The organism is Hyphomonas sp. NPDC076881 (assembly GCF_050269995.1).
Lineage (GTDB): Bacteria > Pseudomonadota > Alphaproteobacteria > Caulobacterales > Hyphomonadaceae > Hyphomonas.
This window is the reverse complement of sequence record NZ_JBNNJJ010000003.1, coordinates 1-55,000: the sequence shown is the minus strand read 5'-3', so window position 1 is coordinate 55,000 and position 55,000 is coordinate 1. Positions and strand designations below refer to the sequence as shown.

The 55,000-nt window shown below is 63.8% G+C and carries 56 protein-coding genes and 1 tRNA gene (1 of these 57 cut by a window edge); 23 read left to right on the top strand and 34 right to left on the bottom strand.

The window, feature by feature from the left end:
* From ACQKI2_RS03930 to ACQKI2_RS03920, 3 genes are all read right to left on the bottom strand, one after another.
* Window positions 1-950, bottom strand: the 5' portion of a protein-coding gene (locus tag ACQKI2_RS03930; protein ID WP_427378658.1) for an acetolactate synthase large subunit. 598 nt of this gene lie to the left of the window's left edge; the window shows 950 of its 1,548 coding nt (coding positions 1-950); its start codon is at window positions 948-950; the stop codon falls past the left edge of the window.
* A gap of 280 nt (window positions 951-1,230) precedes the next feature.
* A complete protein-coding gene (locus ACQKI2_RS03925) occupies window positions 1,231-3,102 on the bottom strand; it encodes a feruloyl-CoA synthase (protein ID WP_427378414.1) in 1,872 nt (623 codons plus the stop codon).
* Between the two features lie 112 nt (window positions 3,103-3,214).
* Window positions 3,215-4,636, bottom strand: a complete 1,422-nt coding sequence (locus ACQKI2_RS03920) for a M20/M25/M40 family metallo-hydrolase (RefSeq protein WP_427378413.1) — start codon at window positions 4,634-4,636, stop codon at window positions 3,215-3,217.
* A gap of 164 nt (window positions 4,637-4,800) precedes the next feature.
* Between ACQKI2_RS03920 and ACQKI2_RS03915 the strand changes: the two genes are divergently transcribed.
* The gene (locus tag ACQKI2_RS03915; RefSeq protein ID WP_427378412.1) at window positions 4,801-5,874 is read left to right on the top strand and encodes a hypothetical protein; all 1,074 of its coding nucleotides are present in this window, start codon (window positions 4,801-4,803) and stop codon (window positions 5,872-5,874) included.
* Between the two features lie 10 nt (window positions 5,875-5,884).
* Here ACQKI2_RS03915 and ACQKI2_RS03910 read toward each other — a convergent pair whose 3' ends face one another.
* The gene (locus ACQKI2_RS03910) at window positions 5,885-7,225 is read right to left on the bottom strand and encodes a dihydroorotase (RefSeq protein WP_427378411.1); all 1,341 of its coding nucleotides are present in this window, start codon (window positions 7,223-7,225) and stop codon (window positions 5,885-5,887) included.
* A 108-nt stretch (window positions 7,226-7,333) separates the two neighbouring features.
* Here ACQKI2_RS03910 and ACQKI2_RS03905 point away from each other — a divergent pair, with 108 nt between their 5' ends.
* From ACQKI2_RS03905 to ACQKI2_RS03885, 5 genes are all read left to right on the top strand, one after another.
* Window positions 7,334-8,146, top strand: coding sequence for a YgfZ/GcvT domain-containing protein (locus ACQKI2_RS03905; protein ID WP_427378410.1), 813 nt, complete (start codon window positions 7,334-7,336; stop codon window positions 8,144-8,146).
* On the top strand, window positions 8,139-8,720 hold the full coding sequence (locus ACQKI2_RS03900; protein WP_427378409.1) for a DNA-3-methyladenine glycosylase I: 582 nt from the start codon (window positions 8,139-8,141) through the stop codon (window positions 8,718-8,720). Before ACQKI2_RS03905 ends, ACQKI2_RS03900 begins: the two co-directional genes overlap by 8 nt.
* Window positions 8,717-8,926 carry a hypothetical protein gene (locus ACQKI2_RS03895; RefSeq protein ID WP_427378408.1) on the top strand — a complete coding sequence of 70 codons (210 nt, stop codon included), beginning with the start codon at window positions 8,717-8,719 and terminating at the stop codon, window positions 8,924-8,926. Before ACQKI2_RS03900 ends, ACQKI2_RS03895 begins: the two co-directional genes overlap by 4 nt.
* Window positions 8,923-9,201: a hypothetical protein gene (locus tag ACQKI2_RS03890; protein WP_427378407.1), complete on the top strand. Its 279-nt coding sequence runs from the start codon at window positions 8,923-8,925 to the stop codon at window positions 9,199-9,201. Before ACQKI2_RS03895 ends, ACQKI2_RS03890 begins: the two co-directional genes overlap by 4 nt.
* A 131-nt stretch (window positions 9,202-9,332) precedes the next feature.
* Entirely contained in the window at window positions 9,333-10,451 is a 1,119-nt protein-coding gene (locus ACQKI2_RS03885) for a beta-ketoacyl-ACP synthase III (RefSeq protein WP_427378406.1), read from the top strand.
* Window positions 10,452-10,527: 76 nt separating this feature from the next.
* On the opposite strand, the gene ACQKI2_RS03880 is transcribed toward ACQKI2_RS03885, so the two are convergent.
* Complete coding sequence (locus ACQKI2_RS03880; RefSeq protein ID WP_157532788.1) at window positions 10,528-10,677, bottom strand: hypothetical protein; 150 nt, start codon at window positions 10,675-10,677, stop codon at window positions 10,528-10,530.
* Between the two features lie 209 nt (window positions 10,678-10,886).
* Between ACQKI2_RS03880 and ACQKI2_RS03875 the strand changes: the two genes are divergently transcribed.
* Window positions 10,887-11,498, top strand: coding sequence for a YfbR-like 5'-deoxynucleotidase (locus ACQKI2_RS03875; protein ID WP_427378405.1), 612 nt, complete (start codon window positions 10,887-10,889; stop codon window positions 11,496-11,498).
* Complete coding sequence (locus tag ACQKI2_RS03870; protein ID WP_035598741.1) at window positions 11,498-12,448, top strand: NUDIX hydrolase; 951 nt, start codon at window positions 11,498-11,500, stop codon at window positions 12,446-12,448. Before ACQKI2_RS03875 ends, ACQKI2_RS03870 begins: the two co-directional genes overlap by 1 nt.
* A gap of 103 nt (window positions 12,449-12,551) precedes the next feature.
* On the opposite strand, the gene lon is transcribed toward ACQKI2_RS03870, so the two are convergent.
* Together lon and ACQKI2_RS03860 are read right to left on the bottom strand one after the other, a co-directional pair.
* Window positions 12,552-14,969 (bottom strand): endopeptidase La, encoded by a 2,418-nt coding sequence (gene lon, locus ACQKI2_RS03865; protein ID WP_427378404.1) that lies wholly within the window; start codon window positions 14,967-14,969, stop codon window positions 12,552-12,554.
* Between the two features lie 336 nt (window positions 14,970-15,305).
* Window positions 15,306-15,815, bottom strand: a complete 510-nt coding sequence (locus tag ACQKI2_RS03860; RefSeq protein WP_427378403.1) for a hypothetical protein — start codon at window positions 15,813-15,815, stop codon at window positions 15,306-15,308.
* 279 nt (window positions 15,816-16,094) lie between these two features.
* On the opposite strand from ACQKI2_RS03860, the gene parE reads away from it, so the two are divergent.
* The gene (gene parE / locus ACQKI2_RS03855; protein WP_427378402.1) at window positions 16,095-18,071 is read left to right on the top strand and encodes a DNA topoisomerase IV subunit B; all 1,977 of its coding nucleotides are present in this window, start codon (window positions 16,095-16,097) and stop codon (window positions 18,069-18,071) included.
* A 208-nt stretch (window positions 18,072-18,279) separates the two neighbouring features.
* Window positions 18,280-19,038 carry a hypothetical protein gene (locus ACQKI2_RS03850; protein ID WP_427378401.1) on the top strand — a complete coding sequence of 253 codons (759 nt, stop codon included), beginning with the start codon at window positions 18,280-18,282 and terminating at the stop codon, window positions 19,036-19,038.
* A gap of 188 nt (window positions 19,039-19,226) precedes the next feature.
* Here ACQKI2_RS03850 and ACQKI2_RS03845 read toward each other — a convergent pair whose 3' ends face one another.
* From ACQKI2_RS03845 to ACQKI2_RS03835, 3 genes are all read right to left on the bottom strand, one after another.
* Window positions 19,227-19,694, bottom strand: a complete 468-nt coding sequence (locus ACQKI2_RS03845; protein ID WP_427378400.1) for an NfeD family protein — start codon at window positions 19,692-19,694, stop codon at window positions 19,227-19,229.
* 33 nt (window positions 19,695-19,727) lie between these two features.
* Window positions 19,728-20,696 (bottom strand): SPFH domain-containing protein, encoded by a 969-nt coding sequence (locus ACQKI2_RS03840; protein ID WP_427378399.1) that lies wholly within the window; start codon window positions 20,694-20,696, stop codon window positions 19,728-19,730.
* 153 nt (window positions 20,697-20,849) lie between these two features.
* Window positions 20,850-21,332 (bottom strand): peroxiredoxin, encoded by a 483-nt coding sequence (locus ACQKI2_RS03835; protein ID WP_427378398.1) that lies wholly within the window; start codon window positions 21,330-21,332, stop codon window positions 20,850-20,852.
* A gap of 241 nt (window positions 21,333-21,573) precedes the next feature.
* Between ACQKI2_RS03835 and ACQKI2_RS03830 the strand changes: the two genes are divergently transcribed.
* The 3 genes from ACQKI2_RS03830 (at window position 21,574) to ACQKI2_RS03820 (ending at window position 25,412) form a co-directional block, all read left to right on the top strand.
* Window positions 21,574-23,706 carry a TonB-dependent receptor gene (locus tag ACQKI2_RS03830; RefSeq protein ID WP_427378397.1) on the top strand — a complete coding sequence of 711 codons (2,133 nt, stop codon included), beginning with the start codon at window positions 21,574-21,576 and terminating at the stop codon, window positions 23,704-23,706.
* Between the two features lie 5 nt (window positions 23,707-23,711).
* Window positions 23,712-24,782 carry a PepSY-associated TM helix domain-containing protein gene (locus tag ACQKI2_RS03825; RefSeq protein ID WP_427378396.1) on the top strand — a complete coding sequence of 357 codons (1,071 nt, stop codon included), beginning with the start codon at window positions 23,712-23,714 and terminating at the stop codon, window positions 24,780-24,782.
* Between the two features lie 63 nt (window positions 24,783-24,845).
* A complete protein-coding gene (locus ACQKI2_RS03820) occupies window positions 24,846-25,412 on the top strand; it encodes a YqgE/AlgH family protein (protein ID WP_427378395.1) in 567 nt (188 codons plus the stop codon).
* A gap of 5 nt (window positions 25,413-25,417) precedes the next feature.
* On the opposite strand, the gene ACQKI2_RS03815 is transcribed toward ACQKI2_RS03820, so the two are convergent.
* The 12 genes from ACQKI2_RS03815 to coxB all read right to left on the bottom strand — a co-directional run bounded on the left by ACQKI2_RS03815 (window position 25,418) and on the right by coxB (window position 35,758).
* Window positions 25,418-25,996, bottom strand: coding sequence for a suppressor of fused domain protein (locus tag ACQKI2_RS03815; protein ID WP_427378394.1), 579 nt, complete (start codon window positions 25,994-25,996; stop codon window positions 25,418-25,420).
* Between the two features lie 4 nt (window positions 25,997-26,000).
* The gene (locus ACQKI2_RS03810; protein WP_427378393.1) at window positions 26,001-27,032 is read right to left on the bottom strand and encodes an EAL domain-containing protein; all 1,032 of its coding nucleotides are present in this window, start codon (window positions 27,030-27,032) and stop codon (window positions 26,001-26,003) included.
* Between the two features lie 13 nt (window positions 27,033-27,045).
* Window positions 27,046-27,615 (bottom strand): GNAT family N-acetyltransferase, encoded by a 570-nt coding sequence (locus tag ACQKI2_RS03805; protein WP_427378392.1) that lies wholly within the window; start codon window positions 27,613-27,615, stop codon window positions 27,046-27,048.
* A 9-nt stretch (window positions 27,616-27,624) separates the two neighbouring features.
* Window positions 27,625-29,007: a threonine synthase gene (thrC, locus tag ACQKI2_RS03800; RefSeq protein ID WP_427378391.1), complete on the bottom strand. Its 1,383-nt coding sequence runs from the start codon at window positions 29,005-29,007 to the stop codon at window positions 27,625-27,627.
* Entirely contained in the window at window positions 29,008-29,688 is a 681-nt protein-coding gene (locus ACQKI2_RS03795; RefSeq protein ID WP_427378390.1) for an SURF1 family protein, read from the bottom strand.
* Between the two features lie 121 nt (window positions 29,689-29,809).
* Window positions 29,810-30,691: a cytochrome c oxidase subunit 3 gene (locus ACQKI2_RS03790; protein WP_427378389.1), complete on the bottom strand. Its 882-nt coding sequence runs from the start codon at window positions 30,689-30,691 to the stop codon at window positions 29,810-29,812.
* Window positions 30,692-30,766: 75 nt separating this feature from the next.
* Window positions 30,767-31,384 carry a cytochrome c oxidase assembly protein gene (locus ACQKI2_RS03785; protein ID WP_427378388.1) on the bottom strand — a complete coding sequence of 206 codons (618 nt, stop codon included), beginning with the start codon at window positions 31,382-31,384 and terminating at the stop codon, window positions 30,767-30,769.
* Window positions 31,384-31,557, bottom strand: coding sequence for a hypothetical protein (locus tag ACQKI2_RS03780; RefSeq protein WP_199285919.1), 174 nt, complete (start codon window positions 31,555-31,557; stop codon window positions 31,384-31,386). The genes ACQKI2_RS03785 and ACQKI2_RS03780 overlap by 1 nt, the downstream gene beginning before the upstream one ends.
* A 1-nt stretch (window position 31,558) precedes the next feature.
* A complete protein-coding gene (locus ACQKI2_RS03775) occupies window positions 31,559-32,512 on the bottom strand; it encodes a heme o synthase (RefSeq protein ID WP_427378387.1) in 954 nt (317 codons plus the stop codon).
* Window positions 32,513-32,522: 10 nt separating this feature from the next.
* Complete coding sequence (locus ACQKI2_RS03770; RefSeq protein ID WP_427378386.1) at window positions 32,523-32,993, bottom strand: hypothetical protein; 471 nt, start codon at window positions 32,991-32,993, stop codon at window positions 32,523-32,525.
* Window positions 32,994-33,073: 80 nt separating this feature from the next.
* Window positions 33,074-34,774: a cytochrome c oxidase subunit I gene (ctaD, locus tag ACQKI2_RS03765; RefSeq protein WP_427378385.1), complete on the bottom strand. Its 1,701-nt coding sequence runs from the start codon at window positions 34,772-34,774 to the stop codon at window positions 33,074-33,076.
* Window positions 34,775-34,798: 24 nt separating this feature from the next.
* Window positions 34,799-35,758, bottom strand: coding sequence for a cytochrome c oxidase subunit II (gene coxB, locus ACQKI2_RS03760; RefSeq protein ID WP_427378384.1), 960 nt, complete (start codon window positions 35,756-35,758; stop codon window positions 34,799-34,801).
* Window positions 35,759-35,910: 152 nt separating this feature from the next.
* Here coxB and ACQKI2_RS03755 point away from each other — a divergent pair, with 152 nt between their 5' ends.
* From ACQKI2_RS03755 to ACQKI2_RS03740, 4 genes are all read left to right on the top strand, one after another.
* The gene (locus ACQKI2_RS03755; RefSeq protein WP_427378383.1) at window positions 35,911-36,462 is read left to right on the top strand and encodes a tetratricopeptide repeat protein; all 552 of its coding nucleotides are present in this window, start codon (window positions 35,911-35,913) and stop codon (window positions 36,460-36,462) included.
* A gap of 100 nt (window positions 36,463-36,562) precedes the next feature.
* Window positions 36,563-37,966, top strand: a complete 1,404-nt coding sequence (tldD, locus tag ACQKI2_RS03750; protein WP_427378382.1) for a metalloprotease TldD — start codon at window positions 36,563-36,565, stop codon at window positions 37,964-37,966.
* Between the two features lie 7 nt (window positions 37,967-37,973).
* The gene (locus ACQKI2_RS03745; protein ID WP_427378381.1) at window positions 37,974-38,375 is read left to right on the top strand and encodes a rhodanese-like domain-containing protein; all 402 of its coding nucleotides are present in this window, start codon (window positions 37,974-37,976) and stop codon (window positions 38,373-38,375) included.
* Window positions 38,376-38,415: 40 nt separating this feature from the next.
* A complete protein-coding gene (locus tag ACQKI2_RS03740; protein ID WP_427378380.1) occupies window positions 38,416-38,811 on the top strand; it encodes a YbaN family protein in 396 nt (131 codons plus the stop codon).
* A 7-nt stretch (window positions 38,812-38,818) separates the two neighbouring features.
* Here the strand turns inward: ACQKI2_RS03740 and ACQKI2_RS03735 are convergent, their stop codons facing one another.
* Together ACQKI2_RS03735 and ACQKI2_RS03730 are read right to left on the bottom strand one after the other, a co-directional pair.
* The gene (locus ACQKI2_RS03735) at window positions 38,819-39,169 is read right to left on the bottom strand and encodes an energy transducer TonB (protein ID WP_427378657.1); all 351 of its coding nucleotides are present in this window, start codon (window positions 39,167-39,169) and stop codon (window positions 38,819-38,821) included.
* 121 nt (window positions 39,170-39,290) lie between these two features.
* Window positions 39,291-40,493 carry a serine hydrolase domain-containing protein gene (locus ACQKI2_RS03730; RefSeq protein WP_427378379.1) on the bottom strand — a complete coding sequence of 401 codons (1,203 nt, stop codon included), beginning with the start codon at window positions 40,491-40,493 and terminating at the stop codon, window positions 39,291-39,293.
* A 155-nt stretch (window positions 40,494-40,648) separates the two neighbouring features.
* On the opposite strand from ACQKI2_RS03730, the gene ACQKI2_RS03725 reads away from it, so the two are divergent.
* Complete coding sequence (locus tag ACQKI2_RS03725) at window positions 40,649-41,077, top strand: MAPEG family protein (protein WP_427378378.1); 429 nt, start codon at window positions 40,649-40,651, stop codon at window positions 41,075-41,077.
* A gap of 75 nt (window positions 41,078-41,152) precedes the next feature.
* Here the strand turns inward: ACQKI2_RS03725 and clpA are convergent, their stop codons facing one another.
* The 4 genes from clpA to ACQKI2_RS03705 form a co-directional block, all read right to left on the bottom strand.
* Window positions 41,153-43,468 carry an ATP-dependent Clp protease ATP-binding subunit ClpA gene (clpA, locus tag ACQKI2_RS03720; RefSeq protein WP_035598814.1) on the bottom strand — a complete coding sequence of 772 codons (2,316 nt, stop codon included), beginning with the start codon at window positions 43,466-43,468 and terminating at the stop codon, window positions 41,153-41,155.
* A gap of 57 nt (window positions 43,469-43,525) precedes the next feature.
* Window positions 43,526-43,882 carry an ATP-dependent Clp protease adapter ClpS gene (clpS, locus tag ACQKI2_RS03715; RefSeq protein ID WP_035598890.1) on the bottom strand — a complete coding sequence of 119 codons (357 nt, stop codon included), beginning with the start codon at window positions 43,880-43,882 and terminating at the stop codon, window positions 43,526-43,528.
* A 165-nt stretch (window positions 43,883-44,047) separates the two neighbouring features.
* Window positions 44,048-45,364, bottom strand: a complete 1,317-nt coding sequence (locus ACQKI2_RS03710; protein ID WP_427378377.1) for a tetratricopeptide repeat protein — start codon at window positions 45,362-45,364, stop codon at window positions 44,048-44,050.
* Between the two features lie 177 nt (window positions 45,365-45,541).
* Window positions 45,542-45,958: a phasin gene (locus tag ACQKI2_RS03705; protein ID WP_427378376.1), complete on the bottom strand. Its 417-nt coding sequence runs from the start codon at window positions 45,956-45,958 to the stop codon at window positions 45,542-45,544.
* A gap of 241 nt (window positions 45,959-46,199) precedes the next feature.
* Between ACQKI2_RS03705 and ACQKI2_RS03700 the strand changes: the two genes are divergently transcribed.
* Entirely contained in the window at window positions 46,200-47,474 is a 1,275-nt protein-coding gene (locus ACQKI2_RS03700) for a D-alanyl-D-alanine carboxypeptidase family protein (RefSeq protein ID WP_427378375.1), read from the top strand.
* Window positions 47,475-47,576: 102 nt separating this feature from the next.
* Entirely contained in the window at window positions 47,577-48,542 is a 966-nt protein-coding gene (locus ACQKI2_RS03695) for a KpsF/GutQ family sugar-phosphate isomerase (RefSeq protein ID WP_427378374.1), read from the top strand.
* 47 nt (window positions 48,543-48,589) lie between these two features.
* Here the strand turns inward: ACQKI2_RS03695 and ACQKI2_RS03690 are convergent, their stop codons facing one another.
* Complete coding sequence (locus ACQKI2_RS03690; RefSeq protein ID WP_427378373.1) at window positions 48,590-49,375, bottom strand: SIMPL domain-containing protein; 786 nt, start codon at window positions 49,373-49,375, stop codon at window positions 48,590-48,592.
* Between the two features lie 101 nt (window positions 49,376-49,476).
* Here ACQKI2_RS03690 and ACQKI2_RS03685 point away from each other — a divergent pair.
* Window positions 49,477-49,553, top strand: a tRNA-Ile gene (locus tag ACQKI2_RS03685).
* 204 nt (window positions 49,554-49,757) lie between these two features.
* A complete protein-coding gene (locus ACQKI2_RS03680; protein WP_427378372.1) occupies window positions 49,758-51,650 on the top strand; it encodes a polysaccharide biosynthesis protein in 1,893 nt (630 codons plus the stop codon).
* Window positions 51,651-51,734: 84 nt separating this feature from the next.
* Here ACQKI2_RS03680 and ACQKI2_RS03675 read toward each other — a convergent pair whose 3' ends face one another.
* The 5 genes from ACQKI2_RS03675 to ACQKI2_RS03655 are packed head-to-tail and all read right to left on the bottom strand — an operon-like array spanning window position 51,735 to window position 54,422.
* Window positions 51,735-52,451, bottom strand: coding sequence for a DUF1428 domain-containing protein (locus ACQKI2_RS03675; protein WP_427378371.1), 717 nt, complete (start codon window positions 52,449-52,451; stop codon window positions 51,735-51,737).
* Between the two features lie 12 nt (window positions 52,452-52,463).
* Window positions 52,464-52,952, bottom strand: a complete 489-nt coding sequence (locus ACQKI2_RS03670) for a VOC family protein (protein WP_427378370.1) — start codon at window positions 52,950-52,952, stop codon at window positions 52,464-52,466.
* Between the two features lie 26 nt (window positions 52,953-52,978).
* Window positions 52,979-53,188: a DUF4287 domain-containing protein gene (locus ACQKI2_RS03665; RefSeq protein WP_427378369.1), complete on the bottom strand. Its 210-nt coding sequence runs from the start codon at window positions 53,186-53,188 to the stop codon at window positions 52,979-52,981.
* Entirely contained in the window at window positions 53,185-53,667 is a 483-nt protein-coding gene (locus ACQKI2_RS03660; RefSeq protein ID WP_427378368.1) for a VOC family protein, read from the bottom strand. Before ACQKI2_RS03660 ends, ACQKI2_RS03665 begins: the two co-directional genes overlap by 4 nt.
* 11 nt (window positions 53,668-53,678) lie before the next feature.
* Window positions 53,679-54,422, bottom strand: a complete 744-nt coding sequence (locus tag ACQKI2_RS03655) for a glutathione S-transferase family protein (RefSeq protein ID WP_427378367.1) — start codon at window positions 54,420-54,422, stop codon at window positions 53,679-53,681.
* 36 nt (window positions 54,423-54,458) lie between these two features.
* On the opposite strand from ACQKI2_RS03655, the gene ACQKI2_RS03650 reads away from it, so the two are divergent.
* Window positions 54,459-54,905, top strand: coding sequence for a MarR family winged helix-turn-helix transcriptional regulator (locus ACQKI2_RS03650; protein WP_427378366.1), 447 nt, complete (start codon window positions 54,459-54,461; stop codon window positions 54,903-54,905).
* Window positions 54,906-55,000 lie beyond the last annotated feature (95 nt).

Below are 55,000 nucleotides of genomic sequence, written 5' to 3'. Positions count from 1 at the left end.
GTCAGGCCGAGCGTATCTGCGAGCGCTTCGAGGATGGCCGCGCTGTCGCTTTCCGGCCCGCCGATGACCAGCGGCGTGCAGCCTTCGGGCACCAGCAGGCTCGGCTTGCCAGGATAGGCAAAGAACGCCACGGGCACCTGCGTACCGGCCACCAGCATCAGGTCCGTGCCGTCAAGGTCCGCCATCGCGCCTTCGGCAAAATACTGCATCCGCTCGGGCGCAAAGATGCCCGCCCCGCGCACCTGCCGGGGAAAGAATGTATCCGTCAGCACACGGATGCCAGCCGCCTTCAGGCGCGCCGCATGGCCAAGGCCCGGCCCGGTCAGCGCGCTGCCGCTGATCAGGATCATCGGGCGCTTGGCAGCCTTCACCGCTTTGGCCGCCGCCTCCACCCGCGCGGCGTCCGGCGCGCGCAGGAAAGGCTGGGCGCGCGTCTTGCCGGGCCTGCCGCCTTCATTCCAGGCCGAGTCTGCCGGCAGGATCAGCGAGACGGGGCCCGGCACGGGGCCAAAGCTCGCCGCCCAGGCTTCCGCTGCCAACTCGCCCGCGGCCTCCACGCTGTCAGCCGACTTGATCCAGACGGAGTTGGGCCCGGCCAGCCCCATGATGTTGGAGGTCAGCGGCGCGTCATAGCGCAGATGCGGCACGGCATGATCGCCGATCACATTGATCATCGGCGTCCAGGCGCGCTTGGCATTGTGGATGTTCGCCCCGCCATTGAGGAAGCCCGCGCCCAGGTGCAGCAGCGTCATCGCCGGGCGGCCGGTAACGCGGGCATAGCCATCCGCCGCGCCCGTCGCCACGCCCTCGAACAGGCACAGCACCGAGCGGATGCGCGGCTCGCGGTCAAGCGCCGTGACAAGGTGCATCTCCGAAGTGCCGGGATTGGCGAAACAGGCGGTAACGCCATGATCTGCCAGTGTGGAAACAAGGGCCTCGGCGCCGGTCATGGCGGCGGACGTGTCGGACATGGACGAACCTCCCCTAAATTTGCTGCTGGCGTTCCCTAGCGGGTTTTGACGCCAGCGCAAAACCAAAGCGGGCCGCAGGCAATTAGGAAACAAGGGGAGCTTCCTGACTATCCGCGACCCGCCCATAAGCCAAAGGGGAATGGCTGAAGCTTCCGGTTACCCGGTCGCTCCGCGGGGCATGTTTAAGCACTTTGGATAAGGAATCGAGCCCTTAAGGGCAGGTTTCTACCCCAGAAACACTGATTTTCCGCCGAAAACGCTATGAGATCAGGAGTCTCGCCGCTGCAGGCGCGACCGAATAGAGCAGGTCAAGCTGGTCTGCCCGCAACGCCTGGGTGCGCGACTGGTTGATATACCCCTTCTCGGTGATTTCCCCCAGATCGGCGCGCGGTTCCTGAGGTTGCAAAAGGATGCGCGCAATGCGGGCCGCCGCGTTGGGATGGGCCTTGTTATGCGCGGCAAGCCCGGCCCGCACCGCCTCCTGAACCTTGGGATGGGTGACCAGCTGATCGGCCGGCAACGCCTCCCCCACCAGCCGCTGGCACCAGGCAAGGTTGAGGAAGCCGAGCAGGCCGATCTCATCCTTGTTGAGCCCGCAGACCACAGCATCCGACAGCGCCCCGCCACACGCCGCCACAGCCGCCACGCGCACCGCCCCGGCCGAAACCCAGGTGCCGCTGGCCAGCTTGAATTCCTCCACCGTGCGCCCGTCAAAGGCAAGGCCGCGCTCAGGCTGGGCAGGATCAACAAACTTCACCGCGTCGCCCAGCCGGTAATAGCCTTCCTCATCAAAGGCTTCGGCGGTCTTCTCCGGATTGCGGAAATAGCCGGGCGTGACGTTCACGCCCTTCACCCGCAGTTCCAGCTTTTCGCCCGTGGGCACCAGCTTGAACGTATTGCCCGGCAGGGGCAGGCCGATCAGCCCCATCCGGTCATTGGGCCAGTGAACGTTGGAAGCCGTCGGCGAGGTTTCCGTGGCGCCATAGCCCGCCGAGAGCGAGATACGCTCCCCGGTCACGCGCACCGCCACTTCCTGAATGCGCTCATAGATATCCTGCCCCATCGAGGCGCCGCCATACGCCATGGAGACAAGGCGGGAGAAGAACACCTCTGCCAGTTCGTCATCCTGTTCCAGCGCCGTGGCCAGCGCCGCCCAGGCCTGGGGCACGGTGGTGTGCTGGGTGGTGGGAATTTCCTTCAGGTTACGGATCATTTCGGGAAGGCGCGCGGGCGTCGGCGCGCCCTGGCAGATATAAAGCGTGCCGCCCCAGTCCAGCATGTTGTGCAGGATGGAATGGGTGCCGTAAGTGTGGCTCCAGGGCAGGAAGTTCACCATCACCTGCGGCCCGCCGGTAATCTCATCGAGGCGCTCCTCATTCCACACAGAGCGGATCATCTTGGCATTGGCCGCCACCATGCCATGGGTGTTGATCACCGCCTTCGGTTCACCGGTGGACCCCGAAGTGAGCATGTATTTGGCAACCGTTTTGGGCGTCAGCCGGGCATACGCCTCATCCACCGCCGGCCCGGCCTGCCCGGCAAAATCCTCCAGGCTGACAGCCCGCGGCACCTCCGGCGCATTGCGCGAATAGATCACCAGCCGGTCTGTGAGGTCCAGGCTGTTCAGGGCGCGCTGATATTCCTTCCCATCCTCCACATAGATGAATTTCGGGCTGGTCAGCTGGTCGATATAGCCAAAGCGCAAGAGATCCTGGCTCAGCGTGGCGTAAGCGGGCGTCACCGGCACCACAGGGCTCGCCGCCCACATCGCACCATACATCACCAGCGCATTGTCGATGGAGTTTTTCGACAGGATCATCACCGGCGCGTCCTGGCCGGCCCCTTCGCTGAGGAAGGCCGCCGCAAGCCGCTTCACCGCGGCAAGACCGTCCGCATAGGTCATCCGGCGCCAGTCATCCGCGCCGGGGTCTTCCGGCCAGCGTTCGGCCAGCCACACCTGGCCCGGGCGCTCGGCCGCCCATTTCACCAGCGGCGCCAGCATGTGCGGCGGGTGCGCCTTCAGGGGATGGCCGCTGTCGAGATAGATCGTGCCATCGGCGCGCCGGTCCACCTTCAGCTTCAACGGCAGGTAAGGCACCTCGCGGAACGGAATGTGCGCAGTCTTGCTCATGGGCGAACGTCAACCTCCCCGTAGGACAGTCTGACGCCGCCCCGTTTCATGTTGTTTTGCGGCCTGATTGCTCGCCCAGCGCGCGGCAAAGGGCAAGCCCCCTGCCTGCGCCTCAGCCTGCCCCGCCGGCGAGTTCCTTCAGGATGATGTACCAGTGATCGAGCCCGGAATAGAAGGCATCGACCGACAGGCGCTCGTTCAGGCCATGAGCGAACGTGTCATTCGGCTTGGCCGCCGAGCCGCCGATGCCCAGCGTGTCATAGCCGAGATTGCGGTAGTGCATCCCGTCCGTCCCGCCCGACGACATGTGCGGCATCACCGTCAACCCCTCCAGCCCGCGCGCGGCCAGCGCCACATTCACCGCCGCCAGCACCTCCTCCGGCAGCTTCGATTCCGGGCTTTCCACCAGGTCCGAGATCAGCTTGATCTTCAGTCTCTCATTGCCCGCCACGTCCTTCAGCGTCTTCTCTGTCGCCTCGATGCCGACGCCGGGGAAGATGCGGCAATTGACAGTGGCCGTCGCCCGCTGCGGCAGCGCGTTCTCCGCATGCCCCGCGCGCAGCATGGTGGCCACGCAGGTCGTCCCCGTGGTGCCCACCATCGAAGGCTCCGCCCGCAGCACGGCGATGGCGGCCTCGTCTGCCGGGTTCTCGGCGAAGGCGCGCATGGCATCGCCGAGCGGCCCAGGGGTCTGCGCCCCGGAAATCTTCATCGACGCCAGCGTCATCGGGCTATGCATCACCGGGAATTTGTACGCCTCGATCTTCTTCAGAACATCCGCCAGCTCGTAGATCGCATTGTCCGCCCTCGGAGCAGACGAATGCCCACCGGGATTGTCAACCGTCAGTTCAAACGTGGCATAGGTCTTCTCCGAGCCCTGAACGCCATAAAGCAGCGCCTTGCCATCCATGCCCAGCGACAGCCCGCCCGCATCCGCATTCAGCACATAGGCCGGGTCGATCTTCTCGGCGGTGTATAGGGCCTGCGCGCGGGTAGACACCATGCCGGTTTCCTCGTCCCCCGACAGCGCGATGATCAGGTCCCGATTAGGCTTGAAGCCCTCCTCCTTGAGCCGCAGGAAGGCAGAGATCAGGCTGACCACGCCATATTTGTTGTCCGCCGTGCCCCGGCCGAAGAAATAGCCGTCCTCCTCGATCAGATCGAAGGGATAGCGCTCCCAGGTATCGGGCAGCGCATCGACCACATCCATATGCGCCAGCAAAACGATGGGCTTCTCCGCCGCCTTGCCTTCCTCGGCCCGGTACCAGACCATCAGGCCCTGGATCCGCTCGCCATCATTCTCGTAATCGGTCACTTCAATGTCGGCATCGGTGAACCCGCCCGCTTTCAGCTCCTCGACCAGATACGCCACCAGTTCGGGAACCTTGCCCTGCCCCTGCGCCGTGCGCACCGCGATGGCTTCCTCATAGAGGCTGCGGGCTTTCTGCTCATGCGGGGCGCGCGCCTCCGCAAAGGCCGGAGAGGCGGCCAGCAGCAGGGCAGCGGAAATCATCAGGGCGGGTCTGAACGTCATGGGGGGCCTCTTGGGGGTCAGTCAGTCTCTTTCCACCCCAACGGTATGGCCAGTCTCGCCCCTTGGCAAACCCCGCCCTGGCACGGCTTGTGCATCGCCGTTTTTCCGGCGCCCCTTGGGGTTAATTTCTCGCCGGTGTATCATGGTTTATCGGGGCAAACGCTATGAAAGACCGCAAGAAATCCGCTTTAACCGCGCCGCATGCCGGCGCCTTTGTGCTCGGCGGCCTTGTGGTGGCGTCTGTGGTCGCGGTCGATGCCACCCTGCTCTCAAAGTCCGGCAGCACGCATCGCCCCGCCGCCGATCCGGCCATCGAGCGAAATCTGGAACACCTCCAGAAAGTCTCCGCCGGCATCTATGCAGACGAAGCAAGGCTGGGCGCCATCCGGTTCGGCGACGAAACCACCAAGGATCCGCTGGAGGTGCCCGCCCTGCAATTGCGCGTAAAGGCTCAGCGGGCAGAGGCCGCCCAGCTCTGGCAGGATCTCGGCGCGCTGATGGAGCTTCCCCCGCCCGGCGGCGGCGCCGGCGGCCTTGTCCGCTTTCCCTCCACGGCGGTGGAAAAGTCAAACTATGATCAGGTCTACCACCCCATCACCGGCCCACAGCCGTCCAAGATGCCGGGCGGTTTCTCCTTCCGCTTCGACCGCGTCATTCCGCAGGCGGACGGTTCCCTGCTGCACCGGCTGGACGCGCGCGCCGGCGGCGCCATCAAATGGGAGCGGGAGTTGCGCCGTGCCCGCACCCAGGGCCACTACACGGTCGAGGCCACAATAGACCGCATCTGGCCCGGCGTCGTCTATGCCCCGCTCTGGCTGTTTGCCGAAGGCCCGCAGGCCTGGGGCCACGAATTCGATTTCGAACTGGTCAACGGCGTGCTGGAGTTCAACCTGCACAATGGCCGCGGCGGCTTCAACATGCACCGGGCAGAGAAAGATCTTACCGGCCACCGGATGCGCTATGAAATCATCCGCCGCCCCGGCAAGGTCACCATGCGGGCCACCAGCCTCACCGATGGCTGGAGCGAGGAACTCCTCATCACGCCGGAAAAGGTCGCCGCCTGGGCCAGACAGCCCGGCGCCCCGGAGGGCCTGCACTTTCCACCGGAGACGGTGGCCATGTTCCCGGTAACCGAGCTGTGGCGCTGCAAATGGCCAGACTGGTGCGGCAAATGGGAAGACCTTCCGCCCGGCACCTATGTCGACATGATCGTCCACGGCTACCGGGTTGATCCGTAACGTATACGGATCAACCCGCCGGCTCCAGCGTTTCGTTGAAGCGCACGGGCTGGCCGCCGCCCTTTTTCACAATCTCGCCGTCCCGCATCACAAAGCCGCCGCGCACCACCGTGCCCACCGGCCAGCCGGTCGCCTCAAAGCCGTCAAACTGCGTCCAGCCGCATTTCGATTTCGACCATTCCGTGGTGATCGTCTGCTTGTGCTTGAGGTCCACAATCGTGAAGTCGGCATGATAGCCTTCGGCAATGCGGCCCTTGTCGGCCAGGCCGAACACGCGCTGCGGGCCCGCGCTCGTCAGCTCCACAAAGCGCTGCAGGCTGAGCTTTCCGTCATGCACATGCGTCAGCATCACCGGCACCAGCGTCTGCACGCCCGGCATCCCCGAAGGGCTGGCCGGATAAGGCCGCTGCTTCTCTTCAATCGTGTGCGGCGCATGATCCGTCGCCAGAACATCCACGATCCCGGCATTCAGCGCGCGCCACAGCGCCTCGCGGTGGCGCGCCTCGCGCACGGGCGGGTTCTGCTGGGCAAAGCCCTTCAGCCGGTCATAACAATCAGGCGCCGCCAGCGTCAGATGGTTGGGCAGCACTTCCACGCTCGCCACATCCTTGGCATTCACCAGAAGGTCCATCTCCTCGGCAGTGGAGATGTGCAGCACATGGATGCGCTTGCCGGTCTTGCGCGCCAGGCGCAGCAGCCGGCGCGTGGAGGAAACCGCTGCCTCCACATCGCGCACGATGATATGGCTGTTCCAGTCGCCCGTCACCGCCAGGCTGCGGCGCTCCTCAAGGCGGTACTCATCTTCGGAATGGAACGCGGCGCGGCGCTTGATGGCGCGCAGCACAGCCTCCACCCCGGCATCATCCTTGATCAGAAGATCGCCCGTCGAGGCGCCCATGAACACCTTCACGCCGCAGCAGCCGAGCATCCGCTCCATCTCCGGCAGCAGCGCCACATTGTCATGCGTCGCCCCGGCATAGAAGGCGTGGTCGATGTCCATCCGCCCCTTGGCGCGGGCCAGCTTGTCCAGCATCGCATCGGGCGTGATGGTCGAGGGGTTCGTGTTGGGCATCTCGAACACGGCGACCACACCGCCGAGGGCGGCCGAGCGCGCCTCGGTTTCAAGGTCAGCCTTGTATTCCAGGCCCGGCTCGCGGAAATGCACCTGCGTATCGATCACACCCGGCAGGATGTGCAGGCCGGACGCGCCATAAATCTCTCCCGCCGCGGCCTTGGAAAGATCCCCGATCCGGGCGATGCGCTCGCCAATGATGCCGATGTCTGTCTGGGCTTCGCCGCCAGGGGTGACGACCGTGCCGCCGCGCAGGATGAGATCGAAAACTTGGGTCATGGCCGCCTTATCGCGCCGCTTGCAGAAAAAGTCACGCGCAGCTCTGCCGTTCCGGCCCCAGACCACGCAGCCATTGCGGCCGCCGCCGGGCGGCCTTAGATCAGGCCCATGCACCGCCTTCCAGACCGCGCCATTCTCCGCCTCACCGGCCCCGACACGCTCGCCCTCTTGGAGCGCACGGTCACCCACAAGGTCATGGACTGGCCAGAGGGCGAAGCGCGCTACGGCGCCCTGCTCACCCCGCAAGGCAAGATCATCGCCGACTATATCGCCCATCGCACGGCAGATGGCGTGCTGATCGATGTGCATCAGGATGCCGCCGAAGACCTGCTCAAACGCCTGAAAATGTTCCGCCTGCGCTCGGCCGTCGAGATTGTCCGGGATGAGGCGCTGGTCTCCGCCATCAGCGCAGACGGCGCGCCCGATCCGCGCAGCGCCAAGCTGCCCCGCCGCGCCGTGGTCCCCGCCGCAGAAGCCGCCGCCCCGCTGGAAGGCTGGGACGCGCTGACCATCGCCGCCGGCATCCCCGAATGGGGCCGCGACTACCGCGCCGCCGAAGTCTTCCCCACTGACATCAACATGGATCTGATGAACGGCGTGGATTACAAGAAGGGCTGTTTCGTCGGCCAGGAAGTGGCCAGCCGCATGAAGCGCAAGGGCCTCATCCGCAAGCGCACTGTGCGCCTGCGCGGGCCAGGCCTTGCGCCCGGCGCCGAAGTCCGCGCCGGGGCGCTTGTGCTGGGCGCGGTGACCAGCGCCGCCGCCGGCGAAGCGCTCGCCCTGATCCGCACAGACCGGTTCGCCCAGTCCATCGCTGGCCAGCAGCCCGTCACCGTCAATGAAGCCCCCGCCGAGATCGAAGGCGCGCCCTGGCTGATTGCCGAAGTCAAAGCCCATCTGGAGGCAAAGGCCGATGAGTGAGCCCCATTCCTGCGGCTGGGCGCCGGTCACCGACCCGCTCTACCGCGCCTATCATGACGAAGAATGGGGCGTGCCCGAGCGTGATCCCCGCGCGCTGTGGGAAAAGCTGCAGCTTGATGGGATGCAGGCGGGCCTCTCCTGGATCACCATCCTGCGCAAGCGCGAGAGCATCCGGCAGGAGTTTGACAGCTTCGACCCCGAAAAGCTCGCCCGCTGGACCCCCAAACGCGCCGAAAAAGCGCTGCAGAATCCCGGCATCATCCGCAGCCCCAAGAAGATCGAGGCCGTCATCGGCAATGCGCAGGTCTATCTGGGCATGATGGAAGCAGGCGAGGATTTCTCCGATTATTGCTGGCGCTTTGTCGGCGGCAAACCGATCGTCAACAAATGGAAGAACTTCCGCGAAGCCCCCACCAGCACGGACTGGTCAGACAAGATGTCGAAAGACCTCAAGAAGCGCGGATTCAAGTTCGTTGGCCCCACAATCGTCTACGCATGGGCTCAGGCAGTTGGCATGGTCAACGACCATGAGGTAGGGTGTCCCCGCCACAAGGGTGTGCGGGAGAGATCATGAAAACGATTATGTTTGTCACGGCAGTGGGAATTCTGTCGGGTGTCGCCGGTTGCGCGAGCAGCGCGCCATCGAACGCCTATGCCAATCCGCTCGATGCCTGCGCCAGCATCCAGGACGATGAAGACCGCGCCCGGTGCATGCAGAACATGGTGGCGGATGTCGCCCTTACAACCAAGCGGGAAAAAGACCGCAAGAAAGGTCCATGATGATACGCCGTTTTGCTGCCGCTGGCGCCCTTCTGGCGCTGATTCCCGCCGCCGGCTGCGCCACCTGGCAGGACCGGGCCGAAGCCAAGGCCCTCTCCACCTGTCAGGACAAGGTGGACGACGATGAGCGCCGCCTATGCCACGAAACCGTGATCGCGGCAGAAAAAGCCAAATATGACAAGGAGTCAGAGGCCTGGGAGGAAAGCGTCCGCGCCGCCGAGGAGCGGGAACTGCACCGCAAGGTCTATGGCGGCCCCGGCCAGGTCGACAAGTAAGCCTTTTCCGGCGTGCCGGACAGCGGGTCAGCCTTGTGCTGGCCCCGCAACGCGCGTTACAGCTTGCAAAATAAGGATTTAGCAAGAAGGGCCTGACGCCTGCGGGCGGACGGGCGCCCCCGGAGACCCCTATGCCCAGCCCCGTCATTTCCGCCACAGGCCTGTGGACCCCGCCCAACTCGATTTCCAATGCAGAGCTTGTCGAAAGCTACAATGCCTGGGCCGACAGCTGGAACCTCGAGAATGCCGCCGACATCAGCTCCGGCCTGCTGGAGCCCAAGCCCCATTCCTCCGTCGAATTCATCGAGAAGGCCTCGGGCATCAAGGCCCGCTATGTCATCGACAAGGACGGCGTCCTCGACCCCGACATCATGACCCCGCGCATTCCCGAGCGGCCCAATGACCAGATTTCGGTTCTCGCCGAGATGGCCGTGCTGGCCGCCCGCGAGGCGCTGAAACGCGCCGGCCGCGACCCCAAGGATATCGACGCGGTGATCTGCGCGGCCTCCAACATGCAGCGCGCCTATCCGGCCATGGCCATCGAGGTGCAGGACGCGCTCGGCATTCAGGGCTTCGCCTTCGACATGAACGTCGCCTGCTCCTCGGCCACCTTCGGCATTCAGACGGCGGCCGATTTCATCCGCTCCGGCAATGCCCGCTCGGTGCTCGTGGTGAACCCGGAAATCTGCTCGGGCCATCTTAACTTCACCGACCGCGACAGCCATTTCATCTTCGGCGATGTGGCCACCGCCATCCTGGTCGAGGACGAGGCCTTCGCCCCGGCAGGGCACTGGAAAATCCTCGGCACGAAACTGAAGACCCAGTTCTCCAACAATATCCGCAACAATTTCGGTTTCCTGAACCGCGCCGCCCCCGAAGGCATCAGCGCGCCCGACAAGCTGTTCGTCCAGGAAGGCCGCAAGGTGTTCAAGGAAGTGGTGCCGATGGTGGCGGAGATGATCAGCGCCCATCTCGGCGAACTCGGCCTCAAGGCGGCTGAGCTCAAACGCATGTGGCTGCACCAGGCCAATGCCAACATGAACCGGCTGATCTCATCCAAAGTGCTTGGCCACGAAGCCAGCGAAACCGAAAGCCCCACGGTGCTGGACACCTACGCCAACACGTCCTCAGCCGGCTCGATCATCGCCTTCCATCTGCACTCGGAGGATTTTGCCCCCGGCGAGAAAGGCCTCATCTGCTCCTTCGGCGCAGGCTATTCCGCCGGCACGGTATTCGTGGAGCGCACCTAGCAGACACGCCGCGTCCTCCGTCCGCTCATCCCTGCGCAGGCGGGGATGAGCCGGAGATTGGGTTTGGCGGGAAACCCTACTCGTCGAAGTCTTCGGTAAACAGGTCGCCCCACAGGGCGCGACGGCTGGCGCGGGCCGCTTCGGTGACCACGATGACAGCACCGCACACAAGAACAGCGACAGGAAAACCAGGTCCGGTTGCGAATTGGTGCAGGATGTCAATCATTACGCGGCTCACCCGTTACTCTACTTGCCTGGTGCCATGACCCCCGGAAAATCCGGAGCCATCGCATCTGTTGCAAGGGTTATGCCTGACAGGCCTTAATGCGTCATTGGCAAAGCGGGGCATAAACAAGGCGAGTTTGTAACTGTATTGCCGCCGTTTATTTACCCGTACTACCAATCCCTTAAGATGCCCCCCATGGAGCCCCTGTCTTGAAGCGTTCTGTTAAGCCCCCCCGCGTCTGGCAACGGATGCTGTCTGGCCGCCGTCTTGATCTGGCGCACCCCTCGCCCATGGATGTGGAAATCGAGGACATCGCCCATGGTCTCGCCCGTGTGGCCCGCTGGAACGGGCAGACGCGCGGCGAACATGCCTTCTCGGTGGCCGAACATTCCGTGGTGGTCGAGCAGATCGTGCGCAAGCTGGAGCCCGGCCTCGGCCCCGATGCCTGGCTGACCGCCCTGCTGCATGACAGCCCGGAATATGTGATCGGAGACATGATCTCCCCATTCAAGGCGCTGCTGGGCGAAAGCTACAAGGACATCGAGGCCCGCCTGCAGGAGGCGATCCACATCCGCTTCGGCCTCAAGCCCGTCACCCCGGTTAAGCTCAAGAAGCTCATCAAGAAGGCCGATCATATCTGCGCCTGGTTCGAGGCGACCCAGCTTGCCGGCTTCAGCGAGGCCGAATCCGATGGCTTCTTCGGCCATCCCCCCGGCGGGATGAAATACCGTCTGAAGCCGCTCTCGGCCCCGGATGCCCAGAAGGCCTTCCTCAAGCGCTTCGGCGATATCCAGGCCGCGCTCGCGGCGGAGGCCGCCTGATGCCTGCTGGCTCGCCGCTGCTGATTGGCCTCTCGGCCGTGATGGTAGCCATCCAGGAGGGCGAGCCGCATGTGCTGGTCACCCGCCGGCCAAGCGGCGAGGAAGCCCTGCCCTTCGGCCCGTTCGACCCCGACAATCACCGCACGTTTGACCTCTCCCTGCGCGGCTGGGTGCGCGAGCAGACGGGCTTTGAACTCGGCTATGTCGAACAGCTCTACACCTTCGGCGACAAGGACCGCGAAACCCCCGAAGCCAGCGTGGTGGACGCGCCGCCCAACGCCCACGTCATCTCGGTCGGCTATCTGGCGCTGACGCCGGAAGAAAAGCCTGTGGCCGCCAATTTCGAGGCGCGCTGGCGCAGCTGGTATCAGTATTTTCCGTGGGAAGATCATCGCAGCGGCCGCCCCGCCCTGATCGATGCCGAGATCGCCCCGCGCCTCAAAACCTGGGCGGCAGGCAATGAACAGCGGGCCGAACGCGCGCGCATCGCCTTTGGCCTGGACAATGCCCGCTGGATCGAGGAGCGCGTGCTGGAACGCTACGAGCTGCTCTATGAGGCGGGCCTCGTGGCCGAATGCGCGCGCGATGCCGGGCTGCCCGAAGCCGGCATCCGCCTGGGCGCCGCCATGACATCCGACCACAGACGGATTCTCGCCACCGGCCTCTCCCGCCTGCGCAGCAAGATCAAATACCGCCCGGTCGTGTTCGAGCTGATGCCAGACCGCTTCACCCTCAGCGAACTGCAACGCGCGGTCGAGGCCATCCTCGGCCTGCCCCTGCACACGCAGAACTTCCGCCGCGCCCTGGAGAAGACCCAGCTCGTCACCGGCACCGGCCAGATGGAAACCTCCACCGGCGGGCGCCCGGCCGAACTCTTCACCTACCGGCGCCACCCCTCCGGCGGCTTTGCCGCCCCTGGCCTCGCCACCCCGCGAAAAACAGCAGACTGACGGCGCGCCGGTACCGGCAAGCAAAATCGTCTGCCCCCGAACGAAAAAAGCCCCCTCCTTCCGGAAGGGGCTTTTCCATAGGGTTCAGCCTTTCAGCCGGGCCTCAGTGCGTGCGCACCGCGTCGGCATCGCCGGAATTTCCCGGTCCGCCGCCAAGGCTTGCCTGCAGGCGGGCCTCATCCTCTTCCGACCATTCGATCGGGGCGAGCGGCCCGGTCAGCGCCAGTTTCAGTACTTCCTGAATGTCCGACACCGGAATGATCTTCAGACCGGTCTTCACATTGTCCGGGATCTCATCGAGGTCCTTCTCGTTCTCCTTCGGGATCAGCACCGTCTTGATGCCGCCGCGCAGGGCCGCGAGCAGTTTCTCCTTGAGACCGCCAATCGGCAGCACCCGTCCACGCAGGGAGACTTCCCCTGTCATCGCCACTTCGCGGTTGACCGGAACGCCGGTCAGCAGCGACACGATGGCCGTGGTCATGGCGATACCGGCAGACGGGCCGTCCTTCGGCGTGGCGCCATCGGGAACGTGCACGTGGATGTCGGTCGTGTTGAACACGGTCGGCTTGATGCCGAGGTCAACCGAGCGCGACCGAACGAGCGAGCTCGCCGCCGAGATCGACTCCTTCATCACATCGCGCAGGTTCCCGGTCACCTTCATCGCGCCCCGGCCCGGCATTTTCACCGCCTCGATGGTCAGCAGGTCGCCGCCCACTTCGGTCCAGGCAAGGCCGGTCACCGCGCCCACCTGATCGGTTTCGTCGGCAAGGCCATAGCGATGCTTCCGCACGCCGGCATACTGCGCCAGGTTATCGGAATCGATGGTCAGGCTGGTGATGTCCTTCGTCGCCAGTTCACGCACGGCCTTGCGGGCCAGGCGGGAGACTTCGCGCTTCAGGCTGCGCACGCCCGCTTCACGGCTGTAGTAGCGGATAAGGTCGCGGATGGCGCCGTCCGTGACGATCCATTCCTCTTCCTTGAGACCATGATCCTCCCGCACCTGCGGAACCAGGTGGCGCTTGGTGATCTCCAGCTTCTCGTCTTCCGTGTAGCCCGCAATACGGATGATCTCCATCCGGTCCAGCAGCGGCTGAGGCATGTTGAGCGAGTTCGCCGTCGTCACGAACATCACATCCGACAGGTCGTAATCGACCTCCAGATAATGGTCGTTGAACGTCGAGTTCTGCTCCGGATCGAGCACCTCAAGCAGGGCCGACGCCGGATCGCCGCGATGGTCCATGCCCATCTTGTCGATCTCGTCGAGCAGGAACAGCGGGTTGCCGCTCTTGGTCTTCTTCAGGCTCTGGATGATCCGGCCCGGCATCGAGCCGATATAGGTCCGGCGGTGGCCGCGGATCTCGCTCTCGTCGCGCACGCCGCCCAGCGACACGCGCACAAAGTCGCGTCCCGTGGCTTCGGCAATCGAGCGGCCCAGTGAGGTTTTACCCACGCCCGGCGGTCCGACGAGGCAGAGGATGGGGCCTTTCAGGCGCCCGGTCCGCTTCTGCACGGCGAGGTATTCGAGAATACGCTCCTTCACCTTGTCGAGGCCGTAATGGTCGTCGTCGAGCTGATGCTCGGCTTTGACCAGGTCGGTCTCGATATCCTTGCGCTTGCCCCAGGGCAGCGACAGCAGCCAGTCGAGATAATTGCGCACAACCGTGGATTCGGCAGACATCGGAGACATCTGGCGCAGTTTCTTGATCTCGGCTTCGGCCTTGGCGCGGGCCTCATGGCTGAGCGGGGTGTCGGCAATCTTCTGGTCCAGCTCGGCCAGCTCATCGCGGTCAGAGCCTTCGCCCTGATCGCCCAGCTCGCGCTGGATCGCCTTCATCTGCTCGTTGAGGTAATATTCGCGCTGGGTCTTTTCCATCTGCCGCTTGACGCGGTTTTTGATCTTCCGCTCCATCTGCAGCATGCCCATCTCGCCTTCCATCAGCGAGAACACCTTCTCCAGACGGTCCTTCACCTCGGCCATCTCCAGCAATTCCTGCTTGTCGGAGAGCTTCACCGAGAGGTTCGACGCCACCTGATCGGCAAGCCGGCCAGGATCGGTCAGCTGGCTGATCGTGGTGACGGCCTCTGGCGGGATCTTGCGGTTGAGCTTCACATAGCTCTCGAACTGCTCCTGCACGGCGCGCATCAGCGCCTGCACGTCAGAGCTGGCCGCCTCGGCCTCGGGGATCGCCTCAACCTCGGCTTCGAAATACTCCACCCGGTCGTGCAGCTCCACCAGGCGGGCGCGCGTGCGCCCCTCCACCAGCACCTTCACGGTGCCGTCGGGCAGCTTCAGGAGTTGCAGGATGGTGGCCAGCGTGCCGGTGGCATGCAGGTCATCGGAAACCGGATTGTCGATGGCCGCATCCTTCTGGGCCACCAGCATGATCTCATTATCGGACTCATCGATCATCTCGAGCGCCCGGACAGACTTGTCGCGGCCGACAAACAGCGGCGCGACCATGTCTGGAAAAACAACGATGTCCCGAAGCGGCAACACCGGCACTGTCTTTGTCTTTGGCATCTTAGTGCCTCCTTTGATTCGGGCCCCGCTGAGCGGCAACCCGTTATACCCTCAAAACACCCGTCACGGCATCCTTCAGGCGACAGTCAGAATGTGGAAACCCCACCTTAACCCTTCAAGCGACGCGCTGCTCAACAATGTTGTGAATATAAGTGCTCAAACGGCGCCCCTTCTCCTCCCCCGTTCACGGGGGAGGTGGCCGCGAAGCGGACGGAGGGGGGAGCGGCAAATCACACCGCTGAAACCCGCAGCTCCTGCGCATTCGCGGCGCAAATCCCGGAACAACGGAGAGAAAGACAGCGGTGGGGTTAGTTGCTTCCCATCCGAGCCGCCCCGTTACCTGCCGTCAATAGCATCATACACGCGGGAGTACGCAGTCCTGATTTCCGCCGTCAATTCGTAGGCAGTGAATCCGGAACTGTCTCCGCCATACCAAATGGTGCTTTCTGGGAATTTTCTCTCCAGCGCATCAACCAAAGAGAGCAATTCACCCCATGGCCCTCGTTGGTAGTCTGGAGCGAAATACCAAGCGAGCAGATTGACCTGTATCCATTGTTCATCCGGCGGCGAAATAAGCGGAGCTCCGTCCTGCTCGAATATCTGCAAATGGTCGGGGAAGTCAGCTGTTCCTTCGTATCCCGGATAGTAATGTTGCAATTCCTTGGAGAGCTGAGCTGCCTCTGCGCGAAAGTCGCCAAGCGTGCGTACGGTTTCAAGAACAACTTCGCCTAGAAACAGGCCATCATAGGGCAACTCGGCCAGCAGTTCAGCAGACAGATTTTGGAGCTCTTCCTCGCTGAGGCGTCGTCCTCGATTGCGAACAAACATCGTCGCGGTAACGCCCATGCCCAAGTCTCCCTACCGACCCGCCGATCTCAACCTGAGCCTCGCCTCCAGAAAGCACAACACTGGATCAGCCTTGTCCAGTGTGTCCGCCGCCTGAACCCTCCCCCTTGCCCCGCCCCGCAAACCCCGCCAGATGTTCCCCCTTGGCAGAAGGCCGAAGGTTAACAAACCTTAGCGGAACGTTAAGGAATTTACCCTCCTGTCTGCCTCGATCATTCCGCCGGCATCCCCGGCGTTTTCAGAAGACGGAGAAGCGGCCCCATGTCCTCAGCGCGGCAGATGAAGCAAGACGACCTGCTGGCCGGCACGGCGGGCTATTCCGCCAAGGATATCGAGGTTCTCGAGGGCCTTGAGCCCGTCCGCAAGCGCCCCGGCATGTATATCGGCGGCACCGATGAGCGCGCCTGGCACCACCTCTTCGCCGAAGTCCTCGACAATGCGATGGACGAAGCCGTCGCCGGCCATGCCAGCCGCATCGAGATCAAGCTCGCCGCCGACGGCTTCCTCACCGTGACCGACAACGGCCGCGGCATCCCGATCGACCCCCACCCGAAATTCCCCAAGAAATCAGCGCTCGAAGTCATCATGACGACGCTGCATTCGGGCGGCAAATTCTCGGACAAGGCCTATTCCACCGCTGGGGGCCTGCACGGCGTCGGCATCTCGGTCGTCAACGCCCTCTCCGAACATGTGGAAGTCGAAGTCGCCCGCGACCGCACGCTCTACCGCCAGGAATTCTCGCGCGGCCAGCCCCTCGGCAAGCTCCAGAAGGTCGGCGCCGCCCCCAACCGGCGCGGCACATCCGTCCGCTTCAAGCCCGACTTCCAGATCTTCGGCGACAAGCTCCGCTGGCGCCCCCAGCGCCTCTTCCAGATGGCGCGCTCGAAGGCTTATCTCTTCCGCGGCGTCGAAATCCGCTGGGCCTGCGATCCCGAGCTTCTGCCCGAAGATTCCAAAGTCCCCGCCGAAGCCGTCCTCTCCTATCCCAACGGCCTGGCCGACCAGCTCACGGAAGTCTTCGGCGACAAAGGCACGATTACAGAAACCCCCTTCACCGGCCTCGTCGACATGGGCGCCGAAGGTAAGGTCGAATGGGCGATTGCCTGGACGCAGGCCGGTTTCGGCGATGCTGACGGCTTCTCCCGCTCCTATTGTAACACCATCCCGACCCCCGAAGGCGGCACCCACGAAGCCGGCTTCCGCTCGGCCATCACCAAGGGCATCCGTAATTTCGGCGAGCTGACCGGCAACAAGAAAGCCTCCGAAGTCACCGCCGAAGACATCATGGGCCATTCCGGCCTCCTCCTCTCGGTCTTCATCCGGGGCCCTGAGTTCGTCGGCCAGACCAAGGACAAGCTCTCCTCCACCCATGCTTTCCGCCTTGTGGAAAACGCGGTGCGGGACCACTTCGACCACTGGCTCGCCGGCTCCCCCAAAGAGGCAAACAAGCTCCTCTCCTGGGCGATTGACCGGGCTGACGAGCGCGCCCGCCGCCGCAAGGCCAAGGAAATCAGCCGCAAGTCCGCCACCAAGAAACTCCGCCTCCCCGGCAAGCTCGCAGACTGCTCGGCCAAGGGCCCGGAAGGCACAGAGCTGTTCCTCGTCGAAGGCGACTCGGCTGGCGGCTCCGCCAAGCAGGCCCGCAACCGCGAGACGCAGGCGATCCTCCCCTTGCGCGGCAAGATCCTCAACGTCGAAAGCGCGTCGGATGACAAGCTGATGGGCAACCAGGAACTGGCAGACCTTTCCCTTGCTCTGGGCACGGAGCTTGGCCGCAAGTTCAACATCGACGAGCTGCGCTATGACCGCATCATCATCATGACCGATGCGGACGTGGACGGCGCCCACATCGCCTCGCTGCTGATCACCTTCTTCTACCGGCTCACGCCGGGCCTGATCGAGGCCGGCCGCCTCTTCCTCGCCATGCCGCCGCTCTATCGCCTGTCGAACAAGGGCAACATCCATTACGCCATGGATGATGCCGACCGTGCCCGGATCATGAAGGAACACTTCAAGGGCAACCAGAAGGTAGACATGACGCGCTTCAAGGGTCTGGGCGAGATGAACCCCGCCCAGCTTAAAGAGACCACCATGAACCCGGCCACCCGCACGCTCGCCCGCGTCACCCTGCCCGCCACCATGGACGACGAAATGGGCCCCGCCGACCTCATCAACACCCTGATGGGCAAGAAAGCCGAACTCCGCTTCCGCTTCATCCAGGAAAACGCCGCCTTCGTCGAAGAGCTGGATATCTGATCCAGCGTCAACCCCAAGCACAACGCCAAACCCCTCTCCCTCAGGGAGAGGAGGGGCCCGCGCTCGAAGAGCGTGGGAGGTGAGGGCCTCCAGCGGTGAGCCCCTATCCCCCACCCCATCTTCCAAAAATTCCTACCAAATCAACCCCCTCCCTAAAAAACACCCCCAGCTTATCCACCCCCCTCCGCGCCCATGCTAATCTCCTTGCATGGATTATTCGCCCCGCCCCCTGAAGCTCAAGACTGCCCATGACGGCCTGATCAGCCGTACAAGGAGATTTGTGCTGTCCCTGGTGGCGGAAATCGAAGAGCGCCTGCCTCCCGGCGAAGGCGCCATCATCCCGGCCTCTCTCATCCGTATGCTGATGCGCAACTGGCTGATCCCGGCCGAGGCGGCCATGCGCCGCGCCATCCTGCTGATCGCCGCCTCCCTGCCCCTTGCTCCGCTGGCGGCGTCCTCCCCGGCCGCAGCCTCCGCGCCGGCCCCGCCGCAAGCCTCGCCGCGCAAGGCCCCGGAAGGCGGCGCCAGAAAATCTTCGCGCACCCCGGTTTTCAGCATGAAGGAACCCCGCCGCCGTTCGAAGGCGGACGATACCGCCGCAGATCAGCTGCGCCGCAGCCTGCTGCAGGCCGCCGCCATCGATCGCCCCTGCCGGCCCCTTGCGCCGCTGCGCCCCGTCAGAAGCCCCGCCGAAGAGGCCGCCCGCCTGCAGGAACGTTTCCTGTGCCGGCTGGACGCGCTGGCCTTCGCCATGGGCAATCCCGAGCGCGAAGCCGAACGCTTTCTCCGCCGCCAGGAGAAGGAAGCCGAAAAGCACCGCCAGATTGGCGCGCTTCCGCCGCTGCCGATCTCCTTTCAGAGGCCCTCCGGCCTCGGCGATGAAACCGATCCTCAATTCATCAGTCTACTGATTGAACTCAATGCGGCGGTTGTGCCCCTCTTCCCCGCCCGCGCTGACACTTCCTGACGCACGGCAAAATCCCCGCCGCCCGCCTCCCCAGCCCCGCTGAGGAGGATACCGGCGCTTGGCCCGGCGCAACGTCCCTCCTCCCCCGCGTGCGGGGGAGGTGCCCGGAGGGCGGAAGGGGGGAGCTCCAAAACAAAAACCCCTCCGTCACCGGAGGGGTTTTCTCGATCTCAACTCACCGGACCAAATCAGCCCTTGCGCACCACCGCCGTATTGGCGCGGGTCTCCGCCACGATGATCGCGTCGCCCGCCAGGATCGGCGGCTCGCCCGGCACGGTTTCTGCGCCCCACACCGTATCGCCGATCTTCACCTGCCCGGCCCCGGCCACGAAATCCTTCGTCGCCTGCCCGCGCTGGCCCACCAGCTGCGCCATCCGCTTGTTCAGCGTCGGATGCTCGGGCGCCGCCTGGCGCAGGCCGGGGAAAACGATCCGGCTGCCGATGATCAGGGCAATCGCGGCCACCAGGAACACGATCACCTGCCCATGCCAGCCCGCGATCCCCTCGGGCGCCACGGCGGCAAAGATCGCCGTCAGCACCGCGCCGATGGAGGCCATCAGCAAGTCATAGGTGCCGGTGATCATCTCCAGGCCGAAGAAGATCAGCGCCAGCGCCAGCCAGTGCCACCATGTCACCCCTGCCAGCAATGCGTCCATGTTCAGGAACTCCTCTGTCTACCGGCCCGTGTCTCAACTGCCCGTCCGCGTCGGCGGCACAGCCCCGCCCGGCGGCCGGGGCGTGGCAGAGGCGGCCTTGGCTGCATCCGTCAGCCCACGGATGCCTTCGATGGTGCCGAGAATCGACGAGAACTCGGCCGGGATGATCACGGTGCGCTGCTGGCTGGAGGTCGCCAGCTTCTCGAACGCGGCCACATAGGCCTGGCCCAGGAAGTAGTTGATGGCGTTCACATCGCCCCGCGCAATTGCCTCGGAAACCATCGCGGTGGCCTTCGCTTCGGCCTCGGCTTCCCGCTCGCGCGCTTCGGCGTCGCGGAAGGCGGCCTCGCGGCGGCCCTCGGCCTCCAGGATCTGCGACTGTTTCTGGCCCTCGGCCTTCAGGATGGCAGACTGTTTCTCCCCCTCGGCGGTCAGGATTTCCGCCCGCTTCAGGCGCTCGGCCTTCATCTGCCGGGCCATTGCCTCGGTAATGTCGGCGGGCGGGGTGAGGTCCTTTATCTCGATCCGGGTCACCTTGACGCCCCAGGGATGGGTCGCCGCATCAATCGTGCCCAGGAGGCGCGCATTGATCTCGTCGCGGTTCGACAGCACCTCATCAAGGTCCATCGAGCCCACCACCGTCCGGATATTGGTCATCGAAAGATTGGTGATGGCATGGGTGAGGTTGTTCACCTCATAGGCCGCCTGCACCGCATCGATCACCTGAATGAACACGATGGCATCGCACGATACCATGGCGTTGTCCTTGGTGATCACCTCCTGCTGGGGCACGTCCAGCACGGTCTCCATCATGTTCATCCGCCGGCCGATGCGGTCGATGAACGGCACGATGACGTGCGGCCCCGGCACCAGCGTCTTGGTGTAGCGGCCAAACCGTTCCACGGTCCAGTTATAGCCCTGCGGCACGAATTTCAGCGCCGAGAACAGCAGGATAAACGCCACAGCCAGGGCGATGACGAAGGTGACGAATACGATGTCCATGGGTCCCTCTCCACGTTGATATTAAATCAGACTTGGGGAGAGTTTGCCGTTTTTCAATAAATCTGCAACGAAAATCGGCCCGCCACGTCCCCGCAGCAGGCCGATCATCGCCGTATTCGGTAACAGGCGCTTAAACGCGCCCGCCTCTGGTCCTTAGAGCTGGCCGAGCAGATAGTCGGCGCTGGAAACCTTGAATTCCCCGCCCTGCTCCACGTTCAGTTCGGCCACAACGCCGTCCTTCACCAGCATGGAATAGCGCTGCGAGCGCTTGCCCATGCCAAAGCCGGAAGCGTCAAGTTCGAGGCCGAGGGCCTGCGCAAACGCGCCATTGCCGTCTGCCAGCATCCGCACTTTCTCATCGGTATGGGAGGATTTGCCCCAGGCGCCCATCACGAACACATCGTTCACCGAAGTGCACACGATATCGTCCACGCCCTTGGTTTTGAACTCGCCAGCCTTGTCCACATAGCCCGGCAGGTGGCGGGCCGAACAGGTCGGGGTATAGGCCCCCGGCACGGCGAACAGGGCAACGGTCTTGCCGCCGAACACCTCCGCCGTGGTCACGGGCCTCGGCCCATCCACGGTCATTTCCATAAAAGTCGCTTCCGGCAGTTTGTCGCCCACTTTGATCGCCATGGCAGTTTTCTCCTTGCTGGCCTCAGGAGATAGGCCGCTCCGGCGCGTCCCGCAATGCTTCCCCGCCCGGCAGCGGGCAATCCGTGCCGTTTCCGGCGGGCGGCCCCGGCCCAGATTGTGCCCCCGGCGCAACGGCCTCCCGAATCCTTACAGAAATCTCAGACGAAGTGTTGCGAATGATTGTCATTATCTATTATGGCAGATGGGCTTTCTCCAGACAGAAAGATTTCAGGAGCCTCCCATGAACAGATTCATTGGCGTCAGCGCCGCCGCCCTTCTGGCGATGTCGGCCACCGCCACCGCGCAGGAAAACACTGCCGGCGCTGACGAAACCAAAGTCGAAGAGACCATCATCGTCACCGCTTCGCGCACCACCCTGCCGCCCTCGGCCCTGCCCAACACCATCCAGATCATCAGCGATGAGGAACTCTCCCTCCAGGCCCAGCTCACCGGCTCGGCGGTCGATGTCGTCTCCACGCTGGTGCCCTCCTTCTCCCCCACGCGCGAGAAGCTGTCCGGCGCGGGCGAATCCCTGCGCGGGCGCAAGCCGCTCTACCTGATCGACGGGGTGCCCCAGTCCAACCCGCTGCGCGATGGCAGCCGCGAAGGCCACACCATCGACCCCTTCTTCATCGACCGGGTGGAAGTCATCTTCGGTTCCAACGCCATCCAGGGCATCGGCGCCACCGGCGGCGTGGTGAACTATGTCACCGCCCCGGCCCCCAAGGAGGGCGAGGGCTGGACCGGCAAGCTGATGGGCCAGATCTCCGCCTCCAACGACTTCCAGGGCGATGGCTATGACTACCGCGCCGGCGCTCTGGCGGGCCGTGATTTCGGCCTCCTCGATGTAACCCTCGGCATCGCCAAGCAGAAGCGCGGCGCCTTCTACAGCGGCGATGGCCGCCGCATCGGCATCGATGGCGCCCAGGGGGAATTGCAGGATTCCGAAAGCCTCTCCTTCTTCGGCAAGGCCGGCATCGATCTTGGCGGCGCCCGCCGGCTGGAACTGATGGCCCAGCATTTCGAGTTGGAAGGCGATGGCGACTATGTGCTCGTCAACGGCTCCCGCGCCACCAACACGCCGACAACCACCGTGCGCGGTGAGCAGGAAGGCATCATCCCCACCAACAAGGTGCTCACCTCCTCGCTGACCTATACCGACCAGGATCTGCTGGGTGGCACGCTGACCGGCCAGCTTTTCTATCAGGATTTTGAAGCCATTTATGGCGGCGGTTCGTTCGCCTCCTTCCAGGACCCGCGCATCGCGCCGGCCGGCACCCTGTTCGATCAGTCTGCGAACAATTCGGAAAAGAAAGGCCTGCGCATTTCGTATGAGCGCCAGATGGACGCCGTGCCGGGCCTGCGCGTGATGGGCGGCCTCGATGTGCTCAACGACAAGACCTATCAGGAACTGGTCCTCACGGGCCGCAACTGGGTTCCGGAAACCGAGTTCACCTCCTACGCCCCCTTCCTTCAGCTCAACCAAGCCCTCTGGGGCGAGCGCATTCACCTCTCCGCCGGCCTGCGCCATGAGATCGCGAAGCTGAAGGTCGACGATTATGAAACGCTCTACTCCTACGGCCCGCAACAGGTGGGCGGCGGCGAGCCGGACTTCGAGAAAACCCTCGTCAATGTCGGCGCCACCGTGGAACTCGTAGACGGCCTCACCGCCTACACCTCCTATGCCGAAGGCTTCACCATGGCCGATGTCGGCCGCATCCTGCGCGCGGTCAGCACGCCCGGCCAGGATGTTGACACCTTCCTCAATATCGAGCCCGTCGTCTCCGACAATACAGAGATCGGCCTTGAATGGCGCCGCGGGCCGGTATCGGCCTCGGCGGCGTATTTCTGGAGCAGTTCCGATCTCGGCGCCCTGCTGGTGATGCGCAACGATGTCTATGAAGTGGAACGTCAGCGCACGGAGATCGACGGCCTGGAATTCACCGCATCCTGGGACACCCCCGTCACCGGCCTGCGGCTTTCCGGCGGCGCCGCCATGCTCAACGGCCGCACCGATACCGATGATGACAACCGCGTCGACACCGACCTTGACGGCGCCAATATCAGCCCGGACCGGGTGAACTTCGCCGCCGATTATGCCACCGGCCCCTATGCCATCCGTGTACAGGCCCGGTCTTATCTCGACCGCACCTTTGATGGCCTGGCCGCCAATACTGACTTTGACGGCTACACCCTGGCTGACGCCTTCCTGCGTTATTCGGCCGGCTTCGGCGACATCACCCTCTCAGCGTCAAACCTCTTCGACAAGCAATACGTCACCTATGACAGCCAGACCGTTCAGCCCACCAGCAACACCCGCTTCTTCGCGGGCCGGGGCCGGGTGATCGCGCTGGCCTTCGAGAAGAAGTTTTGAGGCTGATGATGTTTCTGAGAACGGCGCACGCCTGGGCGGGCGCCGTTCTGTCTCTCCTGATTGCCGTGCTGGGTCTGTCGGGGGCCCTGCTGGTATTCAAGAAGGACTATCTGCGCGCCGTCTTTCCGGAGGCGCGCGAGGCGGTCTCTCTGGCCCCCGAAACCCTCGGCCCGGTGCTTGGCCGGATCGAGGCCACCTATGGCCCTGAAGGGCTGCAATACGTCTCCCTCGGTGATGCGCATTTCGGCCTGCACAAGGCCGTCTTCCGGGATGGCGGCGGCGCCTATATCGGCCGCAGCGGCGAGACGGTTGCCCGCTGGGCCAAGAATGGCCGCGCCGAGGACTGGCTGTTTGACCTTCACCACTATCTGCTGGCGGGCGACACCGGAAAGCTCGTCGCCGGGGTCGCCGGCGGGGCGGCGGTGATCCTGGCCATCACCGGCCTCATCATCGTCTGGCCCAGCTTGCGCATGTTCGCCTGGCGCGTCTGGCCGAAATCGGCCCTGCGCCGCGATCTCCTCGCCCAGCACCGCGACCTGGGCGTGATCTTCGCCCTGCCGGTCATCCTCATCGCCTTCACCGGGTTCGCCATGGTCTATTCCGGCCCGGTGCGGGCGGTGCTGAAGGTGGTCACCCTCACCCCCGCCGAAGCCCCCTCGGCGCGCCCCGCCGCCGGGCCCGGCACCACTGACTGGACCGCCACCCTCGCCGCCGCCCAGGAGGCGTTCCCCGGCGCCTATCCGCGCCTTGCCAGCCCGCCCCGCAGCGAAGGCGCCCCGGCCTCCCTGCGCCTGCGCCAGCCCGGTGAGTGGCACCAGAACGGGCGTACCTATGTGCTGATGGACCCGGCCACCAACCGCCCCCTCGCCACCGAAGATGGCCGCGCCCTCTCCCGCGCCGACCGGGTGTTCAACGCGCTCTATCCCCTGCATTCGGCCGGGATCGGCGGGCGCCTCTATGATCTCCTCTCCTTCCTCACGGGCCTCTCCCTGACCGTTCTCGGCCTTGCCGGAACCTGGACCTTTCTGCGCAAGCCCCGGCGCAAGCGCCGGAAAAAGCCTGCCCTCGCGGCCTGATCCACCGGATTTTCACTTGCAAATGCCCGCTACCTGCCCCAGCCTCGGTGGCCGGAGCACGACATGCAGATTGAAACGGACCTCACCGGCAAGCTGCTGATTGCCATGCCCGGCATCGGCGACCCGCGCTTCGAGCGATCGGTGATCCTTGTCTGTGCCCACACGCCGGATTTCGCCATGGGCATCGTGCTGAACAAGCCGATGGAGGGCATCGACCTCCAGGAAATCATCGACCAGATGGATGTGCCCCAGGAGGCTGATCTTGAAGGCGTCGCCATTCTGGAGGGCGGCCCGGTGGCCACTGAGCGCGGCTTTGTTCTGCACACAGATGACGTTATCTGTGATGGCGCCACGATGGAGGTGGAGGATGAGCTGTGCATGACCGCCACGCGCGAAATCCTCGCCGCGATTGCCTCTTCGGCGCCGCCGCGCAAATTCGTCATGGCGCTCGGCTATGCCGGCTGGGCCGCTGGCCAGCTCGAACAGGAATTGGCGCAGAATGCCTGGCTGATCGGCGCGCCCGATTCCGATCTTGTTTTCGGCGATGCCTATGAACACAAATGGCGCCACGCCCTCACGCGGATGGGCGTAGACCTCTCGCGGCTTCAGTCAAATGCGGGCAATGCCTGACGGCGTCACACCACCGGCGCGCGCAGCAGGTCAAACACATCGGCGCCGGAAGCTTCCAGCTTCTCTTCCAGCGCTTCAAGCCCTTCTTCCTCGGCCAGTTCAAACTCGCTGCCTGAAATCGGAATGATCTGCAGCCAGACGGTCTTGCGGCCATCCTGCTCGAACACGCCAAAGTCTTCGTCCCAGAAGAAAGGATGCACCAGCAGAAGATGCTGCATCGTGCTGCCGGGAAAATACGCCTGCACCACATCCGGCAGGATCGTCCCCAGCCCGATGCTCCATTCGCCGGTCTGCACCTCATGGGCAATATCGGCCAGCATTTCCACAAACGGCGTCTCGTCGGCATAGAGCGCCCCGCACAGCTCCACGCCAAAGCCCATCGGCTCATCCTCCAGCACCAGTTCCCGGTCGCTGAGGCCGATGGTGGAGCAGGAGAGATAATCCCCCTCCGGCGCCCCGGAAGAGACAAGCACGTTCACGGACAATCCGTCATGATAGGACTGGCCCATCACCCTGATCTCGCCGCCAAAGGCATCGGTGAGGTAATCTGCAATCGCGCGGTGCTGGGGCGTTGCCTGGCTCATTTCGTCATCCTTTCAGGAAAGCCAGCGCGCTGTCTGCGTCCATCGGACGGGCAAAGGCAAAGCCCTGGGCATAGTCAAAGCCGAGCGCCCGCAGGCGGCTGGCATCTTCACGCGCTTCCACGCCCTCGGCGGTGGACGACATGCCAAGCCGGCTGGCCAGCAGCGTGATGGTGGAGAGGATCGTGTCATTGCGCGCCTGGCCAAGACGGCTGGTCAGGCCATGGTCGATCTTGAGGCTGTCGAACGGCAGGTCGGCCAGCCAGGCGAAGGAGGAATGCCCCGTGCCGAAATCATCCAGCACCAGCCCCGCGCCCACCGCCTTCAGCGCCATTGCGGCGGCCAGCGCATGGGTCTCGTCGCGCAGGGCGGCCTGCTCGGTCAGCTCCATGCGCAGCGCCCGCTCAGGCAGCTTGTAGCCATTCATCAGCGCCTCGATCAGCGCCGGCAGCGTGCTCTTGGTCAGCTCCCGCGCGGTGAGGTTCACATGCATGAACAGGTCGTCGCGCTTTGCCCCCTCGCGCAGGTTCGACAGGGTTTCGGCCGAGCGGATCAGCATGTTGGACGCCAGCGCCTGATCCTCATAGCGGCTGGGCGGAACGGTCTCTTCATTGCTGTCCCAGCGCGCCAGCGCCTCGAAGCCCACCACCCGGCCATCGCGCAGCGAAATGATCGGCTGATAGACCGGGGCAAGGTCCGGGCCGGGGCGCATATCGTTAGGGTCGATCTCGGGGAAGGTTTCCCCGGCCAGCAGCATGCCGCGCGCCTCGCTATGGCTGACGAAGGCGCCGACGAAATGGATGTCCCGCCCATTGGACAGCCGCAGCCCGCAGCGCACCGGGCCGCCCTCGCCGGTCGACAGCGCCTTGGCCAGCCGCCCCCGGCTCAGCCCCTCCACCATCTTTTCCAGCGCGTCCAGCGACCAGTCCCCGGAGAGATCCGATAACAGCGTGCCGGTCTGCGCCTCGATGAGGAGGCGGCCAGCCTCGCCGCGCCAGTGCCAACTGCCCTGAGGTTCCTTGGGGGTGCGTTTTGCCATGTGTTCTCGTTACCTAGCGGCGAATATCGCCCCTGACGAGAGCGAAAAGGATGTGGTCTCGGCGCACACCGGCAATCTCGAGGTATGCTGCGGCCCGTCCCTCTTCAGCAAATCCCGTGCCTTCCAGAACCCCGCGCGAGCGGTCATTCTCCGGCACGATCCCCGCCTCGATCCGGGCAAGGTTAAGCATCGGAAACGCCCAGGCGCACAGGGCGTTGACCGCTTCCTTCATATAGCCTTGGCCCGCATGGGGCTCGCCCATCCAGTAGCCGAGACTGGCGCTGCTCGCCGGCCAGCCGCGCACCTGTGTCAGAGAGGCACCGCCCAGCAGCGCATTGTCAGACAGCCGCCGGATCAGGAATACATAGCCCGTGCCCGCCTTCCACGCCTTGGTCCAGGCGGTGACGCGCCGGTGCCAGTCCTTGCGGCTCAGCGCATCGGCCGGCCAGCTTGGCTCCCATGGCTCAAGATAGGCGCGGCTCACCGTGCGCAGCGCGGCCCAGTCTTCATAGTCGCTCTTGCGCGGCGCCATCAGCACCAGCCGCTCCGCCGCGATAACCGTATCGAGCGGCACAAACGCCATGGGTCCGGCCTAGCCCGCGAAGGCCGCAATGCGGGCGCGCACCGCCGCCGGATCAGAGGCAAACCGCTCGAACACCTCGCCCCGGCCCAGAAGCTCGGCGCAGCGGCTCGGCAGCGGGGCGTCTTCGCCGGTCGCTTCCTTCACCGTTTCGGGGAACTTGCTCGCCGCCGCCGTTGCCAGCACCACGGTCGCCGCCGCGTCCGAGGGCTTCAGGCTCCGCGCCGTCTGCGTGCCAACCGCCGTATGCGGACAGATCAGCCAGCCGGTCTCCGTGCGGAACCGCTCCATCTCGGCCAGCGTATCGGCATTGGTCACCGAAGCGGCGGAAAGGCCGGTGCAGGAGAGGCGCGCCTTGGCCGTCTCCGGCAGTTCTGCCTCGCCCGCCTGGGCATAGGTTTCATAGGTCCGGCGCACAGCCTCCGCGTCGCGCCCCGTCACCTCAAACAGCAGGCGCTCGAAGTTCGACGGTACAGCAATGTCCATCGCCGGGCTGGGCGTCGCCACGGCGGCCTGGCGCGTCATCCGGCCAGTGTTGAACACCCGCGCCAGCGTGTCGTTTTCATTTACCGCGCAGCAGATTTCGAGGCCGCCCGGCAGCAGGCCGCAGCGGGCCGCCACATAGCCGGCCAGCGCGTCGCCCATATTGCCGCTCGGCACCACAAAGCGCAGCGCCCGGTGGCCCAGTTGCGCGCTGGCGGTCGCGTAATAGACCGACTGCGCCGCAATCCGCGCCCAGTTGATGGAATTGACGCCCGAAAGGCCGATGCTGGCGGCAAACGCCTTGTCGGCAAACATCGATTTCACCATCGACTGGCAGTCGTCAAAGTCTCCGTCCACGGCAATGTTGAGAACGTTCTCCGCCCCGGTCGTGGTCATGAACAGGCGCTGCACCGGCGAGACCCGCTCATGCGGATGCAGGATCACCAGGCGCACATTCTTCGCCCCGGCAAACGCCCCCGCAGCGGCGCCCCCGGTATCGCCGGAGGTCGCGCAGGTCACCGTCATCCGCTGGCCCGACAGGCCGAGGAGATAGTCATAGATCTGGCCGATGATCTGCATCGCCACATCCTTGAAGGCCAGCGTCGGGCCGTGATGCAGCTCCATCAGCCACAGGCCAGGGCCCGCCTGCGTCAGCGGCGCCACGGAGCGGTGGGCAAAGCGGCCATAGGCCTTTTCGCACAGCTGGCGCATCACATCCTTGGGGATGGCGTCGCCGGCAAAGGCAGAGAGAATACGCGCGGCGGTTTCGGCATAGGGCTCGCCCGGTGTGGCCGGGGCAATCTGCGGCCAGCTTTCAGGCACATAGAGGCCGCCATCTGCCGCCAGGCCCGCAAGGCACGCGCCGGCAAAATCCACAGGCTCTGCCTGACCCCGTGTCGAGATATACTTCACTTAACTCTTCTCCTGCCGGAAGCGCAGCCGCCCGCGCTGGTGATGGAAAGCCAGATACACACCGGCGAGCGCCATGGCGAGGCCCCACCAGGTGATTGCATAGCCAAAATGCCGCTCTGGCGGCAGCCGCTCGCTGTCACCCGGCATCAGAAGGGGATTGGGGGCGGGCTGCGAGGTCAGATTGTCGGTCCGGATCAGGGTTTCGGGCTCGAACACGCGGGGGATCACCCGCGCCGCCAGTTCCGCCGGCAGCGAGGCGGCCAGCCGCTCAGGGTCCAGCGTGTAATAGATGCCCTGCTCCGGGTCGTCCTGCGTGGTGAAGGCATTGCGCCGCTGGGGCGGATGCCAGAGGCCGCGCAGGGTTAGCTTTTTGGGCTCTGCAGCCGGGCTCACCGGCGGCGGCTCGATCGAATAGGTGATCGTCAACGGCAGGAAGATTATGCCCTCTGCCGTTTCAAACCCCGTCACCTGCCGCCAGGCGGCGTCGCCATCGGCATAGGCATAGACGACCTTCTCGGTGCCCGGCAGCGTGGTGCCGGTGATTTCGGCCCAGTCCGGCTCGGCACCCTTCTGCGCCATCTTCTCCGCATAGCGCCCCCACTGCCAGTTGCCGAACATGATCAGGATGGCGAACGCGATCACGCTCAGCACGGTCATGACGGGTAAGGGGCGGAACATCATCGGTCAGATCCACGACAATTCGGGACAGGCGCGTCCCCGGAAAGACAAAGCCCGCCAGCGCTGAAACACCGGCGGGCCAGATTGTGTCATCCCTCACCGCCCCTCGGGACGGCGCAGAGACTTAGTGGCCGCCGCCGCCATGGACGAGCCACGGAGCCACATAGACGAAGGCAAAGAGGAAGAGCCACACCACGTCCACGAAGTGCCAGTACCAGGCGGCAAATTCGAAGCCGAGATGCTTCTTCGGCGTCAGGTTGCCGGCATACATGCGGATCAGGCAGACGATCAGGAAGATCGTCCCGATCACCACGTGGGCGCCGTGGAAACCCGTAGCCATGAAGAAGGCCGAGCCATAGAGCGTGCCATCATACGAGAAGGCCGCGTGGCTGTATTCGAGAACCTGGAGACCGGTGAAGCCCATGCCGAGCAGGATGGTGATGATCAGGCCGAGCTTGGCGCTTTTCATGTTGCCATGGGCCAGCGCGTGGTGGGCCCAGGTAACCGTGGTGCCCGAGAGCAGCAGGACGAGGGTGTTCATCAGCGGCAGGTGGAAGGGGTCAAACATCGTGACGCCTTCGGGCGGGAACTGCTTGAAGCGCTCAAGCCCTTCCTGGAAGAGCGCGTTTGCCGAATCCCAGTGATGGCCGACGCGGGCATCCCAGAAGATGGCGAATTCGAAGAAGGACCAGAACCAGGCCACGAAGAACATCACCTCGGAGGCGATGAACAGGATCATGCCATAGCGCAGGCCGATCTCCACGACCGGGGTATGGTCGCCCACCCGGCCTTCCTTGACGACGGTTGCCCACCAGCCGAACATGACCCAGATGACCATGGCAAAGCCGATGGCCATCAGCCACCAGGTGCCTTCAGCCAGGCCGAAGAGGCCTTTCATGTAGGTCACGGAACCAATCGCGAGAACGGTGACCGCCAGCGAGCCGAGAAGCGGCCACGGCGAGGGGTTCACCAGGTGATAATCGTGTTTGACGTCGCCGCCGGCCATTTTCTCAATCCCCTCCGGAATCGCCACAATACTTTGGCGCTGTTTATCGCTTGCGCGCGCCTTTTCGCAACTGTTTCAGCCCGGCGTGGCCGGATTTGCCGCACCCCCGCCCGCCGGCGCAGCAGGCGCCCCTGCAGGCACAGGCCCGGACACTTCGGTGCGCGGCCCGTTATACGTGCCACTGTCAAAGAAAGTGTAGCTGAGCGTGATGGTTTCGAGATTCTTCGCCACCCGGTCTTCGACCATGTTGGGCGAGATGAAATAGACCACCGGCAGCTTGCGCGTTTCCCCGGCGGCGATCACCCGCTCGGAAAAGCAGAAGCATTCCAGCTTGTTGAAATACGGGCCGGCCAGATGCGGCGTCACATTATAGCTGGCAATGACGCGGATTTCCTGGCCGGTCGGGTTGGTGACCTCATAGAAGGCCAGGCCATGCTGGCCGATCTGGACCGTCTGCGGCCCCTGCAGCGCGCGGAATTTCAGCGGCGTATCGGCCACATTCGCATCGAAGCGGACCTCGACCGTCTGGTCGAGCATTTCCTTCGGCCCTTCGGTGGCCACCCGCGTGGTGCCGCCAAAACCGGTCACTTCACAGAAAGCCGAATAGAGGGGCTCTGCCGCAAAGGCGAGGGCGAGCATCCCGGCAGCAAAGCCGCCTGCGAGACCACCAATCTTTGCGTTCGAGAGACCCATTACATCCGCCCCGAAATGCCGGTGCCGGTCGCCAGCCGGATGATGGTAGTGATCATCACCAGAACGACGAAACCGGCAAGGGCCAGGCCCAGCCACAGGTTCCGCTTCTTGCGGGCGGCGAGTTCTTCCGGCGTCATCCGGCGCACATCCGGCTTGAGGGTCGGGTCTTCCATATCAGCCTCCGATGACCGGGAAATACAGCCCGGCGGCATGCTCCACCAGTACTGCGCCAAATAGGGCGAAGAGGTAGAGAATCGAGAAGAGGAATGTGTTGCGGGCGAGCTTCATGTCCGCCCCCGGCGCGCCATCATCCCCCGCCTTCGAGCGCAGGATGGCCAGCGCGCAGACGAGGAACACAAGGCCGCCCACGCCCGCGGTAACGCCATAGATCCAGCCGCCAAGACCCGTCGCCAGCGGCGCCAGAGAAATGGGAATCAGCACCAGCGTGTAGATCAGGATCTGCAGGCGCGTGGCCTTGGCCCCATGCGTTACGGGCAGCATCGGCACGGATACTTTGGCGTATTCCTTGTGCGCCAGCAGCGACAGCGCCCAGAAATGCGGCGGGGTCCAGAAGAAGATGATGGCGAAGAGGATCCAGGCGTCCAGCGGCGTATTGCCGGTGACCGCCGCCCAGCCGATGACTGGGGGAAACGCGCCCGCGCCGCCGCCGATGACGATATTCTGAGGCGTCGCCCGCTTCAGCCACATCGTATAGATGACGCCATAATAGAAGATCGAGAAAGCCAGTAGCCCGGCCGCCAGCCAGTTCGACGCCAGCCACATCAGCATCACCGACACGCCCGACATGATGAGGCCCATGGCGAGGGCTTCGTCCTTGGGCACGGCGCCCGAGGGGATGGGCCGGGTGGACGTGCGGCTCATCACGGCGTCAATGTCCGCGTCATACCACATGTTGATCGCGCCCGCCGCGCCCGAGCCCAGCGCCACCGCCAGCACGGCAATCGCCGCCATGGCCGGGTGCATGGTCACGCCCGTCATGCCGCTGGCGGCGGCCAGACCTGCGACAGCTGTGAACACCACCAGCATCATGATGCGGGGCTTCATCAGGTTCACATAGTCAGCAGCCGTGGCGGGGCGTTTGCTGGATGTCGTGTGCGTATCAGTCATTATGGCGGGCTTATAACGCCTTCTTTCTCCGAATGCGCCTTAGAATAGCTTCGCCGATGCATATGGCAAAAACGGCGAACGAAAGCAGCGTGACACAATACCCGAGTGTGGAGACGGTATTCAGCCGAGCGAAATTCTTCGAAGGATCGTCAAAATAGGAGACGTGAAGGATCGGTGTCAGGAATTGGGGGGCAAACACAAGCAGGCAGCCCAGTGTCCACAGAGCCAGATGCGCCCAAAGAAGCCCAGGCCGGAACACCAGCCGGCCTTTGATTGCCGCCCAATAGGCGAGTGCAAACAGGGCGGACACTGCAGGGTAGGACAGCCCCCGCAAGCCATCTGCGGCCACGTAATAGGTATTTGAAAGCGTGGCCTCATCACTGAGTCTGCTCGACGCAATGGCAAACGCAATCATCGGCCCGATTACCGCGAGCACGCCAATAGACAGGAATCCGAGCGGGACGAAACGGTTCTGAAGCATCAGCCTTCTCATAGCAAAACGGCCCTCCGCACTCTCATGCGAAGGGCCGTCTGATTTCAAGCCTTTGTCAGGCCAGGCGCTTAGTGGCCGCCCTTGTTCGTGACCACTGGCAGTTCGTTATACTGGTGGAACGGCGGCGGGGACGGCAGGGTCCATTCCAGCGTCGTGGCGCCTTCGCCCCAGGGATTGCCATGGCCATGGGCATCCACGGTGGCCTTGCGGCGCTGGATGAAGGCAACGGCCAGCGAGATGAAGAAGATCAGCGTGGCAACGAGGGTGATGGCGTAGCCGATCGACGACCAGTGGTGCCAGGTGGCGAAGCCATCAGCATAGTCGATGTAGCGGCGCGGCATGCCCTGCAGACCCAGGAAGTGCTGCGGGAAGAACAGGACGTTCGAACCGATGAACATCAGCCAGAAATGCAGGCCGCCGAGGAAGCTGTTGTACTTGATGCCGAACATCTTCTCGAACCAGTAGTACCAGCCCGCGAAGAGACCGAACACGGCGCCGAGCGACAGCACGTAGTGGAAGTGCGCCACCACATAATAGGTGTCGTGCAGCGAGTGGTCGATACCGGCATTGGCCAGCACCACGCCCGTCACACCGCCCACGGTGAACAGGAAGATGAAGCCGATGGCCCAGAGCATCGGGAGTTTGAACTCGATGGAGCCGCCCCACATGGTGGCGATCCAGGAGAAGATCTTGATGCCGGTGGGCACCGCGATGACCATGGTGGCGGCCACGAAGTAGGCCTTCAGGTCCACGTTCATGCCGACCGTGTACATGTGGTGGGCCCACACAACGAAGCCGATCACGCCGATGGACACCATGGCATAGGCCATGCCGAGATAGCCGAAGATCGGTTTTTTCGAGAAGGTCGAGACGATGTGGCTGATGATGCCGAAGGCCGGCAGGATCATGATGTACACTTCGGGGTGGCCGAAGAACCAGAACAGGTGCTGGAACATCACCGGGTCGCCGCCGCCGGCCGGCACGAAGAATTGCGAGCCGAAGTTACGGTCGGTCAGCAGCATGGTCAGCGCGCCAGCCAGCACCGGCAGAGCCAGCAGCAGCAGGACGGCGGTGATCAGCATGCCCCAGGCGAACAGCGGCATCTTGTGCAGCGTCATGCCCGGTGCGCGCATGTTCAGGATGGTGACGATGAAGTTGATGGCGCCCAGGATGGAGGCGATACCGGCCGTGTGCAGCGACAGGATCAAGAGGTCCATCGACGGGCCGGGGTGGCCGGTGGCGCCCGAGAGCGGCGGGTAAAGCGTCCAGCCGCCGCCGAAACCGTTTCCGGCAGAACCGCCCGGAACCGTCATCGACAGGATGGCCAGAATGAAGGCCGCAGCCGTCAGCCAGAAGGAGATGTTGTTCATCCGCGGGAAGGCCATGTCCGGCGCGCCGATCATCAGCGGCACGAACCAGTTGCCAAAGCCGCCGATCAGCGCCGGCATCACCATGAAGAAGATCATGACGAGGCCGTGATAGGTGATCACGACGTTGTAGAAATGCTTGGCCGCAGCAACGGCAGCGTCGCCTTCCAGGCCGAAGAAGGTGGTCTGGATCCACAGCATCGGGCCGATGCCCGGCTCTGCGAGTTCCCAGCGGATGAGGCCGGACAGCGAATACCCGACGACACCCGCAATGAGCGCGAAGATCAGGTACAGCGTGCCGATATCCTTGTGGTTCGTGGAGAAGAACCAGCGGGCAAAAAAGCCGGGTTTGTGATCGTGGCTGTCGTGGCCGTGATCGAGGGCGACTTCGTCCATAGGCATGGGAAAGGCTCTTTCTCTCGGAACTTAGTTAGAAGCGAATTTGGTTTCGGTTTCAGCCGAAGCGATCTGGCGCACCGAAGCGGCGGCGCCGTCAAAATCTCCAGCCTTCATCAGCTCGGCCCAGGCATCGAACTGCGCCTGCGGAACCACGCGCACCTCGATCGGCATGTAGGCATGGTCCACGCCGCAAAGCTCGGAACACTGGCCGTAATACACGCCCGGCTCCTTCACGAGGAACCAGCCTTCGTTGAGGCGGCCCGGGATGGCATCCACTTTGATGGCAAATGCCGGCACGGCCCAGGAGTGGATCACGTCAGCCGCCGCCGTGTAGAAACGGACATAGCGGTTGGCCGGAACAACCATCGGATAGTCGGTCGTCAGCAGGCGCAGGCCATCGGTGGGATCGGACGCGCGGCCTTTGTGGATGCCGTTGGACACGAATTCCACAGCCTCACCGGACTCATCGACGATATCGGGATAGGTGTAGGTCCAGTTCCACTGGTTGCCCTGGATCTTGACGTTCACGAAGCCCTCTTCCGCCGCATCGGGGAAGTAGTTCTGGGTGAAGGCCTGATGCTCGGCCGATTTGCCATCCGCCAGCAGCTGCTTGGAGGTGGCAACGATCTGGCCAAGGTTCGGCGTGACGTTCTGATAGAACAGGTTCGGGAAGGAGAGGCCCGCAATGCCCACCAGGATCAGCGCCGGCACAACCGTCCACACGATCTCGATGGTGGTGTTGTGGCTGAACTTGCGGGAAACCTTGTTCGCCTTCTGGTTATAGCGGATCACGATCCAGATGAGCAGCGCCAGAACCAGCAGGGTGATGGCCGTGATGATCACGAGCAGCACATTGTGGAACTCATGAACGCGCTCAGCGATTCGCGTCGCTGCGGGCTGCATGTTGATCGCGCCGTCTACAGGCTCGGCCGCAAAGGCCGGTGCGGCCAGCATGGCAGCGGAGAGGGCGGCAAGGATGTGTCGCACGGATTCAACCCCAATTCGTCTCAATTTGGCCTCTAACTATACCAGCCGCGCCGGGAACCCCAGCGTTTTCCGCGCTCAAAATTGTCGCAGCGCATCGCCCGGCCGGGGGCAGAGTGCTATACTTCCCTTACAACGAAATACGGGAGGAAAACATGGTCCGTACAGTTGTATTTACGGCCCTTCTGGCCGTTTTGGCCCCGTCTGCAACCGCGCAGGTAACCGTCATCGGCGGGGGGCTGGCTAGGGATTGTTACGAAGCGGCGAAATACGGATTGCTCAACCAGGTGGCTGCGGAAGAACTCTGCACGCGGGCCCTGGAGCATGAGGCCCTGAATCTGACCAATCGCGCCGCCACCTTCACGAATCGGGGCGTTCTGCGGATGCGGCAGGGCAAGCTGGACGCGGCGCTGAGCGATTATGCCGCCTCAAAACGCATCTCGCCAAACTCCGGCCCCACCTGGCTGAACGAGGGCGCTGCCTACATCCTCAAGCGGGATTACAACTCTGCCCTGGTCTCGCTGGACAAGGCCATCGACCTCGATTCGTCCGACCTCTACGCCGCCTATTACAATCGCGGCCTGGCCCGCGAACGCACCGGCGATGTGGAAGGGGCCTATTACGACTTCGTGAAATCGAAGGAACTCAATCCGGACTACATGCCGACGGATGACCAGCTCGCCCGGTTCACGGTGGTGACGAACTGAAACGTTCAGGGCGGAAGGCGGCAATTGGCCCCGGCAAGGGGGCCACCCCACCCGCAGGCTGAGGCTTGTACGCGGGCGCGGAAGCCCGCATCTTGGGAACATGACCCAATCCCCCCTGCCTTTTGACCTGAGAGCCGCTGCCGACATTCTGGCCGAGGCCACCCGCGGCGCCGATGATGGCGATCTTTATGTGGAGCGCTCGCGCTCGGAGAGCTTCGTGTTTGACGATGGCCGGCTGAAATCGGCCGCCTATGACACCGATCAGGGCTTTGGCCTGCGCGTGGTGGCAGGCGAAGCGCAGGGCCAGGGCTATGCCTCGCAGCTTACACTGGATGCCATCCGCCGCGCCGCTGACACCGCCGCCCAGGCCAAGCGCGGCCATTCGGGCAAGCTGGCCACCGGCCCTCAGCCCACCAACCGGCGCCTCTATGCCCCTATAGACCCCACCCTCGCCCCGGCCTTTACCGACAAGACAAACCTCCTGGCCGAGATCGACGCCTTTGCCCGCGCGGCAGACCCGCGCGTGGTGCAGGTCTCCTGCTCCCTTTCCGGCAGCCATAGCGAGATCGACATCCTGCGCCCGGACGGGGCCCATTTCCATGACATCCGCCCGCTGGTGCGCCTTAACGTGTCGGTGACGCTGGAAGAAAACGGCCGGCGCGAATCGGCGGGCGCCGGCGCGGGCGGACGCGCAGCCTATGACGAGTGGATCGCGCCCGAGCGCTGGAAAGCCATGGTGGCCCGCGCCATCCAGAAAGCCTCGGTGAACCTGCAATCCATTCCCGCCCCGGCAGGGGAGATGGAAGTGGTGCTCGGCCCTGGCTGGCCCGCCGTGCTGCTGCACGAGGCGGTCGGCCATGGCCTGGAGGGCGACTTCAACCGCAAGGGCACCAGTGTCTATTCCGGCCAGATCGGCCAGCAGGTGGCCGCCAAAGGCGTGACCGTGATCGATGACGGTTCCATCGATGCGCGCCGCGGCTCGCTCTCCTTCGATGACGAAGGCACGCCGACCCAGCGCACCGTGCTGATCGAGGACGGCATTCTCAAAGGCTACATGCAGGACCGGATGAATGCCCGCCTGATGGGCATGGCGCCCACCGGCAATGGCCGCCGCGAAAGCTATGAAGCCTCCACCATGCCGCGCATGACCAACACCGTGATGCTGGGCGGGGATAAAGACCCGAAGGAAATCGTCGCCTCGATCAAGCGCGGCCTCTGGGCAGTGGATTTCGGCGGCGGACAGGTGGACATCACATCGGGCAACTTCGTCTTTCAGTGTACGGAGGCTTACCTTGTCGAGAATGGCAAGGTGGTGGCCCCGGTGAAGAATGCCACGCTGATCGGCCATGGGCCGACCGTGCTGCGCGATGTGACGATGATCGGCAACGACTTTGCCATGGATGATGGCGTCGGCGTGTGCGGCAAGGCCGGGCAATCGGTTCCCGTTGGCGTGGGCCAGCCGACGCTGAAAGTCGGTTCCCTGACGGTTGGGGGAGCTGGCTGACGCAGCGATGAATATCCAGTCGATCCTTGCCTCCATGTTTTCCCTGAAGGGAAGCGACCGGAATGCGCCGCCCGTGCAGCGCCTTTCGGCGCGCGCGGCACATGACAAGCTGGCCGCAGGCGAGATCACGCTGATTGATGTGCGCACGCCGCAGGAATGGCGCCAGACCGGCACCGCGCCGGGGGCCAAGCGCATCACCCTTCAGGACAAGGACTTTCTGAAACAGGTGATGCAGGCGGCCGGCGGCTTTGACGCGCCGGTGGCGTTCATCTGCCGCTCGGGCCAGCGCTCTGGCCAGGGGGCCGCGCAGGCGCGCGCGGTGGGCTTCACGCAAGTCTACAATGTGGTGGGCGGCATGGAAGGCCCCGGGGGCTGGCTGGCCGAACACCTGCCGGTGTCGTTTTCCTGATGCGATCCAAGCCCCGCCATTGCTGCGGGCGTGCCCCTTCATGACCCGGCCGCTGCTGATCCTGATTGGCCTTGTCTTCACCGGCCTTGCCATTCTCGGCGCCATCCTGCCGGGCATGCCGACCACGGTGTTCCTGATCGTGGCGCTGTGGGCGTTTGCGCGCTCATCCGAGCGGCTGACCCGCTGGCTGGAGCGTATTCCCATCCTCAAGACCGCGCTTCAGGAAGCCCGCCGCTTCGAGGAGCGCCGCGCCGTGCGGCCGGAAGTGAAAAGGGTGGCCGTCGGCTTTGCCTGGGGCTCCGCGGTGGTGACAGCAGGGCTGGCCCAATCGCTGACGAAACCACTCGTGCTGATCGTGGCGCTGGCGGCTGTCACCGCAACAGTCGTGATGATCCTTATACCAACAGACCGGGAACCGCCGCCGGGTAAAACCTAGCTGCCACTCAGGCAATGCGAGGATCGACGCAACTGGTGAGGTCGTCAGAGCTAAACACCCCTTCTGCTCCAGGGGCCGGGGCATAATGAAGCGGATAAATTATATTCCTGCGCGGCACGAGTTTGCCATTCTCACGCTTTGGTTTGAAGCGGACTGCTTCCATGGCCGCCGTGGCGCTCGCACAGAATACCGGGTGGGAACAAGAAGGCTGGATTTCTGTAACCCTGCCTGAGGGATCGATTGAAAAGCGAACCTCGCAATAACCGGAAAGCCCAAGGATACCCGCCATTATAGGAAATACCGGCTGCGGAGGACGAAGAGGTTCGGCCTCTGCATCCGGTAGATTTTCCTGCGCCATTCCCGGCGCCACGCTCAGCGCCGCCGACAACAGCCCAGCCATCAAAGCCCTGGAAATCACCCGCGCCTCCCGCAATCAATGCGGGAAGGTTAGTCTCCGGAAAGCTGCCGATCAAGCCGCTTCAGCGCACCCAGGCGCCCGGCGCGTTTGTGCGATAACCCAGCGCCTGATAGGCCGCGTCGATCAGGCTCTGGCCGCGCTCGTTGAGCAGCAGACCGCCGCCCATCTGGTTCATGGTGTAGCTGAACGCCATGCGCGCTTCGGGATCAGCGAAACCAATTGAGCCGCCCGCGCCGACATGGCCGAAAGCGGCCTCGCCCATGATCGCGCTGGTGCCGGGGCCGAGGTTCAGGCCGCGATTGTCCATCGATTTCATATAGCCCGACGCAAAGCGGGTGGGGATCAGCAGCGTGGCGTCGCGCTGGGTGGCGGTGGTGACGCGGCCCATGGCGGCCAGGCGGTCTGCCGAGACAAGCTTACCGGAATTGGTGGCAAGCTCCGTATACCACGCCACCTGCCCGCGCGCATTGGAAAGGCCGCCGCCCCCGCCGATCTCTGCGGCCTGCCCCTTGCGGTCATTGAAATCCCAGCCGCCGGTGTTGAGGAAGGATTTGTGCTGGATGGAGTCCGGCTCCGTCATCAACTTTATCGTGAACTCCGTAGGCTGATCGGTGGGCTGGGGCTGATACATGCGGATGGGGGCGATGTGCACCTTCTCGCTTTCCGGCAGGCCGATCCAGAATTTCGCGCCAGTCTTCTCCGCCACTTCCTCACGGAAAAACGTGCCGAGCGATTTGCCCGAAACGCGGCGGACAAGCTCGCCCACCGTCCAGCCGAAATTGATCATGTGATAGCCGTTGCGCGTGCCCACTTCCCAGAAGGCTTCCTCATCCGCCATGCGGCCGGCCATATAGTCCCAATCGGCAAAACCGCCGGGTTTGACCGGATCGCGCAGCGTGGGCAGGGCGCTCTCATGGTTCAGCATCATCTGAACGGTGGTCTTTTCCTTCCCGTTCCTGGCAAATTCCGGCCAGTAATCCTTCACCAGCGCATTGGGATTGAGCTGCCCCCGGTCGATCAGGATATGGGCGCAGGTGGCCACGGCCGCCTTGGTGCAGGAGAAGACGATGGAGACGGTGTCTTCCTGCCAGGGATCGCTGGTTTCGGGATTGGCCATGCCGCCCCAGAGGTCCACCACCGTCTGCCCGTCCACCGACAGGCAGACCGAGGCGCCCACCTCCCCGCGCGCGGCAAAATTGCGCTCAAATTCCTCGCGCACCTTCGCGAATTTCGGATCGCACGTTCCCTGCACGCTGGCGGCCATATTCATTCCTCCCGAGGTTCTTTTGCCCGGGACGTTAGCCGGTTTGGGCGCCTTTGCGAGGGCTGACCATGCGTCAGCCCCCAAAGGCGCGCTTTGACAGGCGGCCCGGGCAGGCGCAGGTTCTGCCCACAACAATGTCAGACGGGGGAGGTTCCATGACTGTTGAACTATTGGCGGCGCTGATCGTGATTGCGCTGGGGTTGGTGCAGGTGCTCCTGCAGGCAATCGAATTCCGGCGCGTGCACGGCGTGCCCTATGCCAACACCGCGCAGGACGCGCCGCCGGCCGAGCCGGATTCGGTGCTGCTGGGCCGGCTGACACGGGCGCTGCGCAACCTGCATGAAACGCTGCCCTTCTTCCTGGGCGTGGTGATCATTCTGGCGCTGATGGATCACTCGACAGCGGCCACGCGCATCTCTGCGCTGGTCTTTGCCGGGGCGCGGATCGTCTATCTGCCGCTCTATGCGATGGGCGTGCCCTATCTGCGCGGCCTTGTCTGGACGGTCTCTTTCGCGGCGCTGATCGCGCTGGTCGCCTCCGCCCTTAGCGCGGCAGACTGGGCGGGCCTGCTCGCCAGCCTCTGAGGCTGACCCCAGCCCCAAATGAAAAGGGCCGCCCCAATGGGACGGCCCTTTTTGCATCTGGACGCGCTGAAGAAATCAGGCTGCCGGTTCCTCGGTTTCGTCCTTGGTCGGCTTTTTCTTCTTCGGCGGCTCGGCGATGTATTTGAAGGTAAGTTCCTCGGCCTTCTTGTCGAGATCGATCTGGACCACGCCGCCCTTCTGGAGCTTGCCGAAGAGGAGTTCCTCCGCCATCGGCTTCTTGACGAATTCCTGGATCGTGCGGGCCAGGGGCCGCGCGCCCATCTCGGCATCGAAGCCGCGCTTGGCCAGCCATTCGCGCGCCGGTTTGGACACCTCGATGGAGACGTTGCGATCTTCCAGCTGAACTTCCAGCTGCAGGATGAATTTCTCCACCACGCGGTCGATGATCTCCGGCGTCAGGCCGCCGAAGGTGACGATGGCGTCCAGGCGGTTGCGGAATTCCGGCGTGAACATGCGCTTGAGCGCTTCTTCCTGTTCCTCTTCCTTCTTGCCGCGGCCAAAGCCGATGGAGTTTTTCGCAGCATCGGACGCGCCCGCATTGGTCGTCATGATGACGATCACATTGCGGAAGTCGACCTTGCGGCCATTGGCATCGGTCAGCGCGCCATTATCCATCACCTGCAGCAGGATGTTGAAGAGATCCGGGTGGGCCTTCTCGATCTCGTCGAGCAGCAGCACGCAATGCGGATGCTGATCCACGCCATCGGTGAGCAGGCCGCCCTCATCATACCCGACATAGCCCGGAGGCGCGCCGATCAGACGGCTGACGGTATGCCGCTCCATATATTCCGACATGTCGAAGCGGAGCATTTCCACGCCCATGATGGACGCAAGCTGCTTGGCAACTTCCGTTTTGCCGACGCCCGTGGGGCCGGTGAACAGGTAGGAACCGATCGGCTTGTTGGGCTCGCGCAGGCCCGCGCGGGCGAGCTTGATCGAGGCCGAGAGCGCTTCGATGGCTTCGTCCTGGCCGAACACGACCCGCTTGAGATCGCTTTCCAGCGATTTGAGCGCGGCGGCATCGTCGGACGTGACCTGCTTGGGGGGAATGCGCGCGATCTTGGCGACGACCGCCTCGATATCCCGCGCGCCCACCGTTTTCTTGCGCTTCGATGCCGGCAGCAGCCATTGCGCGGCCCCTGCCTCGTCGATCACATCGATCGCCTTGTCGGGCAGCTTGCGGTCGGTGATGTACCGGTCCGACAGCTCGACCGCCGATTTGATGGCGTCGTTGGTGTATTTCAGGCCGTGGAAGTCCTCGAACTTCGATTTCAGACCGGTGAGGATCTTGATCGTGTCCGGAACGGTCGGCTCCACCACATCGATCTTGCGGAAGCGGCGGGACAGCGCGCGGTCCTTCTCGAAGTGCTGCTTGTATTCCTTGAAGGTGGTCGAGCCCATGCAGCGCAGGCCGCCGGACTGGAGCGCCGGCTTCAGCAGGTTGGACGCATCCATTGCGCCGCCGGAGGTGGCGCCGGCGCCGATGATGGTGTGGATCTCGTCGATGAACAGGATGGCTTTCTCCTGCTGCTCGAGTTCCTTCATCACCGATTTGAGGCGTTCCTCGAAATCACCGCGATAGCGCGTGCCGGCCAGCAGGGCGCCCATGTCGAGCGACCAGATGATGGCGTCGTCCAGGATTTCGGGCGCTTCGCCATCGACGATGCGCTTGGCCAGGCCTTCGGCAATCGCCGTCTTGCCGACGCCAGGGTCGCCGACGAGGATCGGGTTGTTCTTGTTGCGGCGGCAGAGCACCTCAATGCAGCGGTTGACCTCCATATCGCGGCCGATCAGCGGGTCGATCTTGCCGGCCCGCGCCTTGGCGTTGAGGTTCACGCAATAGGTGTCGAGTGCCTCGTGGCCCTGCTTCACCGGTTCTTCCTCTGAGGCTTCTGCGCCGCGCGGGGTAGACGGGCGCGACATGCCCGGCTGCTTGGCGACGCCGTGGGAGATGAAATTGACGGCATCATACCGCGTCATGTCCTGCTCCTGCAGGAAGTAGGCGGCATGGCTTTCGCGCTCGGAGAAGATCGAGACGAGGACGTTGGCGCCCGTCACTTCTTCCCGGCCGGAACTTTCGACATGCAGGATGGCGCGCTGCACGACGCGCTGGAACGCGGCGGTCGGCTGTACCCGGCCTTCGCTGTCATCGACGATGAGGCTCGACAGCTCCTCGTCGATATAGCGGGTCAGGTCTCCGCGCAGGGCCTCTATATCTACCTTGCAGGCCCCCATGACTTCGCGGGCGTGCTCATCATCTGTGAGCGCCAGAAGGAGATGCTCGAGCGTGGCATACTCATGATCGCGTTCGGACGCGAGCGTGAGGGCCTTTTCGAGGGCCGTTTCGAGAGAGGGGGAGAGACGTGGCAAGGGATGAAGCCTTCCGGGGGTATGTGTGAACGTGGCCTGTTGTTTGTATATAGTGGCTTAGTCTTCTTTCTCCATGACGCACTGGAGAGGATGTTCATGGCGGCGTGCAAGATCAAGCACCTGAGCTACCTTCGTCTCGGCAACCTCATATGTATAGACCCCGCACAGCCCCACACCCTTCTGGTGGACGTGAAGCATGATCCGGGTCGCCTGTTCGCGGGAGCGGTTAAAGAACCGCTCGAGGATGAACACGACGAATTCCATCGGCGTGTAATCATCATTCAGCAGAAGTACCCGGTAGAGCGACGGCTTCTTGGTCTTGATCCGCGTTTCAGTGGCCAGGTCAAAGCCTGTGCCATCCCCGTCCCCCGGCTGGCTGCCCCCTGGGCTGCCGGAGTTCGATGATCCATTCATCCGGACCGGGTCGAAATCGCTGCTCATGCTGATCAAGATATACGTTCCTGTGAGAGATTGAAGATGCATTTACCGTCTAAATCCAGCTCTGCACGCTTTCATGGCAGCCCCCCAGGGGAGCCCCGGTGTCAGGCGGCAGCAGGACTGGATGGCGGGCGGGCGTCTTCAATGTTCCTTTTTCGAGCGGGCCTGGAAAGCCCTGTTGATGCGGCTGCCGGGCCTGAGAGACAGGCGCTCGGCAATCAGTGAGTCGGCTAGCCCATGGATTTTGCCACGGATGGCAGCTTCCGTAAGCGTCCAGTCGATAACATCGCGCTGGGCATGGCTGCCCCCGAAGGTGCCGTAGATCTGGCGCGCCGGGAAAAGCAGCTCGGCGGCCTCCATATAGTGTCCCCGGTCGAAGGCGACGAGTCCCTCGATCACAGGCCGGCCGGTCTGGGCCATCCAGCCGCGCATTTCCCCAGGCTCTGCGCCCTCGGCGGCGACCAGCAGGTCGAGCGCATCATTGCGGCGGCCCGCGCCGATGAAGGCCATGGCGGCGTGCATGTCGTTGAAGGGATAGCAGCGGCCATCGGCATGCTGGGTCCAGGCCTCGGCCAGCTCGTCCCAGCGCTCGCCCACATCCACGCCGATCACCTGCAGCCGCCAGAGCAGCGCCGCTGCGTCCGCCAGGTTCATCGCGATGGTGCTTTCCCCGGCGCGGATCTCGTCATCATAAAGCTGCAGCGCGCTTTCGAACTCGCCCAGTTCCAGATGGCAGAGCGCCAGATGCCACCAATTGTGGATTTTCAGGAAACTGTCGGGCTGGGCCCAGTGTGCCCGGCGCCGGCGGATGAAGTCGCGCCCCTCCTCGGCCCGGCCCTGCATTTCCATCACATGCGCGACGGCATGATGGGCCCAGGCATCATCGGCCTCCTTCTCCAGCGCTTCGCGCCCGGCCGCTTCGGCGCGGGGATAATCGCCCGCCTCCTCAAGGCCGAAGGCCAGCATGCCCAGCAGGAATGACCGCTCAGGCACCTTCTCCCAGGCGGGCAGCGCGCGGGCGATCCGGTCGCGCAGATTGCGGGCGTTCGCCGTGAGGAAGTCGATTTGGTGTCCCGCCAGCAGGGCAAGGTAATCGCGCGGATGGAAGGCCGACCACATGTCCAGCGCGCGCCCCGCCACGGTCCAGTTGCCCGCCGTGGCTGCCTGCAGCGCCTCGATATGGGCCACCTCGCGCTCGCTGGGGGCGGGGTGCTCCTTCTCGATATCCCGCAGGATGCGCCGTGCCCCGGCGGTCGCGCCCGGCTCGGTCGACATCACATAGATCCAGGCCTTGGCGATCTTCGCCATGCCGAACTCGGGCGAATCGGCAATCGCATCATCCAGCGGCGCCACCGGATCACCCCGGAACCGCGCAAAGCGGCGGCAGGAAAGATCAAACAGTTCGGCTGCCTTCGGGCTTGCGCCCGGCAGACTGTTTCCCTGACGGTCCTGTATCATCGCGGCTTCCCCCAGACGCAGATTCCTGCCGACCATAGATCGGTTCTGGCCGGGGGCAAACCATAGCACAAAAGACCAAAGGCCGGACCAAACGGCCCGGCCTTTCTAATCTACGCTTCCACTCTACTGCCGGGCGTTGGGAGGAAACACGCCGGAGCCGGAAAACGGATCGGGGTCTTATTTCGCCAGACGGCTCATGAACGGCTTGGCCGCTTCGCGCCAGGCGCCCATGCAGAGCTCGGCCTGCGCGGTGACTTCTGCGGTGTAGGCAGAGAACATCGACTTGGCGTAGCCAGACTGGATTTCGAACAGTTCGCGCGGGTCGCGGGCCGAGGCCAGCGCCTGGGTCAGCTCGACGCCCTGTTCCATGGCCTGGGTCATGAAGTTCATGTTGCGGCTGCCGATTTCGCGCATCGTCTCGGTCGAAACGGCGGCGCTGTCTTTCAGCGCCTTGACGCCATCTTCGGTGAACTCGGAAAACTTGGAGGCAAAGCCAGCCATCGTGTCCATACCGGCTTCGATATTCTTGGTGGCAGCTTCGGTCGGACGGGCTTCAGCCTTTGCGCGGGAGGCAGATGTGGTCGTCTTGGCCATGGGGACATCCTTTGATCTACGGGGGCGTGGACTGTGCTTTATATAGCACACCCCCTTCGCGGCTGCAATAAATTTTGTGCGCCGCAACATTAATCATTTTGCATGGGATTTGCATCGCCGGTGGAAATTACAAAACATTGAGCCGCTCATCCTGCGTTAAGCAGTGGTCAATAGAATTGGCGGAATCTAGGGTGGTCCTGGATGGTCCGGGGGGCGTGTTTAGTTCTGGAGGGTGCCGCCTATGGCAGCAGAAGTCTGGTCCCGTGCGTTTCGCGGGTCCGCCATCGCCGCCTCAGTAACCATTACCGCCGCCGTCATGGCGCCGGCCGCGCATGCTGAGAAATACGCCGCGATCGTCGTTGATGCAGATACCGGGGAAGTGCTGCACGCACGCAACCAGGACGATCCGCGCTACCCCGCTTCTCTCACCAAGGTGATGACACTCTATCTGCTGTTCGACGCCATCGATGCCGGCGACGTCAGCCTCAAGGACAAGATGACGGTCTCGCGCAACGCCGCTGCGCAGCCGCCGTCGAACCTGCGCCTGAAAGCAGGCGACACCATTTCCGTCGAGGATGCGATCTACGCCCTCGTCACCAAATCCGCCAATGATGTGGCCGTTGTCGTTGCCGAATATCTCGGCGGGTCCGAGCGCAAGTTCGCCAATCAGATGACGGACAAAGCCAGCGAACTTGGCCTGGCCAACACCACCTTCCGCAATGCGTCCGGCCTGCCCAACACGGCGCAGCTGACCACCGCGCGGGATCTGGCGATCCTGGCAGACGCGCTGCTGGATAATCACGGCGACTATTACCATTACTTCCAGACCCAGCGCTTCAGCTGGGGCGGGATGACCTATAAGAGCCACAACAATCTGATCGGCCCCGTTGAAGGGGTGGATGGGATCAAGACCGGCTACACCCGCGCTTCAGGGTTCAACCTGATGACCTCGGCCGAACGGGACGGGCGCCGCATCATCGCCATCATGCTGGGCGGCGCTTCGGCAAAGTCGCGCGATGCGCATGTCACCGAGCTTGTCGAATCGGCCTTCGTCTCGATCGGCCAGACACCCGAAGTGATCGACCCGAACGCGCGGCTCGTCTCCTTCGCGTCGCTCTCCACGCCGCTAAACCCCAACGCTGCGGCCGAGCCGATGCTGAACGGCCGCCCGCTCAGCGCCATCCTCGCCGAAAACAATGGCAAACAGCCCGTCTCCATGCTTCGCGAAGCCGAGGTGGAAGTGGGCGAAGGCGATGTCAGCGAGCAGGCCTCTCCGGCCACCGAAGTAACCGCGCAGATCACCGATACGCCGGACTATGACGTGCCCAACACGCTGTCAGTCACAAGCTATGCCCAGACGCAGGCACCTGCGAGCACGCCCGCCAGCGCCCCGCAGATCCTGCCGGCCCTCACCTTCGATGGTATTTCGGTGTCGGAATATGAAGCCCGCCAGGCCGCCAAGGCCGCTGCCGGGAAGTCGGTATCGGACTATACCCGCCGCCAGCTGCGCCGCTGATCATGGCCGCGCCCTTCGGGGCGCTGGCCTGCGGGGCTTGAAGCCAGGGTCTATTTCTAGGACAAGGCCGCTGACCAGCCTGGTGTGCGGAGTTGCCCTGCCTTGACCACACAATCCGATCTCGATCTCGCCCGGAATGTCATCCGCACGGAGCGGGAGGCACTCGAAAAGCTGGAACAGGCCATCGGCCCGTCGATGGAGCAGGCGGTCAACGCCATCCTCGCCACCGACCGGCATGTGATCGTCGCGGGCGTCGGCAAGTCCGGCCATATCGGCCAGAAGATCGCCGCCAGCCTCGCCTCCACCGGCACGCCCTCTTTCTTCCTGCATCCGACCGAAGCCAGCCATGGCGATCTCGGCATGATCGTGCCGGGCTCGGTGGTGATCGCCATTTCCTATTCCGGGGAAAGCCGCGAGCTGATCGATCTGCTGCGCTACTGCAAGGGCAACGCCATCCCCCTCATCGGCATGACGCGGGCCCGCGAATCGACCCTTGGCCGCTATGCCGATGTGCTGCTGGAAATGCCCACCGTGCCCGAAGCCTGCCCGAACGGCCTCGCCCCGACGTCTTCGACCACGATGGCGCTGGCGCTGGGCGACGCGCTGACCATCGTGCTGATGGCGCGGCGCGGCTTCTCGCGGGAAGATTTCGGCTCCCGCCATCCCGGCGGCAAGCTCGGCCGCACGCTTCAGACGGCCGGTGATTATGTAAACGGCCAGACCGGCCCGCTGCCGCTGACCGGCAGCGATGCCAGCTTTCCGCAGCTGGTGATTGCCGTGTCCGAAGGGCGCAAGGGCTGTGTCGGCGTTGTCGACGGAAATGGCCGGCTGGTCGGCATGGTCACCGATGGCGACCTGCGCCGCGCCATGCTGGCGGGCCGGACCGAGGCCGGCGCGCTGGAGGTGATGACGCCCCGCCCGCGCACCATCGATCCCGCCGCGCGGATGATGACGGTGATCAAGAGCTTCAGCGAAAACCGCATCTCCAACGCCTTCGTGGTCGACGAGGCGGGCAAGCCGCTCGGCCTGATCGACATGAAAGACCTGCTCGCTGAGGGCTATGTCTGAGGCGAGACAGGCGCCTGACGACGTCAGGACGCCTGCCCGCATCCGCTTTACTTCGTCAGTTCGAACAGCACGCTGACATTCGCCGTCACGCCGACTTCGCCGCCGGCAACCGGGGTTGATTCCATCATGCCGTCAGCCATCGCCATGCGGGCCATCTGCGGCATCGGCTGCGGGCTGTATTCATAGCCTTCGCTGATGGTGACAATGCGGGCGACGCGCAGGCCAGCGGCGGAAGCATAAAGCTCAGCCTTGGCAATCGCATCCTTCATCGCCTTGGTGCGCGCCTCATTGCGCACTTCCTTGTCGTCATCGATGGCAAAGCTGACGCCCGAAAGCGTGTTGCCGCCCGCCGAGACCAGCCCATCGAGCGTATCACCCAGGCGGGCCAGATCCCGCACGCGCACCGTCACCTGATTGGAGGCAACATAGCCGGCGAGCTTCTGAACCCCGCGCTTCACGCCGTCGCGCCCGGCAGTCTCGACATAATCATAACGCGGCTGAAGGCTGAGGCCGGACGTCTGCATGTCGCGGTCGGCAATGCCGGCGGCCCGCAGGGCCTCGAACACGCCGTTCATCGCAGCAGACTGCGCGGTCATGGCCTCTTTCGCTGTGGCGCGTTCCTCGGTGACGCCCGCCGTGATGAAGGCAATATCCGGCGCCCGGTCGACACGGGCTTCGGCGGAAATTTGAAGGGTGGTTTCAGGCTGGATAGAGTTGGGGTGACCCATCTGCGTGCTCCCGGCAGGTGCTGTGTAGGCGGCGGCGCCCTGCGCGCAGGCAGCAGGCGCCAGGGCGAAAGCCAGCGCGATGGCAGACAAAGTTGCATGTTTCATGGTGAGTGACCTCATTTGCCCGAGATTTGGGTCTGTCTGTCTTCTCTGCCGAAGAAGGCCGTTGCGTGGCAAGCCTGCGGCCCTTAAACGACTTCCCGGTGGGGCCTGTAGCTCAGTTGGTTAGAGCGGACCGCTCATAACGGTTTGGTCGCAGGTTCAAGTCCTGCCGGGCCCACCATCCCCACTTCCGCCAGATCGCCTGCTACGACTACAGGATGCACGGCAATGGCAGCTTCGGCCTCAACTCTGCCATGGAAATGCTCTATTTCCGTCCGAAAGAATTGACAATTGATCCCCGGTTTGAAGCTTTGCATTTTCAGCCCCAAGGTGGCACAACTCGGGTGGTTCGTTTTTTACGGGCGAGTGTGAGGGAGTATCAGACGTGACACCCAGAGACGCCGCTCGGCGTGCCATGGCTTTGACGCTCACGTTTGACATCGCCATGGCGGGCGTTGCCATGACGGCGGCACATCTGGATACACATCTCAGTCACGAAAGCAGCACCCCGTTCAATTTTCTGGGCTGGCTGCTCGGCACGCTCGCCTTCATGCTCGCAGCGGCGACCGCGCTTGTGCTCGGCGGCATCCACCGGCAGGTGTGGCGCCATATGGGCGCGCCCGATGCCTGGCGCCTGGTGCAGATCATTGCCCTGACCGTTCTGTTCTATCTGCCCGTGATGGTGACCCTGAACGGCGCGCTGACATCGCCTGTGCCCACGCTGCTGCTCGGCATCGGCTTCTGGACTGTTGCCCTCTTCGGGGGGCGGATGGTTGCCCGCTGGCGCTCGACGCAGCGCCCGATGCAGATTTTCCAGCAATTGCCCAAGGATGGCCAACCCATCCTGCTGCTGGGCAATCAGGACAGCTGGATCGATGTTCTGCGCCGCCTTGAAGGGCGCGATTCCGATCAGGCCGTCCGCGTGCTGGGCCTGGTCGAGATGGACGCGCACGAGCCCGGGCGCGCGGTGCGGGGCGTGCCCATCCTTGGCAGCCTCAAGGAACTCAACGACATCATCGAGATCATGGCGCTGCGCTATGGCGAAACGCCCTGGGTCGCGCTCACCGGCACGGCCCGGACACCGGAAGTCATGCTGCAGGTTCTGGAAGTCACCTCGCGCCACGGCGCGGAGATCATGGCGCTCGGCCATGACGCGGCCGCCCAGGTGCTGGAACCGCTGCGCCCGGCAGACCTTCTCGCGCGGCCCGAACGCCATCTCGATATGCAGCCCGTGCGCGGGATCCTCACAGGCGCCCGGGTTCTGGTGACAGGCGGGGGCGGCTCCATCGGTTCGGAACTGGTGCGTCAGGTGGCCCGCGAAGCGCCCGCCGAGCTGACGGTGATCGATTTCTCCGAATACAATCTCTACCAGATCGAAATGGAGCTGAAGCGCACCTGGCCCCAATTGAAGATCAGCTGCCATCTCGGCGACATCCGCGACGAAGCCCGGATGCTCGATATCTTCATGACGGCCCGGCCCGACACGGTGATCCATGCGGCCGCGCTGAAACATGTCCCGCTGATGGAGCGCCATGCCTGCGAGGCGATCCTGACCAATGTGGCCGGCGCGCGCATCGCGGCCCAGTCAGCCGTTGCGGCCGGCGCCCAGCGCTTCGTCTTCATCTCCACCGACAAGGCCGTGGACCCCGATAATGTGATGGGCGCCACCAAACGCCTTGCCGAGCTGTGCATCGGCCGCATCCTGGCCGATTCAAACGTGGCGGGCGCCATGGTCCGCTTCGGCAATGTGCTGGGCTCGTCGGGATCGGTTGTGCCGCTGTTCGAACGCCAGATCGCGCAGGGCGGCCCGGTCACCATCACCGACCCCGACGCAACCCGGTTCTTCATGACCATCGAGGAGGCCTCTGCCCTCGTGCTGCAGGCCGCCGCGCTGCAGGAGAAAGCCGGCGAAGCGGGCCTCTATGTGCTCGACATGGGCGCGCCCATCCCCATCCGCCAGCTGGCCGAAACGATGATCCGCCTGAAGGGCAAGGTGCCCTATGTGGACATCGCCATCGAAACCATGGGCCTGCGCGAAGGCGAAAAACTTCACGAAGAGTTGACCTATCCGCATGAAGCCCTGCTGGCGACGCCCATCAGCGGCGTTCAGCAGGTCTGCTATGAAGACACCCCCAACGAGCTTTTCAGCAAGCAGGTGCTGCAGCTGATCGAAACCGCCCGCAACCATCAGCCTGCCGAGGCCGTGCGCCTGCTGGGCGTGCTGGTGCCGGAATATGGCTCGGAACGCGCCGAACTTCTTTATCGCAAGCTGGCCTGATCTTCCCTCAAAAAAAGGGGCGCCGTTGAAAGCGCCCCAGTCAAGAGAGCCGAGCTTGGTTTCAGGCCAGGTGGCCCTGCCTCCTCAGACATCCACCAGCGGCACAAAGCTGCCAAAAATCATCCGGCTCATATCCACGCCGGCCGTGTGCGGACCAAATTCCTCCATTCGCGGATCGGCCATGACCTTTTCCCAGGCCGCATCCCGCGTGGCCTTGTCCTTCCAGTTGATCCAGGAAAACACGACCGCTTCATCCGGCTTGCGCAGCACGGCCATATGGAAGTCGTTCACCTTGCCCTCCGGCAGGTTGTCGCCCCAGGCATCGACCACCGAAATCGCGCCATACTCCTTGAACAGAGCGGCCATCTTCTCGGACGCCGCCGTATAGGCTTCACGCTTGCCCGCCTGCACCGGCATCACCGTGCCATCGATATAGCCGGTCTTCGCGGTCGGGTCGCCCACGATCGTCTGGAACCCGCCAATGATCATCCGCTTGCCGTCAAACGGCATCTCGGGAAATTCCTTGCCTTCCATATCGGCCATCATCTGCCGTTCGGCCTCGTCGCTGGTCTTCTTGTCCGGCCACACGACCCAGGAGAAGAGCGACGTCTCGTCCTCCTTGCGCATCACGGCAGAGTTGATCGAATTGATCTTGCCATCGGGCACTTCATCGCCCCAGCCTTCCACCATGCTCAGGGCCCCATAGCCCTTGAACATCGGCCAGGCCTCTTCGGCCTGCTTGCGATAAGCTTCCTTGTTTGCCGTCGGCGCCGCCAGCAGAAATCCGCTTACATAAGTCATTGCACTTGCTCCTTATTGCATTCCGTCCATCGCGGCCTTTGCGGCCGCTTGCATTTCCTCGGGCGATTTTGGTGGCCAGATGGGTGTGGCAATCGACCAGTGATGGCCAAACGGGTCTTCCAGAACGCCGTAGCGGTCTCCCCAGAACTGGTCTTCCACCGGCATCACGATCTTCGCGCCCGCCTTCACGGCGCGGGCCGCCAGGGCGTCCACATCATCCACCATCAAGTGAATGGTCACCGGCGTTCCGCCAAGCGTCTTGGGCGAGTGGCCATTCATTTCCGCATAAAGATCATTCAGCATGATCATGCTGCCATTCAGGCGGATCGCGGCATGCAGCAGGCGCCCATCCGGGCCCGGCAACCGCATCATCTCCTCGGCGCCAAAGGCCGCCTTGTAGAATTCGATCGCGTCTCCCGCCCGCTCGCAGGTAAGGTGCGGGGTTACAAGGCCAACGCCTAACTCAGCGGCAATTTCGGCTACAGGTTTTCTCGCCGTCATGGCAGTCCTCTTTCATCCGTATAACGCTATTTGTTTCCGGCCTTGTGCGCGGCCACCAGCGCGTTGGCGTGACCATGCCCCAGGCCATGTTCCGCTTTCAGGGCCGCCACGATGTCCATATGTTTCGCGCCCGCCATGTCCTCTATGATACCCATCCAGTGGCTGACCGGCTTGCCATACGTCTTCTCGATCGAGGGAAAATAAGACGCCGGGCCCTTTACCTTGTTCTCGCTCATTGCACGCCTTCCCCGGCAAACGCCGCCCTGATCCCGGCAATGTCGATCTTGCGCATCTGCATCATTGCCTGCTGCGCGCGCTGGCCTGCTTCCCGGTCGGCATCGCAGATCAGTTTCGGCAGGATTTCCGGCACGATCTGCCAGGCCACGCCATACTTGTCCTCCAGCCAGCCGCACATGCTCTCCTGCCCGCCGCCCTCCAGCAGGGCGGCCCACAACCGGTCGGTCTCTGCCTGATCTTTCGTCAGCACAGAGATGGAAGCGGCTGGTGTCAGCTTGTACATCGGCCCGCCCGTCAGGATCATCATCGGCGCGCCCGCCAGGGTGAACTCCACCACCATCGGGTCGGCCGCATTGCCATGCTCGAACACGCTGTCAATCCGGCTGTCAGGCAGCAGCGACACATAAAATTCCGCCGCCTTCAGCCCATCCTTCTGAAACCAGAAACAGGGCCGCACCTTCTTTTCAAGACCTGCCATGAATGCCTCCTTCAGACTGGCGCAGGCTCATGCGCCGTAAAAACCTTGAGCTGGGCTTCCAGCGCCCGCGCGAAGGCAGGCCGCGACACGCACCGCTCGCAATAGGCGGCCAGATCGGGGAAGCGTTCAAATCCGCCATCGCGTTCAATCTCGCGCAACACGCTGGCCATCAGAAGATCGGCGGCGGTGAAACGCTCCGCCTCCAGATAATTCCGCCCCTTCAGCCAGCGGGAAAGCCGTTTCAGGCGCGCATCCATCATTGCCCGCGCGCTTTCCAGATAGCCTGCCGCCCAGGGCGCCTCACCATGGAACAGCCGCGTGCCCATCACATTCGCCACGGACGGCTCGACGGAGTTGAGCGCCGCAAAGGCCCAGCTCATCACACGCGCCTGCCCCGGCTTGTCCTCCGGCATCAGGGCCGGCGATCCTTCGGCAATGTGCAGCACAATCGCGCCGGATTCAAACAGCTCGACGCCCGCGTCCCGGTACACCGGCACCTGCGCAAAGGGCTGACGCGCCAGATGGTCCGGCATGAGTTTCTGCTGATGGTCGATCAGGCGCTCCGTATACGGCAGCCCAGCCTCTTCCAGCGCCCAGCGCACGCGCAGATCCTTCACGAAACCCTGTGCAAAATCCGGCACCCATGTATAGGCGGTCACTTCCCGCATCCTGTCCTCCATCATCCCATTGGCGGCGCGAGGCGCCTGCCTGTCTGCCTCCCGGCCGTCCACCGGAAGCTGATGAGCATTTCTCATTGACAAATACGTTGATGTCAACATATTACTTTTGTCATGAAACAGACACTGCCTTTCGAGACCACGCTTGAGGTTTACCATCGCTGCCTCTGCTTTGGCATGCACCGGGCCGCGCGCACGCTGGCGCGGCGCTTCGATGCCGCCTTCGCCCCGCTCGGCATCAGCCATGGGCAGTATTCGCTGATGATGTCGCTCAACCGGCCAGAGCCGCCGCGCCTGGGCGAAACCGCCGCCTTCCTGGCGATGGACCGCACCACGCTGACGGCTAATCTGAAGCCGCTGGAGCGGCTTGGCTATGTCGAGATTGTTCCGGACAAGGAAGATAAACGCTCCCGCCGCCTGATCCTCACGGACGCCGGCCGCAAACTCCTCGCCGCCGCCGTCCCCATCTGGCGCCAGACACATGACGAGGTGGACACCTACCTCTCCGGCGCCCCGAGCGCCCTGCGTGGACAGCTGATGGAGGTGGCGGCAGGGTACTGATCCGGGCGGCCTCAAGGCCCCTCCTCTCCCGGAGGGAGAGGAGCTAGTTGCGTCCAGCCTGGCTGATCCAGAAATGGCGCGGTGAAAACCCCTCT

Excerpts from the sequence above, each read along its gene's own strand:
- ACQKI2_RS03860 (WP_427378403.1), bottom strand. The coding sequence starts at position 15,815 with ATGGGCGTTACCGCGACGATGTTTGTTCGCAATCGAGGACGACGCCTC.
- ACQKI2_RS03745 (WP_427378381.1), top strand. The coding sequence starts at position 37,974 with ATGAATATCCAGTCGATCCTTGCCTCCATGTTTTCCCTGAAGGGAAGC.
- ACQKI2_RS03780 (WP_199285919.1), bottom strand. The coding sequence starts at position 31,557 with ATGGAAGACCCGACCCTCAAGCCGGATGTGCGCCGGATGACGCCGGAA.
- ACQKI2_RS03845 (WP_427378400.1), bottom strand. The coding sequence starts at position 19,694 with ATGGACGCATTGCTGGCAGGGGTGACATGGTGGCACTGGCTGGCGCTG.
- ACQKI2_RS03735 (WP_427378657.1), bottom strand. The coding sequence starts at position 39,169 with ATGGCGCAGGAAAATCTACCGGATGCAGAGGCCGAACCTCTTCGTCCT.
- ACQKI2_RS03815 (WP_427378394.1), bottom strand. The coding sequence starts at position 25,996 with ATGAGCCAGGCAACGCCCCAGCACCGCGCGATTGCAGATTACCTCACC.
- clpS (WP_035598890.1), bottom strand. The coding sequence starts at position 43,882 with ATGAATGGATCATCGAACTCCGGCAGCCCAGGGGGCAGCCAGCCGGGG.
- lon (WP_427378404.1), bottom strand. The coding sequence starts at position 14,969 with ATGCCAAAGACAAAGACAGTGCCGGTGTTGCCGCTTCGGGACATCGTT.
- ACQKI2_RS03795 (WP_427378390.1), bottom strand. The coding sequence starts at position 29,688 with ATGATGTTCCGCCCCTTACCCGTCATGACCGTGCTGAGCGTGATCGCG.
- ACQKI2_RS03840 (WP_427378399.1), bottom strand. The coding sequence starts at position 20,696 with ATGGACATCGTATTCGTCACCTTCGTCATCGCCCTGGCTGTGGCGTTT.
- ACQKI2_RS03670 (WP_427378370.1), bottom strand. The coding sequence starts at position 52,952 with ATGACGGCGAGAAAACCTGTAGCCGAAATTGCCGCTGAGTTAGGCGTT.
- ACQKI2_RS03830 (WP_427378397.1), top strand. The coding sequence starts at position 21,574 with ATGAACAGATTCATTGGCGTCAGCGCCGCCGCCCTTCTGGCGATGTCG.
- ACQKI2_RS03690 (WP_427378373.1), bottom strand. The coding sequence starts at position 49,375 with ATGAAACATGCAACTTTGTCTGCCATCGCGCTGGCTTTCGCCCTGGCG.
- ACQKI2_RS03785 (WP_427378388.1), bottom strand. The coding sequence starts at position 31,384 with ATGGGTCTCTCGAACGCAAAGATTGGTGGTCTCGCAGGCGGCTTTGCT.
- ACQKI2_RS03755 (WP_427378383.1), top strand. The coding sequence starts at position 35,911 with ATGGTCCGTACAGTTGTATTTACGGCCCTTCTGGCCGTTTTGGCCCCG.
- ACQKI2_RS03870 (WP_035598741.1), top strand. The coding sequence starts at position 11,498 with ATGCCTGCTGGCTCGCCGCTGCTGATTGGCCTCTCGGCCGTGATGGTA.
- ACQKI2_RS03655 (WP_427378367.1), bottom strand. The coding sequence starts at position 54,422 with ATGAGAAATGCTCATCAGCTTCCGGTGGACGGCCGGGAGGCAGACAGG.
- ACQKI2_RS03835 (WP_427378398.1), bottom strand. The coding sequence starts at position 21,332 with ATGGCGATCAAAGTGGGCGACAAACTGCCGGAAGCGACTTTTATGGAA.
- ACQKI2_RS03810 (WP_427378393.1), bottom strand. The coding sequence starts at position 27,032 with ATGGCAAAACGCACCCCCAAGGAACCTCAGGGCAGTTGGCACTGGCGC.
- ACQKI2_RS03775 (WP_427378387.1), bottom strand. The coding sequence starts at position 32,512 with ATGACTGATACGCACACGACATCCAGCAAACGCCCCGCCACGGCTGCT.
- ACQKI2_RS03730 (WP_427378379.1), bottom strand. The coding sequence starts at position 40,493 with ATGGCCGCCAGCGTGCAGGGAACGTGCGATCCGAAATTCGCGAAGGTG.
- ACQKI2_RS03805 (WP_427378392.1), bottom strand. The coding sequence starts at position 27,615 with ATGGCGTTTGTGCCGCTCGATACGGTTATCGCGGCGGAGCGGCTGGTG.
- ACQKI2_RS03890 (WP_427378407.1), top strand. The coding sequence starts at position 8,923 with ATGATGATACGCCGTTTTGCTGCCGCTGGCGCCCTTCTGGCGCTGATT.
- ACQKI2_RS03675 (WP_427378371.1), bottom strand. The coding sequence starts at position 52,451 with ATGACTTATGTAAGCGGATTTCTGCTGGCGGCGCCGACGGCAAACAAG.
- ACQKI2_RS03770 (WP_427378386.1), bottom strand. The coding sequence starts at position 32,993 with ATGCTTCAGAACCGTTTCGTCCCGCTCGGATTCCTGTCTATTGGCGTG.
- ACQKI2_RS03825 (WP_427378396.1), top strand. The coding sequence starts at position 23,712 with ATGATGTTTCTGAGAACGGCGCACGCCTGGGCGGGCGCCGTTCTGTCT.
- ACQKI2_RS03880 (WP_157532788.1), bottom strand. The coding sequence starts at position 10,677 with ATGATTGACATCCTGCACCAATTCGCAACCGGACCTGGTTTTCCTGTC.
- ACQKI2_RS03900 (WP_427378409.1), top strand. The coding sequence starts at position 8,139 with ATGAGTGAGCCCCATTCCTGCGGCTGGGCGCCGGTCACCGACCCGCTC.
- ACQKI2_RS03850 (WP_427378401.1), top strand. The coding sequence starts at position 18,280 with ATGGATTATTCGCCCCGCCCCCTGAAGCTCAAGACTGCCCATGACGGC.
- ACQKI2_RS03895 (WP_427378408.1), top strand. The coding sequence starts at position 8,717 with ATGAAAACGATTATGTTTGTCACGGCAGTGGGAATTCTGTCGGGTGTC.
- ACQKI2_RS03700 (WP_427378375.1), top strand. The coding sequence starts at position 46,200 with ATGGCAGCAGAAGTCTGGTCCCGTGCGTTTCGCGGGTCCGCCATCGCC.
- ACQKI2_RS03915 (WP_427378412.1), top strand. The coding sequence starts at position 4,801 with ATGAAAGACCGCAAGAAATCCGCTTTAACCGCGCCGCATGCCGGCGCC.
- ACQKI2_RS03740 (WP_427378380.1), top strand. The coding sequence starts at position 38,416 with ATGACCCGGCCGCTGCTGATCCTGATTGGCCTTGTCTTCACCGGCCTT.
- ACQKI2_RS03665 (WP_427378369.1), bottom strand. The coding sequence starts at position 53,188 with ATGAGCGAGAACAAGGTAAAGGGCCCGGCGTCTTATTTTCCCTCGATC.
- ACQKI2_RS03910 (WP_427378411.1), bottom strand. The coding sequence starts at position 7,225 with ATGACCCAAGTTTTCGATCTCATCCTGCGCGGCGGCACGGTCGTCACC.
- ACQKI2_RS03650 (WP_427378366.1), top strand. The coding sequence starts at position 54,459 with ATGAAACAGACACTGCCTTTCGAGACCACGCTTGAGGTTTACCATCGC.
- parE (WP_427378402.1), top strand. The coding sequence starts at position 16,095 with ATGAAGCAAGACGACCTGCTGGCCGGCACGGCGGGCTATTCCGCCAAG.
- ACQKI2_RS03660 (WP_427378368.1), bottom strand. The coding sequence starts at position 53,667 with ATGGCAGGTCTTGAAAAGAAGGTGCGGCCCTGTTTCTGGTTTCAGAAG.
- ACQKI2_RS03725 (WP_427378378.1), top strand. The coding sequence starts at position 40,649 with ATGACTGTTGAACTATTGGCGGCGCTGATCGTGATTGCGCTGGGGTTG.
- ACQKI2_RS03925 (WP_427378414.1), bottom strand. The coding sequence starts at position 3,102 with ATGAGCAAGACTGCGCACATTCCGTTCCGCGAGGTGCCTTACCTGCCG.
- ACQKI2_RS03920 (WP_427378413.1), bottom strand. The coding sequence starts at position 4,636 with ATGACGTTCAGACCCGCCCTGATGATTTCCGCTGCCCTGCTGCTGGCC.
- ctaD (WP_427378385.1), bottom strand. The coding sequence starts at position 34,774 with ATGCCTATGGACGAAGTCGCCCTCGATCACGGCCACGACAGCCACGAT.
- ACQKI2_RS03905 (WP_427378410.1), top strand. The coding sequence starts at position 7,334 with ATGCACCGCCTTCCAGACCGCGCCATTCTCCGCCTCACCGGCCCCGAC.
- ACQKI2_RS03885 (WP_427378406.1), top strand. The coding sequence starts at position 9,333 with ATGCCCAGCCCCGTCATTTCCGCCACAGGCCTGTGGACCCCGCCCAAC.
- ACQKI2_RS03790 (WP_427378389.1), bottom strand. The coding sequence starts at position 30,691 with ATGGCCGGCGGCGACGTCAAACACGATTATCACCTGGTGAACCCCTCG.
- ACQKI2_RS03705 (WP_427378376.1), bottom strand. The coding sequence starts at position 45,958 with ATGGCCAAGACGACCACATCTGCCTCCCGCGCAAAGGCTGAAGCCCGT.
- ACQKI2_RS03710 (WP_427378377.1), bottom strand. The coding sequence starts at position 45,364 with ATGATACAGGACCGTCAGGGAAACAGTCTGCCGGGCGCAAGCCCGAAG.
- ACQKI2_RS03820 (WP_427378395.1), top strand. The coding sequence starts at position 24,846 with ATGCAGATTGAAACGGACCTCACCGGCAAGCTGCTGATTGCCATGCCC.
- tldD (WP_427378382.1), top strand. The coding sequence starts at position 36,563 with ATGACCCAATCCCCCCTGCCTTTTGACCTGAGAGCCGCTGCCGACATT.